Origin of the sequence: Enterococcus sp. AZ088, assembly GCF_051714845.1 — a bacterium.
In the GTDB taxonomy this organism is placed as follows: domain Bacteria; phylum Bacillota; class Bacilli; order Lactobacillales; family Enterococcaceae; genus Enterococcus; species Enterococcus faecalis.
The window spans coordinates 1,333,490-1,391,160 of record NZ_JBIOSQ010000001.1; the positions used below are offsets into that span (position 1 = coordinate 1,333,490).

At 37.6% G+C, this 57,671-nt stretch carries 60 protein-coding genes and 1 pseudogene (2 of these 61 running past the window's edge); 56 read left to right on the forward strand and 5 right to left on the reverse strand.

Features of this window, described 5'->3' with window-relative positions; translation table 11 throughout:
- From IGL17_RS06565 to IGL17_RS06610, 10 genes are all read left to right on the forward strand, one after another.
- Positions 1–577, forward strand: partial view of a helix-turn-helix domain-containing protein gene (locus tag IGL17_RS06565; protein ID WP_010713410.1) — the 3' portion only. 458 nt of this gene lie to the left of the window's left edge; 577 of the gene's 1,035 nt are visible here — the last part of the coding sequence; its start codon lies beyond the left edge, outside the window; its stop codon occupies positions 575–577.
- Between the two features lie 6 nt (positions 578–583).
- A complete protein-coding gene (locus tag IGL17_RS06570) occupies positions 584–2,020 on the forward strand; it encodes a RecQ family ATP-dependent DNA helicase (protein WP_016617960.1) in 1,437 nt (478 codons plus the stop codon).
- 75 nt (positions 2,021–2,095) lie between these two features.
- Positions 2,096–2,725 carry a LysM peptidoglycan-binding domain-containing protein gene (locus tag IGL17_RS06575; RefSeq protein WP_002369411.1) on the forward strand — a complete coding sequence of 210 codons (630 nt, stop codon included), beginning with the start codon at positions 2,096–2,098 and terminating at the stop codon, positions 2,723–2,725.
- 236 nt (positions 2,726–2,961) lie between these two features.
- The gene (gene cmk, locus IGL17_RS06580; RefSeq protein ID WP_002357612.1) at positions 2,962–3,642 is read left to right on the forward strand and encodes a (d)CMP kinase; all 681 of its coding nucleotides are present in this window, start codon (positions 2,962–2,964) and stop codon (positions 3,640–3,642) included.
- A 113-nt stretch (positions 3,643–3,755) separates the two neighbouring features.
- The gene (gene rpsA, locus IGL17_RS06585) at positions 3,756–4,967 is read left to right on the forward strand and encodes a 30S ribosomal protein S1 (protein ID WP_002360341.1); all 1,212 of its coding nucleotides are present in this window, start codon (positions 3,756–3,758) and stop codon (positions 4,965–4,967) included.
- Positions 4,968–5,140: 173 nt separating this feature from the next.
- Positions 5,141–6,451: a ribosome biogenesis GTPase Der gene (der, locus tag IGL17_RS06590; RefSeq protein WP_002357608.1), complete on the forward strand. Its 1,311-nt coding sequence runs from the start codon at positions 5,141–5,143 to the stop codon at positions 6,449–6,451.
- Positions 6,452–6,698: 247 nt separating this feature from the next.
- A complete protein-coding gene (locus IGL17_RS06595) occupies positions 6,699–6,974 on the forward strand; it encodes an HU family DNA-binding protein (RefSeq protein WP_002357604.1) in 276 nt (91 codons plus the stop codon).
- Positions 6,975–7,279: 305 nt separating this feature from the next.
- Complete coding sequence (locus IGL17_RS06600; RefSeq protein WP_010816517.1) at positions 7,280–8,320, forward strand: hypothetical protein; 1,041 nt, start codon at positions 7,280–7,282, stop codon at positions 8,318–8,320.
- Between the two features lie 9 nt (positions 8,321–8,329).
- Positions 8,330–9,586, forward strand: a complete 1,257-nt coding sequence (locus tag IGL17_RS06605) for a tetratricopeptide repeat protein (protein ID WP_016617961.1) — start codon at positions 8,330–8,332, stop codon at positions 9,584–9,586.
- 9 nt (positions 9,587–9,595) lie between these two features.
- The gene (locus tag IGL17_RS06610) at positions 9,596–10,135 is read left to right on the forward strand and encodes a ReoY family proteolytic degradation factor (RefSeq protein ID WP_010823675.1); all 540 of its coding nucleotides are present in this window, start codon (positions 9,596–9,598) and stop codon (positions 10,133–10,135) included.
- A gap of 37 nt (positions 10,136–10,172) precedes the next feature.
- On the opposite strand, the gene IGL17_RS06615 is transcribed toward IGL17_RS06610, so the two are convergent.
- Positions 10,173–11,057 (reverse strand): YitT family protein, encoded by an 885-nt coding sequence (locus IGL17_RS06615; protein WP_002357595.1) that lies wholly within the window; start codon positions 11,055–11,057, stop codon positions 10,173–10,175.
- A 123-nt stretch (positions 11,058–11,180) separates the two neighbouring features.
- Here IGL17_RS06615 and IGL17_RS06620 point away from each other — a divergent pair, with 123 nt between their 5' ends.
- The 33 genes from IGL17_RS06620 (at position 11,181) to queG (ending at position 39,306) form a co-directional block, all read left to right on the forward strand.
- A complete protein-coding gene (locus IGL17_RS06620) occupies positions 11,181–11,531 on the forward strand; it encodes a nucleotide pyrophosphohydrolase (RefSeq protein WP_002363944.1) in 351 nt (116 codons plus the stop codon).
- Entirely contained in the window at positions 11,524–12,303 is a 780-nt protein-coding gene (gene dapB, locus IGL17_RS06625) for a 4-hydroxy-tetrahydrodipicolinate reductase (RefSeq protein WP_010828791.1), read from the forward strand. The genes IGL17_RS06620 and dapB overlap by 8 nt, the downstream gene beginning before the upstream one ends.
- Positions 12,300–13,520, forward strand: a complete 1,221-nt coding sequence (locus tag IGL17_RS06630; protein WP_002365655.1) for a CCA tRNA nucleotidyltransferase — start codon at positions 12,300–12,302, stop codon at positions 13,518–13,520. The genes dapB and IGL17_RS06630 overlap by 4 nt, the downstream gene beginning before the upstream one ends.
- Entirely contained in the window at positions 13,520–13,894 is a 375-nt protein-coding gene (locus tag IGL17_RS06635) for a thioesterase family protein (RefSeq protein WP_002357588.1), read from the forward strand. The genes IGL17_RS06630 and IGL17_RS06635 overlap by 1 nt, the downstream gene beginning before the upstream one ends.
- A gap of 89 nt (positions 13,895–13,983) precedes the next feature.
- Complete coding sequence (locus tag IGL17_RS06640; RefSeq protein ID WP_002357586.1) at positions 13,984–14,439, forward strand: hypothetical protein; 456 nt, start codon at positions 13,984–13,986, stop codon at positions 14,437–14,439.
- A gap of 487 nt (positions 14,440–14,926) precedes the next feature.
- Positions 14,927–15,793 (forward strand): shikimate dehydrogenase, encoded by an 867-nt coding sequence (gene aroE / locus IGL17_RS06645; protein WP_002377421.1) that lies wholly within the window; start codon positions 14,927–14,929, stop codon positions 15,791–15,793.
- Between the two features lie 36 nt (positions 15,794–15,829).
- The gene (aroF, locus tag IGL17_RS06650) at positions 15,830–16,855 is read left to right on the forward strand and encodes a 3-deoxy-7-phosphoheptulonate synthase (protein ID WP_002363948.1); all 1,026 of its coding nucleotides are present in this window, start codon (positions 15,830–15,832) and stop codon (positions 16,853–16,855) included.
- A gap of 22 nt (positions 16,856–16,877) precedes the next feature.
- A complete protein-coding gene (gene aroB / locus IGL17_RS06655) occupies positions 16,878–17,954 on the forward strand; it encodes a 3-dehydroquinate synthase (protein WP_078126767.1) in 1,077 nt (358 codons plus the stop codon).
- 1 nt (position 17,955) lies between these two features.
- Positions 17,956–19,122 carry a chorismate synthase gene (aroC, locus tag IGL17_RS06660; RefSeq protein WP_010713405.1) on the forward strand — a complete coding sequence of 389 codons (1,167 nt, stop codon included), beginning with the start codon at positions 17,956–17,958 and terminating at the stop codon, positions 19,120–19,122.
- A gap of 33 nt (positions 19,123–19,155) precedes the next feature.
- A complete protein-coding gene (locus IGL17_RS06665) occupies positions 19,156–20,250 on the forward strand; it encodes a prephenate dehydrogenase (RefSeq protein ID WP_002382322.1) in 1,095 nt (364 codons plus the stop codon).
- 6 nt (positions 20,251–20,256) lie between these two features.
- Entirely contained in the window at positions 20,257–21,543 is a 1,287-nt protein-coding gene (aroA, locus tag IGL17_RS06670; protein ID WP_002374853.1) for a 3-phosphoshikimate 1-carboxyvinyltransferase, read from the forward strand.
- Positions 21,544–21,562: 19 nt separating this feature from the next.
- Entirely contained in the window at positions 21,563–22,069 is a 507-nt protein-coding gene (locus tag IGL17_RS06675; protein WP_010713403.1) for a shikimate kinase, read from the forward strand.
- A gap of 7 nt (positions 22,070–22,076) precedes the next feature.
- Positions 22,077–22,925, forward strand: coding sequence for a prephenate dehydratase (gene pheA, locus IGL17_RS06680; RefSeq protein WP_016617963.1), 849 nt, complete (start codon positions 22,077–22,079; stop codon positions 22,923–22,925).
- A 143-nt stretch (positions 22,926–23,068) separates the two neighbouring features.
- Positions 23,069–24,241, forward strand: coding sequence for an LCP family protein (locus IGL17_RS06685; RefSeq protein ID WP_002365661.1), 1,173 nt, complete (start codon positions 23,069–23,071; stop codon positions 24,239–24,241).
- Between the two features lie 75 nt (positions 24,242–24,316).
- Positions 24,317–25,165 (forward strand): DegV family protein, encoded by an 849-nt coding sequence (locus tag IGL17_RS06690; RefSeq protein ID WP_002382324.1) that lies wholly within the window; start codon positions 24,317–24,319, stop codon positions 25,163–25,165.
- A gap of 193 nt (positions 25,166–25,358) precedes the next feature.
- Complete coding sequence (locus IGL17_RS06695; RefSeq protein WP_002357574.1) at positions 25,359–25,553, forward strand: hypothetical protein; 195 nt, start codon at positions 25,359–25,361, stop codon at positions 25,551–25,553.
- Positions 25,554–25,564: 11 nt separating this feature from the next.
- Positions 25,565–26,041: a hypothetical protein gene (locus IGL17_RS06700; RefSeq protein WP_002365662.1), complete on the forward strand. Its 477-nt coding sequence runs from the start codon at positions 25,565–25,567 to the stop codon at positions 26,039–26,041.
- A 77-nt stretch (positions 26,042–26,118) separates the two neighbouring features.
- A complete protein-coding gene (locus tag IGL17_RS06705) occupies positions 26,119–26,451 on the forward strand; it encodes an ACP phosphodiesterase (RefSeq protein ID WP_002357572.1) in 333 nt (110 codons plus the stop codon).
- Positions 26,452–26,486: 35 nt separating this feature from the next.
- On the forward strand, positions 26,487–28,541 hold the full coding sequence (locus IGL17_RS06710) for a cation:proton antiporter (protein WP_002360309.1): 2,055 nt from the start codon (positions 26,487–26,489) through the stop codon (positions 28,539–28,541).
- Positions 28,542–28,911: 370 nt separating this feature from the next.
- Positions 28,912–29,205, forward strand: a complete 294-nt coding sequence (locus IGL17_RS06715; RefSeq protein WP_010824652.1) for a WXG100 family type VII secretion target — start codon at positions 28,912–28,914, stop codon at positions 29,203–29,205.
- A gap of 25 nt (positions 29,206–29,230) precedes the next feature.
- Entirely contained in the window at positions 29,231–29,497 is a 267-nt protein-coding gene (locus IGL17_RS06720) for a YiaA/YiaB family inner membrane protein (protein WP_010828797.1), read from the forward strand.
- 81 nt (positions 29,498–29,578) lie between these two features.
- Positions 29,579–29,833 carry a hypothetical protein gene (locus tag IGL17_RS06725; RefSeq protein WP_010828798.1) on the forward strand — a complete coding sequence of 85 codons (255 nt, stop codon included), beginning with the start codon at positions 29,579–29,581 and terminating at the stop codon, positions 29,831–29,833.
- A 9-nt stretch (positions 29,834–29,842) separates the two neighbouring features.
- Positions 29,843–30,205 (forward strand): hypothetical protein, encoded by a 363-nt coding sequence (locus IGL17_RS06730; protein ID WP_002354889.1) that lies wholly within the window; start codon positions 29,843–29,845, stop codon positions 30,203–30,205.
- On the forward strand, positions 30,196–31,614 hold the full coding sequence (locus IGL17_RS06735; protein ID WP_256856918.1) for a T7SS effector LXG polymorphic toxin: 1,419 nt from the start codon (positions 30,196–30,198) through the stop codon (positions 31,612–31,614). Before IGL17_RS06730 ends, IGL17_RS06735 begins: the two co-directional genes overlap by 10 nt.
- Before the next feature lie 17 nt (positions 31,615–31,631).
- Entirely contained in the window at positions 31,632–32,108 is a 477-nt protein-coding gene (locus IGL17_RS06740; protein WP_025193367.1) for a hypothetical protein, read from the forward strand.
- A gap of 326 nt (positions 32,109–32,434) precedes the next feature.
- On the forward strand, positions 32,435–33,496 hold the full coding sequence (locus IGL17_RS06745) for an EndoU domain-containing protein (protein ID WP_016618382.1): 1,062 nt from the start codon (positions 32,435–32,437) through the stop codon (positions 33,494–33,496).
- 14 nt (positions 33,497–33,510) lie between these two features.
- Positions 33,511–33,918 carry a hypothetical protein gene (locus tag IGL17_RS06750; RefSeq protein ID WP_002409212.1) on the forward strand — a complete coding sequence of 136 codons (408 nt, stop codon included), beginning with the start codon at positions 33,511–33,513 and terminating at the stop codon, positions 33,916–33,918.
- A gap of 112 nt (positions 33,919–34,030) precedes the next feature.
- Positions 34,031–34,243 (forward strand): hypothetical protein, encoded by a 213-nt coding sequence (locus IGL17_RS06755; protein ID WP_078126765.1) that lies wholly within the window; start codon positions 34,031–34,033, stop codon positions 34,241–34,243.
- Positions 34,244–34,341: 98 nt separating this feature from the next.
- A complete protein-coding gene (locus IGL17_RS06760; protein WP_025193366.1) occupies positions 34,342–34,563 on the forward strand; it encodes a hypothetical protein in 222 nt (73 codons plus the stop codon).
- Between the two features lie 183 nt (positions 34,564–34,746).
- Complete coding sequence (locus IGL17_RS06765; RefSeq protein ID WP_016618379.1) at positions 34,747–36,636, forward strand: ABC-F family ATP-binding cassette domain-containing protein; 1,890 nt, start codon at positions 34,747–34,749, stop codon at positions 36,634–36,636.
- A 17-nt stretch (positions 36,637–36,653) separates the two neighbouring features.
- The gene (locus IGL17_RS06770) at positions 36,654–37,601 is read left to right on the forward strand and encodes a thymidylate synthase (protein WP_016618378.1); all 948 of its coding nucleotides are present in this window, start codon (positions 36,654–36,656) and stop codon (positions 37,599–37,601) included.
- 17 nt (positions 37,602–37,618) lie between these two features.
- Entirely contained in the window at positions 37,619–38,113 is a 495-nt protein-coding gene (gene dfr, locus IGL17_RS06775; RefSeq protein WP_016618377.1) for a trimethoprim-sensitive dihydrofolate reductase, read from the forward strand.
- A gap of 23 nt (positions 38,114–38,136) precedes the next feature.
- Positions 38,137–39,306 carry a tRNA epoxyqueuosine(34) reductase QueG gene (gene queG, locus IGL17_RS06780; protein ID WP_002369389.1) on the forward strand — a complete coding sequence of 390 codons (1,170 nt, stop codon included), beginning with the start codon at positions 38,137–38,139 and terminating at the stop codon, positions 39,304–39,306.
- 13 nt (positions 39,307–39,319) lie between these two features.
- Here queG and lexA read toward each other — a convergent pair whose 3' ends face one another.
- On the reverse strand, positions 39,320–39,940 hold the full coding sequence (gene lexA / locus IGL17_RS06785) for a transcriptional repressor LexA (protein WP_002357566.1): 621 nt from the start codon (positions 39,938–39,940) through the stop codon (positions 39,320–39,322).
- Positions 39,941–40,090: 150 nt separating this feature from the next.
- On the opposite strand from lexA, the gene IGL17_RS06790 reads away from it, so the two are divergent.
- A complete protein-coding gene (locus IGL17_RS06790) occupies positions 40,091–40,333 on the forward strand; it encodes a DUF896 family protein (RefSeq protein WP_002384502.1) in 243 nt (80 codons plus the stop codon).
- 71 nt (positions 40,334–40,404) lie between these two features.
- Positions 40,405–42,399 (forward strand): transketolase, encoded by a 1,995-nt coding sequence (gene tkt, locus IGL17_RS06795; RefSeq protein ID WP_025193365.1) that lies wholly within the window; start codon positions 40,405–40,407, stop codon positions 42,397–42,399.
- Positions 42,400–42,449: 50 nt separating this feature from the next.
- Here tkt and IGL17_RS06800 read toward each other — a convergent pair whose 3' ends face one another.
- Complete coding sequence (locus tag IGL17_RS06800; protein ID WP_002357563.1) at positions 42,450–43,640, reverse strand: MFS transporter; 1,191 nt, start codon at positions 43,638–43,640, stop codon at positions 42,450–42,452.
- A gap of 354 nt (positions 43,641–43,994) precedes the next feature.
- Here IGL17_RS06800 and IGL17_RS06805 point away from each other — a divergent pair, with 354 nt between their 5' ends.
- The 4 genes from IGL17_RS06805 (at position 43,995) to IGL17_RS06820 (ending at position 48,236) form a co-directional block, all read left to right on the forward strand.
- Entirely contained in the window at positions 43,995–44,855 is an 861-nt protein-coding gene (locus IGL17_RS06805) for a glucosaminidase domain-containing protein (protein ID WP_002357562.1), read from the forward strand.
- Between the two features lie 228 nt (positions 44,856–45,083).
- The gene (cysK, locus tag IGL17_RS06810; protein ID WP_002357561.1) at positions 45,084–46,016 is read left to right on the forward strand and encodes a cysteine synthase A; all 933 of its coding nucleotides are present in this window, start codon (positions 45,084–45,086) and stop codon (positions 46,014–46,016) included.
- Positions 46,017–46,154: 138 nt separating this feature from the next.
- Positions 46,155–46,598: a Fur family transcriptional regulator gene (locus IGL17_RS06815; protein WP_002357560.1), complete on the forward strand. Its 444-nt coding sequence runs from the start codon at positions 46,155–46,157 to the stop codon at positions 46,596–46,598.
- Positions 46,599–46,895: 297 nt separating this feature from the next.
- A complete protein-coding gene (locus IGL17_RS06820; protein ID WP_002357559.1) occupies positions 46,896–48,236 on the forward strand; it encodes an NADH oxidase in 1,341 nt (446 codons plus the stop codon).
- A gap of 47 nt (positions 48,237–48,283) precedes the next feature.
- Here the strand turns inward: IGL17_RS06820 and IGL17_RS06825 are convergent, their stop codons facing one another.
- The gene (locus tag IGL17_RS06825; protein ID WP_010713399.1) at positions 48,284–48,892 is read right to left on the reverse strand and encodes an NUDIX hydrolase N-terminal domain-containing protein; all 609 of its coding nucleotides are present in this window, start codon (positions 48,890–48,892) and stop codon (positions 48,284–48,286) included.
- Positions 48,893–49,125: 233 nt separating this feature from the next.
- Between IGL17_RS06825 and IGL17_RS06830 the strand changes: the two are divergent.
- Both IGL17_RS06830 and IGL17_RS06835 read left to right on the forward strand, forming a co-directional pair.
- Positions 49,126–49,230 (forward strand): annotated as a pseudogene (locus tag IGL17_RS06830) (GNAT family N-acetyltransferase); the annotation flags it as partial.
- A 19-nt stretch (positions 49,231–49,249) separates the two neighbouring features.
- Positions 49,250–49,777 carry a GNAT family N-acetyltransferase gene (locus tag IGL17_RS06835; RefSeq protein WP_010707581.1) on the forward strand — a complete coding sequence of 176 codons (528 nt, stop codon included), beginning with the start codon at positions 49,250–49,252 and terminating at the stop codon, positions 49,775–49,777.
- 54 nt (positions 49,778–49,831) lie between these two features.
- On the opposite strand, the gene IGL17_RS06840 is transcribed toward IGL17_RS06835, so the two are convergent.
- Positions 49,832–50,650, reverse strand: a complete 819-nt coding sequence (locus IGL17_RS06840; protein WP_002357554.1) for a helix-turn-helix transcriptional regulator — start codon at positions 50,648–50,650, stop codon at positions 49,832–49,834.
- Positions 50,651–50,786: 136 nt separating this feature from the next.
- Between IGL17_RS06840 and IGL17_RS06845 the strand changes: the two genes are divergently transcribed.
- The 5 genes from IGL17_RS06845 to IGL17_RS06865 all read left to right on the forward strand — a co-directional run.
- Positions 50,787–52,535 (forward strand): ABC transporter ATP-binding protein, encoded by a 1,749-nt coding sequence (locus tag IGL17_RS06845; RefSeq protein WP_002357553.1) that lies wholly within the window; start codon positions 50,787–50,789, stop codon positions 52,533–52,535.
- Positions 52,528–54,306: an ABC transporter ATP-binding protein gene (locus IGL17_RS06850; RefSeq protein WP_016618375.1), complete on the forward strand. Its 1,779-nt coding sequence runs from the start codon at positions 52,528–52,530 to the stop codon at positions 54,304–54,306. Before IGL17_RS06845 ends, IGL17_RS06850 begins: the two co-directional genes overlap by 8 nt.
- 88 nt (positions 54,307–54,394) lie before the next feature.
- Positions 54,395–54,820 (forward strand): NUDIX domain-containing protein, encoded by a 426-nt coding sequence (locus tag IGL17_RS06855; protein ID WP_016618374.1) that lies wholly within the window; start codon positions 54,395–54,397, stop codon positions 54,818–54,820.
- A 139-nt stretch (positions 54,821–54,959) separates the two neighbouring features.
- Positions 54,960–55,970: a hypothetical protein gene (locus tag IGL17_RS06860; RefSeq protein ID WP_002366704.1), complete on the forward strand. Its 1,011-nt coding sequence runs from the start codon at positions 54,960–54,962 to the stop codon at positions 55,968–55,970.
- A 302-nt stretch (positions 55,971–56,272) separates the two neighbouring features.
- Positions 56,273–57,671 carry the 5' portion of a catalase gene (locus IGL17_RS06865; RefSeq protein WP_016618373.1) on the forward strand. 38 nt of this gene lie beyond the right edge of the window, so 1,399 of the gene's 1,437 nt are visible here — the first part of the coding sequence; the start codon lies at positions 56,273–56,275; its stop codon lies off the right edge, out of view.

The following is a 57,671-nucleotide window of genomic DNA, read 5'->3' on the forward strand; positions in this document are numbered from 1 at the left end:
ACAAGACAAGAAAGAGCAGCGCATTCAATCAATCAAAGAAGAACTGTTGCGAGGGTTTGAGTTACTACCTGAAGCAGAAAGCGACTATTTGGTTGCGCAACTTTCTGGTTATCAGCAAACTGGCAAAGTTCCTCAGCAATTAACAAGCCATAAGACAGCTCTTGAACAGCGTTTATGGCATACGCAAGCGGTTCATCATTTACTGCAGTTGATAATGTACGGAGGAAACTATCCTGCTTTACGAACGCTTGTATGGCCGTATCTAGAAAAAAATCTAAACCAAAGTATGCAAGAAACCCAACGATTGTTAACGGAAGGCAAGACGCTTCAAGAAATTGCTGAGCAGCGAAAAATAAAACCGAGTACCATTCATGACCATCTATTAGAGTTGGCTATTCAAGGGCAGCTGCAGGCGTCTGTTTATCTTGAAAAGGAGGCAATACTCCAAAACTTGGCTCAAACAGAACAAGATCCGCGGTTGTGGGTGTATCGGGATTGGCGAGCGCAAGAAGATACGCTTTCTTATTTAGATTTCCGGTTATATCAAATCCAACAAATTTGGCAAGAAAAGGAGTGAGTATTGTTGACATTAGAACAAGAATTATTCACTCGATTTGGTTATGCAGCGTTTAAGCCTGGTCAAAAAGAAGTGATTACAAACTTACTTGACGGTATGAATACATTGGCTGTTTTGCCAACAGGCACTGGCAAATCATTGTGTTATCAATTTGTGGGCCAGAAGTTAGAGGGACTAACGGTAATTGTTTCTCCTTTACTTTCGTTAATGGAAGATCAGGTGCATCAATTACAAAGACAAGGAATTAAAGGTGCGGTTGCCTTAAACAGTACGTTACAATATTCAGAAAAGCGTTATATTTTAGCGAAAATGTTCCAATACGATTATCTGTTTTTAAGCCCAGAAATGCTTTTACAGCAAGAAGTACTTAGTGTGTTACAACGCCAAAAAATTGCATTATTTGTGGTGGATGAAGCCCATTGTGTTTATCAGTGGGGCGTCGATTTTCGCCCTGAATATAGTAAATTAGATCTGGTCCAAAAACAGCTAGACTTTCCTTTGACCTTGGCGTTAACTGCCACAGCGACACCCGTTGTACAGCACGCAATTATAAAACAATTATTTTCTCATGGTAGCTATCAAGAAGTTCTTTCTTCAGTGAATCGAAAAAATATTGGCTTGTTCGTGAAGGAAACGTCAGAAAAAGAAGAAGTGTTACTAGATTACTTATCTAAAACGGCTGGTAAAATCATTATCTATTGCGCCACGCGCAACAAAACAGAACAAATTAGTCAACTTATTCAGGCGAAAACCAGTTTTAAGGTAGCCTATTATCATGGGGGCTTGGAGGCTAGTGAACGTAGTCGCTTGCAAGAACAATTTATTGATAATCAAATCGATATTCTTTGTGCAACGAATGCTTTTGGGATGGGAATCGACAAACCTGATGTTCGTGGAGTGATTCATTTTGATTTGCCTGACAGCTTAGAAAATTACCTGCAAGAAATCGGGCGAGCTGGACGTGATAGTCAAAAAAGTTGGGCGCTATTATTGTATAAAAAAGGGGATGAATTTATTCATCGGTTTTTCTTAGAAGAGACAAGAGCGAATCGAGCGATCTTAAAATCGCTGATTGAAGGAGAAGAACAAGCAGGTTTGTTAGAAAATGCCACCGAGTTACAACAAAAATGGGTCCAAGGCTATTTAGCCAAGGATTATTCTTTTGAAGAGCTAGAGCATCGTTTAGAGGAGAAAGAAAAAGATCGTCAAGCGCAATTAAGAGGGATGCTGACGTATATTGAAACCACAACCTGTCGAAGAACGTTGATTCAAACTTATTTTCAAGAACCGATTGTCAAACAATCACCGGAAACTTGTTGTGATAATTGTGCGTTATTCTTTGACATTTACCAAGATTCAATAGTAAAATCGAACAAGACCAGCAATCAAAATGAAGAAGATTGGCGTTCTAAATTTCTAAAATTATTTAAAGAACGTGATTAATTCATTTTTTTAGTCGGCAGTTGGCAAAAGCTATGATATAATAACAAGCGAGAGAAGTTTAGGAGGAAATTAGCAGTGAGTAAAAAGGACAAAAAGAAAAACCAAGCTCGTGAGCCATGGGAACAATCAATTTATGAACCTGATCAAAATGGTGGTGGTTCTCGTTTAGCAAAACGCCAACAGCAACGAGGAAATTCATTATTTCTAACTGTTTTAGTTATTTTGCTATTATTAATTATTGCCATTCCAATTGGGACTTTCTTATGGATGATGCAAGACAAGAAACCGAACGAAAGTGCTAGCAAAAATAGCCAGCCATCTTCTTCATTAGTCCAATCATCATCAAAAGAGAAGAAAAAAGAAAGTACGTCAAAATCAGTGGAAAGCTCAGAACCAGCAAGTAGCCAACCAGCTGAAAATACAACACCTTCAAGTTCAGATGCTGCTGCACAGCAACAACAGGACCAACAAGCACAACAACAACAGCAACAGCAACAACAAGAGCAGCAACAACAACAAGAAGCTCAAAATCAACAACAGCAACAAGCGCAGAACCAACAACCTGTTTATGATACCGTTCAAAGTGGCGAAGGGGCACGTCAAGTTGCCGAACGTAACGGAATGACATTAGAACAAATTTTAGCGTTAAATCCTGGGATTGATACATCTGTGTTTTATCCAGGACAACCATTACGTATTAAATAATCCAGAAAAAGAGGTTTGGACAGCACTTTCAAGGGCTAAACCGCGACGAATGATTACATGAGAATGCCAATAAGCAGAAATTTCCGAAAGATGGTTTGCGTCTTTCGAGGGATTTCGGCTTATTGCTTTTTCGTTAGAGACTCGTCATCAGTTTAAATCCAAGTTCTTTTCTTCTGATTTTAATATAAAAGAAGAAGCGCATTTTAAAGGATGCATATCAGTTAAGGAGTTTTTTCATGGGGAAAATCAGTATTGCTATTGACGGACCAGCTTCGTCAGGCAAAAGTACAGTTGCAAAAATTTTAGCAAAACAATTGAATTATGTGTATTGTGACACGGGGGCCATGTACCGAGCGATTACGTATTTGGCCTTGCAAAATCAAATCGACATTCAAGCGGAAGAACCATTAGTAGCGCTTTGTGTCAACCACACTATTTCTTTTCAGCAAGCAGAAAATGGCCAACGTGTTTTTATCGATGGTCATGAAGTGACCGAAGCGATTCGCCAGCCAGATGTAACGAATGCTGTTTCAGCTGTTTCAAAACATGCAAAAGTTAGAGAAGAAATGGTGGCGTTACAACAGAAAATTGGTCAAGCCGGCGGAGTTGTCATGGATGGTCGAGATATTGGTACTGCAGTTTTACCAAAGGCCGAAGTAAAGATATTCTTGGTGGCTAGCGTTGAAGAACGTGCAGAACGTCGTTTTAAAGAAAATCAAGAAAAAGGGATTGAGACGGATTTTGAAACCTTGAAGGCGGAGATTGAACGTCGGGATTATTTAGATTCAACCAGAGAAGTATCACCCCTTGTCCAAGCAAGTGATGCTGTGAAAATCGATACAACAGGCTTGACGATTGAAGAAGTCGTCGCCGCCATACAAAATGTGATTAAACAAAAAGGTTTTGAACTTTTTTAAAGAATTTTAAGAAAAATAGAAGAAATCGCTTTATTTTTTTACAAAAATCTCGTACTATGTAAGTATATATAGCTAAGTTTTGGAATTTTTGTTGGCATAGGAGGATAAGAGGCATGACAGATTTTGAAGACAAACAAGTAGCAAACAACGAAACAATGGAAGATGCAATGAACAGCGTTCAAGAAGTCAGTGTTGGCGATATTGTTAAAGGCGAAGTTTTAGCCATTGAAGACAAACAAGTTGTTGTCGGCATTGAAGGAGCGGGCGTTGAAGGCGTTGTTCCTGCAAAGGAATTATCGACTTTACCAGTTGAAGATGTACACGAACTTGTGAAAGTCGGTGATGTGTTAGATTTAGTTGTTATCACATCAATTGGCAAAGATAAAGAAAACGGCAGTTATTTACTGTCAAAACGCCGTTTAGATGCTAAAAAAGTTTGGGAAGAAATTGAACAAGATTTCCAAGCGGGCAAAGTAATCGAAGCACCTGTTACAAATGTTGTTAAAGGTGGTTTGGTTGTTGATGTTGGTGTTCGCGGATTTGTTCCTGCCTCAATGGTTGAAGATCATTTTGTTGCAGATTTTTCTGAATATAAAGGTCAAACACTAGCATTTAAAATTATTGAAATCGAACCTTCAGAAAACCGCTTAATTCTTTCACATAAAGCAGTTGTTGAAGCTGAAAAAGAATCGAAAAAAGAAGAATTACTTTCTTCTTTACATGACGGAGACGTTGTTGAAGGGAAAGTAGCTCGTTTAACAGATTTCGGCGCATTCATTGATTTAGGTGGCGTGGATGGTTTAGTTCATGTTTCTGAAATTGCTCATCAGCATGTGGGCAAACCAAGTGATGCGTTAACTGTTGGCGAAGACGTTCAAGTAAAAATTCTTTCAATTAATCCAGAAGAAGGACGTATTTCTTTATCTATTAAAGAAACATTGCCTGGACCATGGACAGATATCGAAACAAAAGCAGCCGCTGGGACTGTTTTAGATGGAACAGTGAAACGCCTAACAAGCTTCGGTGCCTTTGTGGAAGTTTTCCCTGGTGTGGAAGGATTAGTGCATATTTCTCAAATTTCTCACAAGCATATTGCAACGCCTCATGAAGTCCTTCATGAAGGGGATCAAGTACAAGTGAAAGTTTTAGAAGTTAATCCAGAGGAACATCGTATTGCTTTAAGTATCAAAGCGTTAGAACCAAAACCTGAGTCTCAAGAAGAACCAAAAGAAGAACAGGAATATGAATTGCCTGAAGAAAATACTGGTTTTACCATGGGCGATATTTTAGGTGACGCTTTATCTGATGCGAAAGAAGAGGAATAACACGTTACTTTCTTGAAATTTATGAGTTTGACATAGCCGTAAACAGATCGGCTATGTCAAACTCATTTTTTCTTGAATTGGTTAGAAAATCAGCAGAAACTAAAACTTTTCTTGCACTTTAAGGTTTGATTAGGTAAACTAGTAAGGATTGAAATTCTCAAGGAGGGAATCAAATGGCAAATCCAACTATTGCGATTGTCGGTAGACCGAATGTCGGTAAATCGACTATTTTTAACCGCATTGCCGGTGAGCGTATCTCGATTGTAGAAGATACTCCCGGCGTAACACGCGACCGTATTTATACAACTGGAGAATGGTTAGGGCGTGAATTTAGTATTATTGATACAGGTGGGATTGATTTAGGTGACGAACCATTTATGGATCAAATCAAACACCAAGCAGAAATTGCGATTGATGAAGCAGATGTGATTATCTTTGTTGCTAGTGGCCGTGAAGGAATTACTGATGCAGATGAGTTAGTAGCAAAAATTTTATATCGTAGTAATAAACCAGTGATCTTAGCTGTTAATAAAGTTGACAATCCTGAAATGCGTAATGATATTTATGAATTTTATGCTTTAGGACTAGGGGATCCTTTCCCAGTTTCTGGTAGTCATGGTTTAGGCATTGGCGATGTGTTAGACGAAGCAGTTAAACATTTTCCTAACACTTCAGAAGAAGAGGACGAAGATACAATTAAATTTAGTTTAATCGGGCGTCCAAATGTCGGTAAATCATCATTGATTAATGCTATTCTTGGTGAAGATCGTGTGATTGTTTCAGATATTGAAGGAACAACGCGAGATGCAATCGATACGTATTTTGAATCTGAAGAAGGTCAAAAGTTCTTAATGATTGATACGGCTGGTATGCGTAAACGTGGGAAAGTATACGAATCAACTGAAAAATATAGCGTCATGCGCGCAATGCGGGCGATTGAACGCTCAGACATTGTTTTAATGGTCTTGAATGCAGAAGAAGGTATTCGTGAGCAAGACAAGCGTGTGGCGGGCTATGCCCATGAAGCAGGTCGCGGTATTATTATCGTGGTCAACAAATGGGATACAGTCAAAAAAGATACAAATACAATGCGTGATTTTGAAGCTGAAATTCGTGATGAATTCCAATATTTAGATTATGCACCCATTATTTTTGTGTCTGCATTAACCAAACAACGTTTAAACAAACTGCCTGAACTAATTGAAACAGTAAGTATGAATCAAAACTTACGGATTCCTTCAGCGTTGTTAAATGACGTTGTAATGGATGCTGTAGCAATTAATCCGACACCAACCGATAAAGGAAAACGTTTGAAGATTTTTTATGCAACACAAGTGGCAGTCAAACCACCTACATTTGTTATTTTTGTCAACGAAGAAGAACTAATGCACTTTTCTTATGCCCGGTTTTTAGAAAATCAAATCAGAAAAGCATTTACGTTTGAGGGCACGCCGATTAAAATCATTCCGCGACGCCGAAAATAGTGCATTCTACCATACTTTTTTTAGATATTCAAATAAATTTATCAACTTTGAGAAAAAATGATTATTTTTTGAAAAAACTGGTTAAAATACACTAAAAACCTTGCTATTACAACTTTCTTATGCTATCTTGTTAACAGAATATTGAACCAGATCAATATTTGCTGTCTGTTTTTGGACCACTCAAAAATAGACGGAACTTTAGGTGTGTAAAAACATCGTATCTCTTATAGAGGAGGTGAAATGATCCATGGCAAATAAAGCAGAATTAATCGAAAACGTTGCATCTTCAACTGGTTTAACTAAAAAAGATGCTACTGCAGCAGTAGACGCTGTCTTTTCAACAATTCAAGAAACTCTTGCTAAAGGTGAAAAAGTTCAATTAATCGGTTTTGGTAACTTTGAAGTTCGCGAACGCGCAGCTCGTAAAGGACGTAACCCACAAACTGGACAAGAAATTCAAATCGCTGCAAGCAAAGTACCTGCATTCAAACCAGGTAAAGCATTGAAAGATGCAGTGAAATAAGACAGACAATTAGAACCCTTGGTTTCCAAGGGTTCTTTTTTGAATCATACATAAAAAATGTTATTTTAAGAGGTGGTCGAAACAGCACGCTAAAAGGTTAAATTGTGACGAAACTTGGGTGAAAAAACGTGCTTCGCTCCGAGAATCAAGTGGGAACGGTTCGACACTCGCTCCTTGCTTTTTTGATAAAAAGAGAAAGATTTATGAATGAAGGGCAAAAATAAGTTGTTGCCAGTAGCTGTTTTTTAGTGGTTATGCTAGACTTGGGGTGAAGGAAGAGGAAACAGTCTTAAGGTGGTGAATCAATGAAATACAACTATTCTAGAGGGGAAAACAAGGTCGCTATTATTTATGGAGAAACATTTGCTTCCGTCCTAAAAAAACGACCAGTAACGACGGAGTCAATCGTTGTTTTGGCGAATCAGCGTTACTATGATCTTTTTTCTGAGAAGATTAATTATGCCTTTGGGGAACAGTTGGGATTAAACTGGTATATTTGTCGCAATGATGTTCATTGCAATGACTTATCAGAATTAGAAAGTGTGTTACGTTTCTTAGCTGATTGGCCAGAAAATCAGGATGTTTTATTGATTGGTTTGGGTAATGAAGGGGTACTACAATTAACCGCATTTCTGCACCAAGTAAGTAAGTGTTCCTCCAAATGTTGGCTGATGCCTGTGTCTGTTCAAGCGTTACGGCAAGGACTTTTACCAAGTGTCACAATTCAGCAAGCACAGCATGCAACTATGCATATAGAAAATCATTCAGAAGAAATTTTGTTTGATAGTACCTTGACCAATAAAAAAGGTGCTGCCCCTTTAATTGATTTGCTCGTTTTTATTCGAGCGGGTCTTGTCTGTGATTATACTTATTTACAAATGCTATACCAAACGTATCCAGATAAAAAACGGTTGAATCAAACGTCATTTAATGGTATTTTAGACGAGTTGTTATCTTTGTATGAACAAGCAGGGGAAAAAGTGGATCAATTTGGCCGAGTTTTTGAAGTGGCCTTTGCTACAACCGAAAATGGCCATTTGTTATCAGGTCCCATGAAACGATTATTAGGATTGTTGTTACAAGTTTTATGGAGCCAGCAAGTCAATCACTTTGATTTTCAATTTAAAAATTTTATCGTTTGGTTTATTCGCTTAGGTTTTCCGGTGGCGTTTCCAAAAGAAATTTTAAGTGCTGATTACGCAGAACAAGTTTTGCTTCACACAGAAACACTAGGTCCTCCTATGGTGTTGGAAAAAATCGGTCAACTAGGAGCAGCTTTAAAGCCAACGCCCGATCAACTGTTAACAACGATTGAAAGATACCAAGAAATTTTAAAAGAGATTTGAGGGGAAATTATGTCATATAGTGAAAAAATGGTTCAAGCATTACAAGCTGAAAATTTAGCAGAAGCACAGTTAATGTTTGAAGAAGCATTAAAGAAAGATGATGAAAATACCTTAGCTGATTTAGGGGAAACGTTATTATCTTTAGGTTTTCTAGAAGAAGCCAAACAAATTTTCCAACAGTTGTTGGAACAATTTCCCGATGCAGATGGTTTAAACATTCCATTAGCAGAAATCGCCATTGAAAATAATGAAATAGATGACGCATTCATCTATTTAGAAAAAATTCCAGAAACTAGTGACAGTTATGTCCAAAGTCTCTTAGTTACTGCGGATTTGTACCAAGTTTTAGGGATTCCAGAAGTCAGTGAAGCGAAATTAAAAGAAGCAGCCAATCTTATGCCAGAAGAGCCGTTAATTCAATTTGCTTTGGGAGAACTATATTTTACAAATGGTCAATTTGTCGAGGCTATCACTCGTTATCAAAGCATTGTAGAAAGTGGGACAGCGCAAATCTCTGCTATTTCCTTGAACGAACGCTTAGGAAGTAGTTACAGCATGTTAGGTGATTTTGAAGAAGCAGTTCCTTATTTGGAAGCCGCGGTCAAAGAAGAACAAACAGACGATCGTTTATTCCAGTTAGCTTTCACTTATTTACAGTTACATGAGAATCAAAAAGCCATTGCGTTGTTCCAGCAATTAAAAACACTAAACCCACATTTTCAATCACTTTATCTATATTTAGCGGAAGCGCTCCAAGAAGAAGAGCAATTAGAGGAAGCAAAAGCGGTGATCGAAGAAGGAATTGCGGAAAACCCCTTCCAAGTAGAGTTATACCAATTTGCCTCTGAAAATGCCTATCGCTTACACGATATTGCTGGTGCTGAAAACTGGTTGTTAAAAGCTTTGGAATTAGGTGAGAAAACAGATGAAAGTCGTTTGACCTTAAGTAATCTCTACATCACGGAAGAGCGTTTTGAGGAAGTAATTACTATCTTAAATGATTTAGAGGAAACGGATCATCCTTATGCTGAATGGAACTTAGCAAAAGCGTACAACGAATTAGAAGACTTTGCCGTCGCTAAAGTTCATTACGAACAAGCAGCGCAAGAATTGTCTCACGAACTAGAATTTCTAAAAGAATACGCATTGTTCTTACGAGAAGAAGGCGAACTTGAAAAAGCAAAACACTTGTTGCACCATTATTTGGAACATGAACCTGGTGATGTCGACATGCAATCTGTGCTAGCAGATATGGAAGAAAGATAGGAAACGACGATGTTTGTTAGTTTATCAGAAAAGAAAAAATTTTTAACTTGGTTAGTGAATACAGTGCCTTTTGGAAGAAGAGAAGTACTGTGGATTTTAAATTACTTATTAACGCACGATGCGATTTTAAATAATGTTCATTTTGTTGAGAACGTAGAGAAAACCGATCGGGGGATCCGTGTGGTAGCGGATGGTTTAGGTAAGGAGCCGTTATTGCTTTTTATCCAAGCACAAGAATTTACAGATCCGGAACAAATTTTTCACGAGATTCGGATGAATTGGCGGAAAGCTCTTTATTTAGAATGTGTATTTCCAGAGGCTTGGCAAACGAGCCAGTATTTATCTGTTTTAGAAGATAATCCGTTTGCGCCATGGAATGAACAAGTGGATCAGGAAGTTGCCAGAGTGATTGATCAATACTTTAAGCAAGAAGAACAAACGCAGCGAATGGCATTAATTAAAGCTCAAATTGATGATGCTTTAGAAACAGGCAACAAAGAAGCGTTTTTAGAATTATCCGATGAATTAAATCGTTTGAAGCAACAATAAATAAAACCCAGCATTTATTGAAAATGCTGGGTTTTATTTATTGTTTTAATTTAAAGCGCCGTTGTTTGCTGGGTTTTGCATAAGTAAAGCCTTCGCCAATTGCTTCATGTACGTTAATGATGGACACAAAGGCTTTTTCATCTATTTCATTAGCAATCCGTTTGACTTCCATTATTTCTCGAGGGCTGACTACCGTGTAGAGAACCCGTTTTTCCACTTGTGAATAAGCACCTTCACCATTTAAATATGTTACCCCGCGTTCTAAAGAAGCCATTAAACTTTGACCGATTTCTTCGGAATGATTGGAAACAATTAAAATTCCTTTCGCAGCATAGGCTCCATCGAGTACAGAATCGACAACACGACTGAAAACAAAGGACACAATTAAAGTATACATCATTCGTTTGACATCAATATAGGTCAACGAGAGGAGTAAGACTGCAACATCAAAAAGTAACAACGAGCGGCCCATGCTAATCCCAAAGTATTTTTCGAAAATGCGGGCAATGACGTCGGTCCCACCAGTGGTTCCGCCTACGCGGTAAACAAGGCCACTCCCAAATCCTGCGGCCAAACCAGCTAAGAGAGCAGCAATCAATAAATCATGATCTAAATTAATTTCAACAGGAAATTTTTGCCAAAACCACAAAAATACTGATAACGACACGGTGCCAATTAGCGTATAATAGAGGGAGCGTTTGCCTAAAATTTTACCACCAATTAATAAGAGCGGAATATTGATTAATAATGTCGTATATGCTGGGTTAAAATGAAATAAGGCCCTTAAAATCAAAGTAATCCCCGTGACACCACCTTCGGCCAGGTCATTGGCAATATTGAAAGTAACCAAACCAAAGGCATAGATACAGCTTCCTAATACAATAAATAACACATCTTTAAAATAAAATCTTTGTTCTTCCATTTAATCACGTCCTTTTACAGTATAAACTGTATCATTCTCTATATAAAACAACAAGTAGAACCTTTCCAGATAGCCAAGTTTTTGATAAGATGTAGGAGGTAGAGTAAGAAAGGTTGGGGTAAAATGTCAGAATCAGAACAACGTAGTTTGCAATCGATGCAAACAGAAGTTGATGATTATATTCAACAGTTTAAAACAGGCTATTTTTCACCATTAGGACAAATGGCTCGTTTGACGGAAGAGGTCGGAGAATTAGCCCGTGAAGTCAATCATTATTATGGTGAAAAACAGAAAAAAGCAGACGAAAAACCAAAGACAGTATCAGAGGAACTTGGAGATGTCTTTTTTGTATTGATTAGCATGGCAAATTCTTTAGAGATTGATTTAACCGAAGTTTTTGAAGAAAATATGGCCAAATTTAACAAGCGGGATCGCTATCGCTTTGAAAGAAAGGATGGGAAAACACATGATTAAAATAATTGTCGCTGGGTTTAAAGGACGGATGGGCAGTACTGCTACACAAATGGTCATAGAAACCGCAGACTTTGAATTAGTAGGTGTGTATGATCCTCATGAAGCACAAGAAACTGTTTCTTTCAATGATGAAACAGCAATTCCCGTTTTTCAGCGCTTAGAAGAAGTCCTAGCTGTCAACCCAGATGTTTGGATTGATTTTACGGTTCCTGAAGCCGCCTATCCAAATACACGTTTTGCGTTGGAACATGGTATGGCGCCAGTTGTTGGGACGACAGGCTTTACGGAGGAACAAATCAACGAATTGACAAACCTATCTCGAGAAAAAGCCATCGGCGGCTTAATTGCGCCAAATTTTGCAATTGGGGCAGTTTTAATGATGCAATTTGCCCAAAAAGCGGCACAGTATTTTCCGGATGTGGAAATCATTGAATTACATCATGATAACAAATTAGATGCACCAAGTGGAACGGCTATAAAAACTGCAGAAATGATTCAAGAAGTTCGGCCAGCAAAAAAACAAGGGAATCCGCAAGAGGTAGAATCAATACCAGGGGCACGCGGGGCTGATTTCGAAGGTCTGCGAATCCATAGTGTCCGCTTACCTGGTTTAGTGGCACACCAACAAGTCCAATTTGGCAGTGTAGGTGAAGGGCTCACTATTCGGCATGATTCTTATGATCGGCGTTCATTCATGACAGGAGTAGCGTTAGCTTGTCGGCAAGTGGTACAGAGAACAGAACTACTTTACGGATTGGAACAGATGCTATGAAATTGACAACTATTCCAAACGAATTTAAAGAAGCCGCTCCCGTTATTCGTGAAATCAATGCACAGGGCTTTGAAGCGTATTTTGTCGGGGGCAGTGTCCGTGATGCTTTATTAAATAAACCAATCCATGATGTCGATATTGCGACAAGTGCCTATCCAGAAGAAATCAAGCAAATTTTTAAACGAACCGTTGATGTGGGTATCGAACATGGTACAGTCCTTGTATTGATGGAAGACCAACAGTATGAAGTAACAACCTTTCGTACCGAGTCAACTTATCAAGACTTTCGCCGACCAGATGAAGTCACCTTTGTTCGCTCCTTGAAAGAAGATTTAAAACGGCGAGATTTTACGATTAATGCCTTGGCGCTTGACAGCACAGGCGAAATCATTGATTTATTTGATGGTATCGAAGATTTAACTAATCAAACCATTCGTGCAGTCGGTAATCCCCATGAGCGGTTTCATGAAGATGCTCTGCGGATGATGCGGGGCTTACGCTTTGCTAGCCAATTAGATTTTAAAATTGAAGAAAAAACCTTAGCTGCTATCGCTGAATTTCATCCTTTATTGGAAAAAATTTCAGTAGAACGCATTACAATTGAATTTGTAAAAATGCTTTTAGGGGTTAATCGACAAGGTGGCTTAGCTCCGTTTATTGAAACAGAATGCTATCAATATTGTCCCAAATTACGAGAACAAGGGGCTGGACTTTTTCGTTTAATGGACTTGCCTGCTCGTCAAATTGAAACAGAAGCAGAAGCGTGGACGTTACTTATCCAATCGTTGAATTTACCAGAAGCAGAAATTCGCTCCTTCTTAAAGGCTTGGAAACTTTCAAATCAATTAATCCAAAACGTTTCACAATTAGTACGTGGTCTGCGTTTTCGTTTGAGTAACGACTGGCAGCCAATGATGCTTTATGAATTAGGCGAAGAATCAGCAGTACTTGTTGAAAGGCTTTTATATTATTACCAACAAGAGAGTCAAGTACAAGTAACAAAAGAGTTAGTTAAGGCATTACCCATCCATCAAAGACATGAATTGGCCATTACAGGAAAAGACCTTTTAGCCGTCTTAGAAGAAACACCAGGCAAATGGTTAGGGGAACTGATTGCTGAAATCGAGCAACACGTTGTTGAAGGTAGCTTAGAGAATAAACAAGAAGTTCTGCTTTCGTTTGCCAAAAAACAACGTTCAAAAGGAGAGAAAGCATAATGCCAACAGAAATGTTTACAAAAGAATTCTTGGTGAAAGAATCACAAACGGCTAAAATGCTCGGTTCTGGTGACTTAGAAGTTTTAGGAACCCCTGCTTTAGCTGCCATGATTGAACAAACAGCCAAAGAAGCTGTGAAGGACCAATTATCAGTTGGGGAAACAACTGTCGGAACGGTGTTAGAATTGCGCCACTTATTTCCATCCGCGGTAGGGGCGACAATCGTTGTTACGATGACCAGCATTGAACAGACTGCACACAAAATACGCTATGAATTTGTTGCTTATGAAGGAGAACGACAAATTGCCAAAGGTTCTCACCAACGTGCAGTAGTTGAGATTGATTCTTTTTTAAAAAGAATAACAAAAGATTAAGAATCTACAGCGAAAGTTTGTGACCGTTTATCAAAAGTATGGTAAACTAATAATGTAAGAAATTATTTTTAAGTAAGGAGATTTGTGCTATGGCTAGAGAAATGACAGGACTTAAATTTTATTTCAGAAATGGTGAAACTTGGACGATTGATCGTCGTTTTATTGGTGATTTATGGATCAAACATATTACAACAAGTTTTGGCCGTATCCATGGTAGTGAATTTGTTGAAATTCATCCATGTGAAGGGTTCAAAATTGAAATTTTCCAAGAAGGAGATCATGTTCAAACCCACGATATTAACTTAGGTGGCTTAGAATTAGGGATGTTCTCTCGTGCTTTAAAATATGAAGATATCGAACGTATGGAAATTCTTTACAAAAATGGCACACCAGATTTAGTTTATTTCCCTTACAAAGATAAAACAGATGAGGGCTTGGATAACATCTATCAATCTACAAAAGTCAGCGAAAAAACTAAAAACTTATACATTGTTATCGACCCAACACAAACAGTTGATGATGTATACGCTGAAGAATTAAAATAATTTTTGCCCCACAGGAATCAGTGAAATGACTGGTTCCTGTGGCTTTTTTAGTCTTTTGGCGAATAAAATAACATTGTTTTTAATGGAATAGTCAAAAAAATAAGCGAATAAGTGTTGACACATGTTTTTTCTAGCGGTATACTGTTAACAATTCTTAATTAAATCAGTTTTGGAGTGATTCTTATGACAACAACGAAGAAAAACCATACACAACTGAATAACTTTTACTTTAGCTATTTTAGATAGGTTTGTATTCATAACATTATGGGTACAGACAACAAACGTTTGTATCTATAATGGCTAGGGAAATTTAAGATGACTTTCAGCCATGTAGATTTAAGAAAATCTATAGTGGCTTTTATATTGCTTTTTTGTAGGGTATTCACTGTAGATTTTTCTTAAAATTTACTGTGAATATCCTTTTTGTTTGGCCAAAAATTAGGATTTCAGAAACTTACTAAAAAAATTTCGTAAAGGAGCACACAGGATGAAAGAAATAACTGGATCTACTCGTTTAGCTGGGCTATTCGCGAAACCCAGCCAACACAGTATTTCACCGTTGATTCATAATACAGCATTTCAAAATTTAGGAGTTGATGCTCGGTATCTGGCGTTTGACGTTGGACAAGAGACATTGCCACAAGCAATTGAAGCGATTCGAACGTTTCACATGTTAGGGGCCAACTTATCAATGCCCAATAAAGTGGCGGCTGTAAGTTATATGGATGAACTAAGTCCTACCGCCCAACTGGTTGGCGCGATTAATACGATTGTCAACAAAGATGGAAAACTTTACGGAGACAGCACGGATGGTACTGGTTTTATGTGGAGTTTGAAAGAGAAAAAGGTTGACGTTTTTCAGAATAAAATGACCATCTTAGGAACAGGTGGTGCAGCCTTATCAATCATTGCCCAAGCTGCTTTAGATGGCGTGAAAGAAATCGCCGTTTACAACAGGAAAAGCGCGGGGTTTAACGACAGTCAAAAAAAACTGGCAAATTTCACTGAACGAACCAACTGTGTAATTCATTTAAACGATTTAGCGGATACTGAAAAACTAGCAAAAGATGTTGCTGAAAGCGTCTTGTTAGTTAATGCAACGAGTGTGGGTATGCATCCACATGCACATAGTAGTCCTATAGAAAATTATGCAATGATTCAACCGAAGTTATTCGTGTATGATGCTATTTATAATCCCAGAGAAACACAGTTATTAAAAGAAGCCCGTTTACGTGGCGCAGAAACAAGCAACGGCTTGGACATGCTACTTTATCAAGGAGCTGCTGCTTTTGAACAATGGACAGGACAAAAAATGCCTGTATCAGTCGTAAAACGTAAAATTGAAAATAGATAAAAAGAGCGCCGTTTAAAGGCATGAGGAGAGAATATAATGATCGTAATTATGAAAGAAAATGCAACCGAAAAGCAAATGAAACAAGTCATTGATTTAGTAACAGGTGCAGGCTTAACTACTCAAACAAGTCAAGATAATGGAAAAACAGTGATAGGCTTGATTGGTGATACAGAAAAATTAGTTGAAGCAGAGTTAACAGCATTAGAAGGCGTGGAGAAAAGTGTCCGCATTTCGTTGTCATACAAACTAACGAGTCGTTTATTTCATCCAGAGAATACAGTGGTTGATGTGAACGGTGTTAAAATCGGTGACGGCAGTATGACCATGATGGCGGGCCCTTGTTCAATCGAAAGCTTAGATCAGATTCGTGAATGTGCGCGAATTGCTAAAGCTGGCGGTGCAACAATTTTACGAGGTGGTGCATTCAAACCTAGAACGTCGCCATACGCTTTCCAAGGACTAGAAGAAGAAGGACTAAAATATATTCGCCAAGCGGCTGATGAATTAGATATGCAAGTCATTACAGAAGTAATGGATGAAGCGAATTTAGAACTTGTCGCAAAATACAGTGACATTTTACAAATCGGTGCGCGCAACATGCAAAATTTCAAGTTATTACAAGCGGTTGGTAAAACTGGAAAACCTATTGGCTTAAAACGCGGGATTGCTGGTACGATTGATGAATGGCTAAACGCAGCTGAATACATTGCTGCGCAAGGGAATTTCAATGTGATCTTCATTGAACGTGGGATTCGTACGTACGAAACCGCTACGCGCAATACACTTGATTTAAGTGCGGTGCCTTTAATTAAAAAATTAAGTCATTTTCCAATTATTGTTGATCCGAGTCATGGTGTTGGTATCTGGGATTTAGTACCGCCAATGGCCCGAGCAGGTGTTGCTTCAGGTGCGGACGGCTTGATTGTAGAAATTCACCCAGATCCAGCGAATGCGTGGTCAGATGGGCCACAATCCTTGAATGAAAAAACTTACCTACGTATGATGAAAGAAGTTCATATCATCGAAAAAGCAATGAAAGAAATTAATGCTTTAGAAGATTAGTAAAGACAGAGGAGTAGAGGACATGAAATTAACCGTAACGTTACCTACACATTCATATGATTTAACCATCGAAACAGGTGCCTTAGATAAAATTGGCACCTGGGTACGTAGCCTGTGGCAGCCACAACGGGTAGCGATTATTACCGATGAAACGGTGAATAAATTATATGGCGCAGCTGTTGAGAAAGAATTGCAAGCTGCTGGTTTTGAAACATCATTGATTGCTGTAGCGGCAGGTGAACAAAGTAAGAGCCTCGAAACAGCTCAACTGCTTTATGATTTTTTAGCGGAACAGCAATTGACTCGAAGTGATGGTCTAATTGCTTTAGGTGGAGGCGTTGTGGGAGATCTAGCTGGATTTGTCGCTTCAACCTATATGCGCGGTATTCACTTTTTGCAAGTACCAACAACCTTACTGGCACAAGTAGATAGTAGCATTGGAGGTAAAACAGCGGTTAACACTAAAAAAGCCAAAAATCTTGTTGGTACTTTTGCCCAACCAGATGGGGTTTTAATTGATCCTAATACACTTAAAACATTAGAACCTAGACGTGTGCGTGAAGGAATTGCAGAAATTGTAAAATCAGCAGCTATCGCTGATGTTGAATTGTGGCACCGTTTATCCTCTTTGGAAAATGAACAAGATTTAGTGGCACATGCAGAAGAAATTATCACGGCCTGTTGCAAGATTAAACGTGATGTCGTCGAAGAAGATGAATTAGATTTGGGCTTACGTTTGATTCTGAATTTTGGGCATACGATCGGCCACGCATTAGAAAATACAGCTGGTTACGGGGTGATTGCTCACGGTGAAGGCGTTTCTTTAGGAATGATTCAAATAACTCAAGTCGCAGAACAACGAGGGCTTTCCCCACTTGGGACTACCCAAGAGTTGGTCACCATGCTAGAAAAGTTCCATTTACCAGTAACGACAGATTGTTGGCCAGAAGAACGTCTCTATCAAGCAATTACACATGATAAAAAAACACGTGGGGGACAGATTAAAATCATTGTCTTAGAAAAAATTGGTCAAGCGAAAATTGTCTCTTTACCAACGGAAGAAATTCGAGCATTTTTAAATAGAGAAGGAGGAATTTAAGATGCGCTTTATTACAGCAGGCGAATCACATGGACCTGAATTAACTGCTATTATTGAAGGCTTACCAGCCGGTCTTCCTTTAAGTAGCGAAGAGATTAACCGAGAATTAGCAAGACGTCAAGGCGGTTACGGTCGTGGGGGACGGATGAAAATTGAAAAAGACCAAGTACGTATTACTTCGGGCATTCGGCATGGTAAAACACTTGGCTCACCAGTAACGTTGATTGTCGAAAACAAAGACTGGAAAAATTGGACCTCCGTGATGTCAGTAGAGCCAGTTCCTGAAAAACAAAAGAAAATCCGCCGCGTCAGCAAACCACGTCCAGGACATGCTGATTTAGTCGGTGGCATGAAATATCAACATGATGATTTACGGAATGTTTTAGAACGGTCTTCGGCACGAGAAACAACGATGCGTGTGGCGATTGGTGCAGTTGCTAAAAAACTCTTAGCTGAACTGAATATCCAAGTCGCTGGGCATGTCGCAGTATTAGGCGGGATTGAAGCTACGATCCCTGAAAATTTAACGATCCGTGAAATTCAAGAACGGTCTGAACAATCTGCCGTTCGCGTATTAGATCCTTCCGTAGAAGAAAAAATGAAAGAACTAATTGACCAAACCAAGAAAAATGGCGATACAATTGGTGGGGTAGTAGAAGTACTTGTGGGTGGCGTTCCAGCTGGCTTAGGTAGCTATGTTCAATGGGATCGTAAACTAGATGCCAAAATTGCGCAAGCTGTTGTAAGCATCAATGCTTTTAAAGGTGCTGAGTTTGGCATTGGATTTGAAATGGCGCAACGCCCTGGTAGTCAAGTGATGGACGAGATTGTTTGGGACGAAAGTACAGGTTATACCAGAACTTCCAACAATTTAGGCGGTTTTGAAGGAGGAATGACCAACGGAATGCCAATCATCGTTCGTGGTGTCATGAAACCTATTCCAACCCTTTATAAACCATTACAAAGCGTGAATATTGATACAAAAGAGCCTTATAAGGCCAGCGTTGAGCGCTCTGATAGCACGGCGGTACCGGCCGCTAGCGTTGTTTGTGAAGCCGTTGTTGCAACGGAAGTAGCGAAGGCTATGCTCGAAAAATTTGATAGTGACTCATTTGAACAAATGAAAGAAGCAGTGAAACGTTATCGCCTATATACTCAAAACTTTTAATGGAAGAAAGTCGCAAGTATATGGAGGGAAAAAATGAAGAAACGTATTTTAATCGTAGGATTAGGGCTAATCGGGAGTTCACTGGCTTTGTGTATCAAAAAAGGGCATCCAAACAGTGAGATTATCGGTTTCGATAATCAAGCGGAGGCAACTGAATTTGCTAAGAAAACGGGTCTAATTGATGAGATAGCTGAATCTTTAACAAGTGGGGCAAGACGAGCAGAGATTATTTTTCTTTGTTCCCCAGTTAAAGCAACTTTAGTACAACTAGAAGAATTAAACCAATTATCACTAGAAACTGCTCTGATCACAGATGTGGGTAGTACCAAGGTGGAAATTAATCAGTTAGCAACAAAGCTTAACATGAAAAATTTTATTGGTGGTCATCCAATGGCTGGTTCACATAAATCCGGCGTAACAGCCGCTGATGAACGTTTGTTTGAAAATGCCTACTATATTTTTACCGATGACCATGGCGAAAAAAACAAACAGATTCAGGAGTTACAAACGTTACTAAAAGGAACGCATGCGAAGTTTATTACGATGCCTGCACAGGAACATGATGAAATTACTGGTGCTCTAAGTCACTTGCCACATATTGTTGCCGCAGCTTTAGTGAACGAAAGTCAGCAACTGAATACCACTTACCCTAGAGCGCAGCAGCTAGCGGCTGGAGGATTCAGAGATATTACTCGAATTGCTTCCTCTGATGCAACGATGTGGACGGATATTTTATTAAGCAATCGCTTAGTATTATTGGACTTACTAGAAAATTGGCAAAAAGAGATGACTACTGTTTGCCAATGGTTAACAGAAAAAAATGCCCCAGCTATTCGTAATTTTTTTGATAAGGCCAAAGAAACACGTGCTCAGTTGCCCATTCATAAAGAAGGCGCAATCCCAGCTTTCTATGATCTGTTTGTTGATGTACCAGATCAACCAGGAATCATTGCTGAAATTACGCAAATTTTAGGCGAAGCGGACCTTTCTCTTACAAATATTAAAATTTTAGAAACGAGAGAAGAAATCTATGGGATTCTTCAATTGTCTTTTAAAAATCAACCAGACTGCCAAGCTGCAAAACAAATTTTATCTAAAAAAACGAACTATACGTGTTACGAAAAATAAGAGGTGATGAGGGTGCAACTACGTACAAATGTGAAACATTTACAAGGGACTCTGATGGTTCCTAGCGACAAATCGATTTCCCATAGAAGTATTATGTTTGGAGCGATTTCTTCTGGAAAAACGACGATTACAAATTTTCTAAGAGGCGAAGATTGTTTAAGTACCTTAGCGGCGTTTCGTTCTTTAGGTGTGAACATTGAAGATGACGGGACGACAATCACCGTTGAGGGGCAAGGATTTGCAGGTTTAAAAAAGGCGAAGAATACAATTGATGTTGGGAATTCAGGGACAACAATTCGTCTGATGCTGGGCATTTTAGCTGGCTGTCCCTTTGAAACGCGCCTAGCTGGTGATGCGTCTATTGCTAAACGACCGATGAATCGTGTGATGCTTCCTTTAAACCAAATGGGAGCGGAATGTCAAGGGGTTCAGCAAACGGAGTTTCCGCCAATTTCTATTCGCGGGACTCAAAATTTGCAACCGATTGACTACACAATGCCTGTTGCAAGTGCTCAAGTTAAATCGGCTATTTTATTCGCCGCTTTGCAAGCCAAGGGCACTTCTGTAGTGGTTGAGAAAGAAAAGACACGTGATCATACAGAAGAGATGATTCGACAATTTGGTGGGACGCTTGAAGTAGACGGTAAAAAAATTATGTTAACTGGACCGCAACAATTAACAGGTCAAAATGTGGTAGTTCCTGGTGATATCTCTTCTGCAGCTTTCTTTTTAGTTGCGGGTTTAGTAGTCCCAGATAGCGAGATACTTCTGAAAAATGTTGGCTTAAATCAAACGCGGACAGGTATTTTAGATGTGATTAAAAACATGGGTGGTTCCGTCACTATTTTAAATGAAGATGAGGCCAATCACTCTGGCGATTTACTTGTAAAAACGAGTCAATTAACAGCTACAGAGATTGGTGGCGCTATTATCCCACGTTTAATTGATGAGTTACCGATTATTGCTTTGTTAGCTACTCAGGCTACTGGCACGACAATCATTCGAGATGCAGAAGAATTGAAAGTCAAAGAAACCAATCGGATTGATGCAGTAGCGAAAGAATTAACAATTTTAGGCGCCGACATCACGCCTACTGATGATGGCTTAATTATACATGGACCAACTTCTTTACATGGTGGAAGAGTTACCAGTTATGGGGATCATCGTATCGGGATGATGTTACAAATTGCTGCATTACTTGTAAAAGAAGGCACTGTTGAATTAGATAAGGCTGAAGCAGTTTCAGTTTCTTATCCAGCATTTTTTGACGACTTAGAACGTTTAAGTTGTTAACGAAGGAGGATAACGAACCATGGAAAGCATTGTTTTAATTGGTTTCATGGGTGCGGGTAAAACAACTATCGGCCAAAGTTTGGCCAATAAACTAAAGATGCCTCATCTTGATTTAGATACAGCGTTAATGGAAAAAATAGGACGCTCAATTCCTGACTATTTCGAAAAATATGGTGAAGCAGCTTTCCGAGAACAGGAAACCCAACTTTTAAAGGAGCTGTCAAAAAATACAGCCGTCCTTTCAACTGGGGGCGGGATTGTTGTCGGACCAGAAAATCGTAGCTTATTAAAATCTTTTCAGCAAGTGATTTATTTACATGCGACACCAGAAGAGCTGTTAAAAAGAATCGCAGAAGATACTGAAAACCAACGCCCCTTAGCTATAGAACGTTCTTCAAAAGAAATCATTACTTTATTTGAGTCTCGTAAAAATTTTTATGAAGAATGTGCGAAGATGACAATTGATACGACCAATCGCTCACCAGAAGAAATTATCAATGAAATTCTGCAACAATTAAAGGAGTAGAGAAACGATGAAAATTGGTTATTTAGGTCCGATTGGTTCCTTTACGTACAGTGCAACGTTGGCTGCTTTTCCTGATGCTACATTGATACCGTACGCATCGATTCCAGCTTGCTTGAAAGCAATTGAACAGCAAGAAGTGGCATGTAGCATTATTCCAATAGAAAACACGATTGAAGGAACTGTTAACGCATCGATAGATTATTTGTATCATCAAGCGCAGTTACCTGTCCAAGCAGAGTTAGTTTTACCGATTCAACAACAATTAATGGTGGCAAAAGAGAATCAAGCGATTTGGCAACAAAGTCAGAAAATTTTATCACATCCGCAAGCATTAGCTCAATCGCAGATGTTTCTAGAGAAAAACTTTCCAGAAGCGATTTTAGAAGCAACGCCTTCAACAGCTTACGCCGCCAAATACATTGCAGAACATCCAGAATTACCTTTTGCAGCTATTGCACCAAAACTTTCTGCGGAAATGTATGATTTGACCATTGTTGAAAAAAATATACAAGATTTATCGGTAAATCAAACCCGATTTTGGGTTCTTGGTTCTGAAAATTTAGCGATTTCTTTCCCGCTATCTGAGAAAAAAATAACGTTGGCGATTACGATGCCAAGTAATGTTCCTGGCTCTTTACACAAAGCATTAAGCGTGTTTAGTTGGCGAGGGATTAATCTTAGCAAAATAGAATCGCGGCCGTTGAAAACAAAGCTCGGAGAGTACTTCTTTTTAATGGACTTAGTGAATGATCAACCAGAAAAACTAATTGAAGCAGCTTTAACAGAACTGGAACTGATTGGCGCAGAAATAAAAATTTTAGGGGATTACCCGATCTATGTTTTGTCCACACTTTAAAGAGTTAAAAATGAAAATGAAGCTTACTTATTAGATAAAGTGAGTTTCATTTTTTATTAAATTACATATTTGTAATAGGAATTTCCTGCGAAATGAGGTATCCTAAGAAAGGTGATAAAACACAGAGGTAAAGGAGTGACACGATGAGTCGTGTAGATCGTTATAAACATATTCATGAAAAATCGAGACCAGCAGAGCATAAAAAGACCTTTAATCCCCGAAAATCAATGGGTGAACATAGAGAAGAAGAACCAGAAGAACTAGCTGAAAGCCTTCAAGAGCCAGTTTACGAAGACAGCTATACTGAGGACAGTCGCAGAAGTGAGAGGCGACATCAAACAGATTCAGGTGGTGGCAACGGTTCTGACCAACCACCCCGCGGAAAAAAAGACAAGAAACCAAAAAAGAAACGTAAAAAATCAAAAACAAAACGCTTTTTCAAATGGCTAGTGATCCTATTGATTCTGTTATTTGCCTATAGTACAGTCATGTTTTTAAAAGGAAAATCTGCAGCAGAACATGATGACTCGTTGCCTCAAGAAAAAGTAGAAACATTTAATGGTGTCAAAAGTAGCAATGGGGCTAAGAATATTTTAATTCTTGGCAGCGATACACGTGGGGAAGATGCTGGACGAGCCGACACAATAATGGTTCTCCAACTAAATGGACCATCAAAAAAACCGAAATTAATTTCATTTATGCGTGATACATTCGTGGACATTCCTGGTGTCGGGCCGAATAAAATTAATGCCGCATACGCTTATGGCGGTGCTGAATTGGTTCGTGAAACGTTAAAACAAAACTTTAATTTAGATACGAAATATTATGCTAAGGTAGATTTCCAATCATTTGAAAAAATTGTTGACTCTATGTTTCCAAAAGGTGTCAAAATCGATGCAGAAAAATCACTGAATTTAGATGGTGTTGATATTGAAAAAGGGCAACAGGTCATGGATGGACATGTCTTACTTCAATACGCTCGCTTTAGGATGGATGAAGAAGGCGACTTTGGTCGGGTTCGTCGCCAACAACAAGTTATGTCAGCTGTAATGAGCCAAATGAAAAACCCAATGACTTTATTAAGAACCCCAGAATCACTTGGGAAATTAGTCGGCTATATGTCGACAGATGTGCCTGTTAGTTTCATGTTAACGAACGGACCATCATTGCTGATTAAAGGAAAAGCAGGGGTTGAGTCATTATCGGTTCCGGTACCAGATTCTTGGAATTTTGGTGAATCCTCTTATGCAGGCAGTATTTTAGAAGTAGATGAACAAAAAAATGCTGACGCCATCGAAAAATTCCTGAACGAATAAGGAAAGCATTTTAAAATATCCTTTTTTATGCTATATTAGAAACAACGTGGAAAATTAGTGAAACGAGGTTACAAAATGAAAATTGCTATTGTGACAGATAGTACAGCTTATTTACCCGAGCGCATTAAAGATCATCCGAATCTTTTTGTAATTCCCATCCCAGTCATTTTAGATGGAAAAATATACAACGAAGGCATTGACATTGAAGCAGATGAATATTATGCATTGCTAAATAATAGTAAAGAATTTCCGACGACTTCACAACCTGCTTTAGGAGAAGTGTTAGAGCTTTACAAATCAATCGCTGAACAAGGGTACGACACCATCATCAGCATTCATCTTTCTTCAGGAATCTCTGGTTTTGTTCATACATTGCACGGACTTACTGATGAAATCCCAGGAGTTGCTTTGTATCCATATGACTCAAAAATTACAAGTATGCCAATGGGACACATGGTAGAAGCTGCTTTAGATTTAACAGAAGAAAAAGCCAGCTTAGAAGAAATTTTTGCCAAATTAGATTTAATTCGTGACAATACGTATGCATATCTAATTGTAGAAGATCTGAACAACTTAGTTCGTGGCGGTCGCTTAACGAATGGCGCAGCCTTGATCGCTGGGCTATTGAAGATTAAACCTATCTTGACTTTTGAAGATGGAAAGATTGTATTATTTGAAAAAATCCGTTCAACAAAGAAAGCTTTTGCTCGTGCAGAAAAGATTATTGGTGAACGAAACGCAGGGATTGAAGCGCCAGTTAAACTGTACGTGATTCATGCCAATAACCGCATCGTTGCTGAAAAAGAACAAGCAAAATTACAAAAGCTATACCCAAATGCAGAAATTGAAATCGGTCATTTTGGTCCAGTTATTGGGACCCACCTAGGGGAAAAAGCAATTGGTTTAGCGATTTCAGCTCAATAATAAAAGATGAGACAAAAGTAAACTACTTCTGTCTCATCTTTTATTCTATTATTTTGTCGTTTGCTGCTGTTACTCAGCCGAATACTTTTTGTTTATAAGAAAATGTAAAATTACTCCTTTTTATTAGAAAATATCTTGCAAATTAAGCAATTCCTTACAAAGTAATGTATACTAAGGAAGAGGAGGCGGTTAAATGAAAAGAAATATAGCCTTGTTGCAAAGCGAAAAAATGAAAAAAGTTCAAGCTTTAGCAAACTACTACCAAGAATCAATTGACTTACCGCCTGGAAAAAACCGTGAGGCGGTTATCAAAAAGATTAACGAATCAAAAAAAGAAATTAAAGAAATAAATGATATATTAACAGATATTCAAAAGAAAAAGAAATAAAGGAGTCGTTTGTGATTATCGATGGATTTACGTTATTGCTATTTTTATTTGTCGTCGTTATGTATGGTTACTTTTACTTCGTACGTAAAAGTATTGTAATTCCGGCTGCAAAACATCCTACAACAAAATATTTAGTTGCTTTTTTTAGTTTAATGATTCTGGCCAATGCATTTTCGGCAGGAGATAAAATTGAAATGATTCGAAGTGTGTTATATATTTTGATTATCTTCAGTTTTCTTTACGATGCAAGAGGTTTTGCGGAGGACTGTATTATTACGCATCCTTTTGACAATCGGGGCACGGCCTTTAAAGATATCGAAAAGATTGTCCTTGTTCAAAAGCCAAACGGTATTCGTTTAGGGTATTTAAAAAAAGGCAGAAGAGGGGTGGTTTTACGCTTTTCTGCGCCACTAGAAGAAATAGTTCTTTTTCTTTCAACACGGATGAATGAAGAGGCAGAAATTGATATTATTGTTAATGAAGATTAACCATGTTCAGCTCCTAGAAATCAGCTTTTCCCGCGTTAAGTTTTGTCTGAATTTCTTTTAAAAAAAAGAAAGCAATTTTGCTTGTACTTTTGGTAAAATTTGTTATAATTAGTCAGATTAAATTTTGGAAGGAAGTTGTTTCGGTGAGTGAAGAATTTGAAAAGTGTGTCGCTGACTTGAAAAAGAAATATCAAGCAATCCCTGAAGAAAAACGACAACACTTTGCAGAACGTATGCAAAAGAAAAATTTCTTACGCTACAAAAAAATTGAATTAATTAAAGGAGAACTTCTTCGTTTAGAAGCACGACGCGCTCAATTGGAACTTTGCGAACGCAGTTCTGAGTTAGAAGAAGTCGAAAAGAAAATTATTCTTAAAAAGAAAAAATTACTTAAATGTTTTGATCGGTAAGTCAATAAAAATTTAATATAGAAGGGAATGATAGGATGGAATTTACCTTTCTAATCATTGTTTTTGCACTGTCTATTACCTTCTCAAACATATTCAACCGGATTGTTCCCGTCATTCCGCTGCCAATTGTGCAAATTATTGTAGGCGTTCTAATTGGTTTAACTAAAATGGGGCAGGAAATTGAATTTGAGCCTGAAGTGTTTTTAGTAATGATTATTGCACCGCTTTTATTTAGAGAAGGGGAGCTAATCAATCTGAAAGCAATGATGAAAAATTTCGGGATGATTCTTTTCTTGGCCTTTTTTGGTGTGTTAATTACCTTAGTCGGAGTCGGCTGGACCCTGCATATGATTTTGCCTACTTTACCATTAGCCGCTTGCTTCGCTTTTGGAGCGGCTCTAGGGCCAACGGATGCGGTGGCGGTAGGTTCGTTATCAGGTCGAATTGACATTCCTGAACGTTCGATGAACATTTTATCTGGTGAAGGACTCATTAATGATGCATCAGGCGTTACAGCCTTTCAATTTGCATTAGCGGCTTTATTAACGGGGTCATTTTCGCCGGTGGAAGCGGCAGGGACCTTGGTTATTTCCAGTATTGGTGGAGCGGTAGTCGGAATCGTGTTAGTTCTATTAAAACAGCAAATTGTTCATTTACTTGAAACTGCAGTGGCAAAAGATGTTACAGGCTACTTGTTGATTGAATTACTCTTGCCATTTATTGCTTATTTAATTTCAGAGTTGATTGGCGTTTCTGGAATTATTGCTGCTGTGATTGCTGGAATTATGCAAGCATCTAGTTTGAAAAAAGTTTCGCTTTTTGAAGCAGAGCTGTCAAATGTTGGCGAAAGTATTTGGAGTATGATTGAGTTCACTTTAAATGCCTTAGTTTTCTTATTCTTAGGAATTGAACTTTCTCAAGTGTTTTCGCCAATTTGGATTGACCAACAATATTCAAACTGGTTCCTACTAATGGTTGTTCTAATTATTAGCGCCGTTGTCTTTTTGATTCGTTTCTTAGCCATTTTCAGTGTTTACACGCTTCAACATGGCCTTAAAAAAGTTAAAAACGCAATGAATGAAATGCTGATTTTAACTTTTGGCGGTGTTAAAGGAACAGTGAGTTTAGCCACCATCTTTATTTTGCCAACAGCGATTAACGGCGAGCATTTTAAAGAACGACCGTTATTACTATTCATTACGGCTTGTGTTATTTTGGTAACTCTGATTGGTGGGATTCTAGTTTTACCATTTTTAACTGATTCAGAGACGGAAGTGGAAAATGAAGAGTCAGTCGAAATTGATTTATTACGTGATGTCATTGATGTCTTAAAACAGCAAAATGAAGAGAATCCTCGTGGTGAAATGAATGCGGTCATTGAAAATTATCAAGATCGTTTAAAAGAATTGTATACCGAGCAGCTAAGTGCGGAACGAAAACAAGAAGTGCAAGAGTTGCGGACGTTAATTGTGTCCATTGAACGAGACGGCTTAGAAGAAAGTCTGAAACAAGGAGAAATTAGTGTCAGAAGTTATCGTATGTATCAACGCTTGATTACACGGATGCAACGGTCAATTGCCAAACAATTATTATCGATTGTAGGCTTTTGGTTATTATTTGCTCGACAAATCATTTCGATTCTTTTACATCCTAAGTTATTTTTCAATCGTGGTGAAGCTTCTGAAGAAGAAAAAGAATTACGAAATGAAGAACTAGAAAATATTCGCCAAGTTTTTCTAAGAAATTCTCAAGTTATTCTGAAGAGTTTAGATAATTTGCGCGGTGTCTATGATGATGATTTAATTGATTTCTTCATTGACGGACGCTTGGATTTAGCCCATAAGTTTGAAAAAGGCGAATTTATTGATTCGTATATTGTTCATACGGAGACAGACTATGTCAAAGACCTATTATTAGGCTTCCAAGAAGAACGACGGATGATTGATCATTACGAACAATCTGAACGCATTTCAATTATCGAAGCGAACGAGTTACGAAAAAATGTCAATTTATTAGAGAGTTATTCGATTAGCGGCGAAGTGAATAATGTTCCGCTGAAACGATTTGTTAAAAATTTTAATAAAGAATAAGTAATAGTGTATGAGAAGAGTTGATATCTCCTTCAAAATTTAAAAATCCTATAACTAAATTTTAAGTACAGACTAAAAACCACCGTAAAATTTTTTATTTTAAAGAATTTTTACGGTGGTTTTTTCTTTATAATAATTATACATTTAATTAAAAATAATAACAAAATCCATTGATAGATATAATTTTTAATAAAATAAATATTTTAATCATTATTCGCAACGTTTGTTTATATTTCTTGATATATGCCTAAAACGTTATTTAATAACAATTTTTAATATTTCGTTAAAAAAACCCTTTATTTATGTGGTGTTTGTGTGTACAATTTAATTATTATAATAATAAATATACGATTAAAAAGGAGTGGTGAAAATGGTAGGGACAGTTGCGGTAACTCCAGAACAACTTAAGAGTCAAGCTAAAGTTTACGCACAAGCCTCGAATCAAATTAACGATGCAATTCGCAAAGTTAATTCAATGAATCAACAAATTTCGCAACAATGGAAAGGCGAAGCATTTCAAGCGTACTTGGAACAATATAATCAATTAGAGGGTAACGTGAAAAAAATGGAAGAATTACTTATTAGCATCAATCAACAATTGAACAAATACGCTGATACTGTCGCACAACGAGATCAACAGGATGCACATTCATTTGGTTTTTAAATAATTATAGTTGTTGGAGGGGAAAATGAATAATCATTTAAAGAAAAAAGCTTATCGAAACACACCAGCTTTTGTGATGTTAGCATGGGGTTCGTTTCTGTTCTTTGTGGTATTAATTTTGGTGGGACTTTATACATTAAAGGAGCCTTTAATGGTAAAGGGATATTATTTAATGGGATCGGTAGGGTTAATTTCTTCTTCATTCACTTTATCTAAAGTCATTAGAGATAATCAAGAAGATGAAGAAAGATATAATCAGATGTTTCGAGCACATGAAGAATCAGAAGAGTAAGAAATTTCTTCTGATTTTTAATGAATTGAAAGGGCATTCTTTTGAATGCTCTTTTTATATAATAATTAAAGGAGGAAGTTGATGGTAAAAATCGCATCCAATCAAGGCGCTGCCCAAAAGGCAATTGCCGGGATCAAGAATGTATCTGTGAATAAAAATCAAACATGTCATTTAGGAGAAAGCAATATTTCAAGCATGAAAAAAGGGGTTAAAGTCAGTAATCAACTGCTCAATCAATTAGCAAAAGTAGTCAATGGTGTCAACGCACAAGCCAATAAATTCCCCAAATTAGCGGCAACGATGGCGGCTAGAGATAGCCAAACAACGTTTAAATAAGGAGAAACGATGGAAAAGGATACGAATGAAAAATTAAGAAGGAACTATGCGGAACAGATTGTCGAAAAAGAACGAGCGATGGATCAATTGTCGAAGGAAAAGAAGCAAATCCAAACCATTTTTGGTACACTAGAGTCTGAACTAACCAGAAATTTCCGCGAACTTGAGCAACTCAATGCAGAAGTGATTCATAAAGGCGGTAAGTCGACGCGTTGGGAGCAAGAGGAGCTCTCTGGAAAACAACGCTATTTAAGGGGCTTTTTACAACAACAGACACATGAATTAAGTCAAAGATACACAAAAGCAACCGCACAATCGAATGAAGAACGACTACAGCTCCAAAGAGAAAGGAGTCGGTTGTCATGGGATTAATCTACTCCAGTAGCGATTCTTCAGCAATGATGCGTGCGCTGTCCAGCAACCTAGCAGTTGCCCGAACAACCACCAGTGAGCTAACAGCTGGTTGTCAGCAACTAATCGCAGCTATCGACGGTCATACATTGTCTGGCGCTGCCTATAATGCGGGAAAAGGGCTATTTTCAGAATTAGTGATTCCGACGATTCATCGAATGACTGCCGCCGTTGATAACGTCCAAAGTGATTTGGCCAAATACAGCGCTGCGGATGCGTTTATTGCCAGTGAAGGTTTTTTAGATGAAGACAAACTCAAATTAAAAATAAAAATCATGAAAGCCAACCAACAATTATTGCACGATTCTGCTAGGGCAGTCGCCACATTAGCCCATAGTCAGCCGATTCCAGGAATTTATGAACTCTTACAAAATGCCCAACGGACCTTTATTAAAATGGCTGATAGTATGCAACAGGACATTGACAAGCTCCACAAGCAAATACAAAAGCTCAATGAGTTTGACCGACAAACCAAAAACCTGTTCGCCACTAGCTTAGAAGAAATGGAATTGGCGATGCAAGGGATCTTAGTCCTGAATGAAACAACTGTCAAAAGCAACGGCCTCTATACCTTGCCAAGTGGTGTGGATAAAAGTTACTTTACGGAAATTAAAAAAGCTGAAACAGCGGAAATGAAAGACAAACAGTTATTAAAAGATTGCACTATTTTGTACATCCATGACAAATCACGAAATTTTGAGTATTATATGTTAGAAAAGGACGGCTATATTTATCAGATTGATAAAAACGAATTAACTGGAAGTCTAGCATCCCTTGTTAAAAAATACGATTTAGATGTCTTGAAATTGACCCCGAAAGAACTGACAATACGAGCCAATAACCAACAGAAAAAAGGCTATAATTATCTTGATAAAAATGAAAAAATCCCAGGATTAGGCACCTTATCCCATGGACAAGCGATTATGGACGACTTGCAAGAATCAGGCGTTTGGGATTCCTTGTGGTCAGTAGGAATGGGCGTTGCGTCAGCAAGAAATGCGCAGACATTTTCAGGGAAAGTTAGTGGAACGGATAACGCTGTTTTAAGAGGAAGTAAAAACGGAAAGACTTATGTGTTAGATAAGCCTAAAAGTGCTGGGAATGTGAGTTATAAGAAAGCTAGTGGGGCTAAAGTGACAGTAGAGACAACTACGAATAGTAAAATACCTACAATACACAAGGCAAATACTGTGATAAAACGAGTAGATGAAAATGGTAATTTAATTAGTGAAAGAATTTTTGATGATAAAGGACGAGTAATTAAAGATATTCACCATACTGATCATGGCAATCCTAAAATGCATCCCAAAGTTCCACACGAACATATATGGGATTGGTCAGACCCTAAAAAACCAAGACCATCAAAATAATGGATAGGAGATTGTTTATGAAAGGATTAATAATTAGTGAATTAAAAACAGGTTATGTAGCAAATATGGCAGAAATATTTAATATACTTCCACAAAAAGAATTAGAGAAAATGTGGCTTATTAGTAACTACGAGTGTAATATTTATCCATTTGAACAGATACCAATAGACAAAGACTATGTTTGGATAAAGGGAACTGAACTAAAAGAGCTTTTTAATCAAGAAGAAATAATGTTTATTTGGGGGGTATTTACAAGCTTTCCAATTAATACTGAACTAAAAGATGTTTTACAGGTTCCACTACCAATAGCAGATGGAAATGAAACCTTGTGGAAGTCAAAAATAGAAATAATTCATCCTTTAGGAGATACAGAATTTATTGCATGGGATGGTATAGTTTTATTGATCAAGTCAAAGGATATAACTATTATTAATGAATTTACAAAAGAATATTCTTCTGTATCTAAAGATTTAGAAGAATATAACTCAAATTAAATAAAAAAGGCACTTTACTATCTGATTGGCGTTGGATAGCAAAGCCTTGACTAGCAAGCTGTAACTCACTAATCAAGTTTTCAATATCTAATAAAATCTAGTTGTGTATTCATTATAAAAAAAGAGAGTGATTGTAGTTGATTCAAACTATAATCACTTTGTTTAAAATAAATACAGCATCTAAAATTAAAAATCATGCCTGCACGATAACAAACTTTACATAATATCAATCTATAAGTCGTAATATTCAAGACATCGATAAGTTCAAAAAACGCAATGATTTCGCCCTGCAAATCAATGGCTTATTTAAAAACAGCCTCAACGAAATGGAACTTGCGATGCAAGGGATCTTAGTCCTGAATGAAACAACTGTCAAAAGCAACGGCCTCTACACCTTGCCAAGTGGTGTTGATAAAAGTTACTTCACGGAGATTAAAAAAGATACTAAAAATGAAGTGACTGACAAACAGCTGTTAGCGGGTTGCACCATTCTTTATGTTCATGATAAAAAGAACGGTTTCAATTATTACATGCTAGAAAAGGACGGCTATTCTTACCGAATAGACGAGAAAAAACTATCAGGAAACTTGGCTTCTCTAGTAAAAAAATATGACTTAGATGTAGTAGAACTGACGTCAAAGGAACTGACTACCCGGGTCAATAACCAACAGAAAAAAGGTTATAATTACTTTGAAAAAGATGACAGAGTAAGAGGATTAGGTCTCCTGTCAAAAGGTCAAGGAGTCATGGATGAAATCCAAGAGTCAGGTTTGTGGGATTCCTTGTGGATGTTAGGCTTAAGTACCGCAGCAATCCGAAGTACCCAGACATTTTCAAAAGAAACTGGTAGCACGGGTAATGTCTTAAAAGGAAGTAAGAATGGACAGGCTTATACTCTTGATCGGAATAAGAGTGCTGGAAATGCGGTTTATAAGAAAGTTAGTGGGGCTAAATCAGTTATTACTCCAGAAATGGAAGAGAAAATCCTTTGGGGACAAAGGAAAAATCCTACTAAGAATGAAATAATTGGTGGGCATTCTTCAAGTATTAACAATAACCATCCAAACTTTGCAACTGAAACTATCAAAATTAATCCTGATGGTACAAAAGACATCAAAATTGTTACCCAATTTCCAGATGGAAATCTTTCTAAAATAAAAAATAGTACAGTTTTTCCAAATGGATGGAGTGATACTAAAATTTTAGATAGTATTAAGAATGTTGGTAACTCACCTACAATAAGTGTTAGAGGACGAGACGGAGCAACATGGCATAGAACAATTGTTGATGGTGTAGAGATAGATGTAATTAAGCTAGGAGATAATATTGTAAGTGGATATCCAACAGGGAAAGTAAATGCACCGATTCCAGGAGGATTTACTAAATAGAGGAGGAGAAATTAATGTATGAAAAAGTAGATGAAGTTTTATCTGAGAATAGTTCAGACAATTACTTTTTTGATGATGAATTTTTGTATGTACAAGAATTATTAAGTGGATTTACAGAAAATGATTGGAAAGATTTAACTCATAATTTAAAGAATAAGGAAGAAAAGTATAAAATTAGGTTAGCCTATTGTATTGATGAGGAAACAGGTATTAATGGCTTCAATGTATTATTAGAATTGCTACATGAAAATGATGAGGTAGTTGAATATGCTTTAGATTCATTACGTTCATTTGATGGAGAACCATACAGAAATTTGATTATTTCAGACAAGGCAATAATCGGAAAAGCAGAAAATTTATTAAAAAATGCTAGTTTACCAGTAAAACGAATTTTGGAAGCATTTTTACAACAAAATAAATAAAAAAGGCACTTTAATATCTGATCAGCTTAGGTTAGTAAAGTCTTGACTAGTAAGCGCAATCTCACTAATCAAATTGCCAATAACTACCAAAAGCTAACTGTATATTCATTTATTGCACGATTCTGCTAGGGCAGTCGCCACATTAGCCCATAGTCAGCCGATTCCAGGAATTTATGAACTCTTACAAAATGCCCAACGGACCTTTATTAAGATGGCTGATAGTATGCAACAAGACATTGCCAAGCTCCACAAGCAAATTCAAAAGCTCAATGAGTTTGACCGACAAACCAAAAACTTATTCGCCACTAGCTTAGAAGAAATGTAGTTGGCGATGCAAGAGATCTTAGTCCTGAATGAAACAACTGTAACTTTTGGGATGGACTGTTCTCCTATGAAATCTTATCTGAAAAGAGCATTTCAGAAATGATTAAAAAACATGCAGGAAATGAAAAAGAACATTACGGACTTGGAATTTGGTTGGCCAATCCAACAAAAAATCATACGCATATTTATATTGAAGGTTGTGATCCCGGTGTTTCCTGTATTTCACTGTTCAATCCTTTGGGAAAAGATATATACACAGTTTTTAGTAATTATGAAGACAATGTTTGGGAGCTTGCTCGAGGCTATTTATCAAGAAAATAAAGAACATACAGAACCTTGGGCAAAACGGGTTTGAATTTTTGTCCAAAGTTAAGGTTCGCTACATATGAAATTCTCTCTTGACGAAGATTATTCTGAACGTCTATAATTTATTTTTTTGGTAGCCGCATACGCTGATTTTTGATACAATAAGCAAGACCAAAATAGAAGGAGTTGGTAGTGTCGGTGAAAGAATTAAAAGTAACAGATTTAACCAAAACATATGGGGAAAAAACACTATTTGATCATCTTTCTTTTTTGATTCATGAAAAAGATCGCATTGGTTTAATTGGGATTAACGGCACAGGGAAAACCAGTTTATTAAATATTATTGCTGGTGTAGATAGCGGTGATGGTGATCTTGCTGCAATTCAGCAGCCAAGTGACTATCAAATTGGGTACCTTTCCCAGAATCAAACATTTGACGAGAATATTACGATTGCAGAAGCCGTGTTTCAGGGAGACAGCCCGATCATAAAAGCGGTCAAAAATTATGAATTAGCGTTAGCTGCTTTAAGTGAGAATGGTTTAGACGAAGGGGTTCAAAGACGTTACACGCAAGCAGAAGAAGCCATGAATAAACAAGATGCTTGGACAGCAGATACCAATGCAAAAATTATTTTACAAAAATTAGGCATTCCCACATTGGAAAAGAAAATAGGTGAGCTTTCTGGTGGGCAGTTAAAACGAGTAAGCTTGGCGCAAGTCTTAATTGAAGCGCCTGATTTACTGTTATTGGATGAACCAACGAACCATCTGGATTATGAAACGATTGAATGGCTGGAAAACTTTTTAAATAACTATCGTGGCGCGGTTTTAATGGTGACCCATGACCGCTACTTTTTAGATCGAGTAACCAATCGGATTTTCGAACTTTCTTTTGGAAAACTGTATGAGTACAAAGGAAACTATGAAACGTATGTAATGGAAAAAGCCGAACGTGAACGCGTCGCTGTAGAGCAAGAAGAAAAAAGAAAACGCCTCTTCAAACAAGAACTAGCGTGGATGCGAGCGGGCGTTCAAGCACGAGGAACGAAACAGCAAGCAAGAATTGATCGGTTTCAGGATTTAAAAGAAAACTTGCATCAGGTACAAACCAATGGCACCTTAGAAGCAGACTTTGCCACGCAGCGTTTAGGGAAAAAAGTTCTGGAAATCAAGGAAGGAAATTATGCCATTGATCACAAACAGCTTTTGAAAGACTTTAATTTACTCATTCAAGCAAACGATCGAATTGGCATTACTGGTAAAAACGGTGCAGGCAAATCCACGTTATTAAATATTTTAGCTGGCCGCATTCCTTTAGAGAGTGGCCTATATAGTATCGGTGAAACCGTCCGAATTGGCTATTATACCCAGCAAAACGAAGAAATGGATCCTAATCAACGAATGATTGCTTATTTGCAAGAAGCAGCAGAAGAAGTGAAACGCAGTGATGGAAGCAGCGTTGGGGTCGCTGAAATGTTAGAGCGCTTTTTATTTCCTCGTTTTATGCACGGGACACTGATTGGCAAACTGTCTGGTGGAGAAAAACGCCGGTTATATCTCTTAAAATTATTAATTAGTCAGCCTAACGTGTTATTATTGGATGAGCCAACCAACGATTTGGACATTGATACGTTGACCATTTTAGAAGATTATATCCAAACGTTTAAAGGAGCGGTAATTGCGGTTTCTCATGACCGTTATTTCTTGGATAAAACAATGGATAAATTGTTAGTTTTTCAAGGAAATGGTCAGATCCTATCATTTTATGGCACGATGAGTGAATATTTGGCGAACCAAAAAGAACAAGAAAAGGTCAAAGAAAAACCGCTCAATAAACCAGTAAAAGAAGCATCGACAGAAAAGAAAGAAAAAACAAAGCTGACTTATATGGAACAAAAAGAGTGGGCAACAATTGAAGAAGACATCACACAATTAGAAACGAAATTAGAAACATTAACTGAAGAAATGAATCATCAGGGTGATAATTTTGTTCGTTTACAAGAACTACAAGAAGCGGTAACAGCAACGGAACAATTGTTAGAAGAAAAAATGAATCGTTGGGAATACTTGAGTGAATACGCGGATTAAGAGATGGAGGGAATAAGATGGAAGAAGCATACTTAGCGCTAGGAAAAAAGATTTTAGAAAAAGGTCATTTTAAAGAAGACCGTACAGGAACTGGGACGTATAGTTTATTTGGCTATCAAATGCGTTTTGATTTGGCCAAAGGATTTCCCTTACTAACAACCAAACGAGTACCGTTTGGCTTGATTAAAAGTGAGTTATTGTGGTTTTTAAAAGGCGACACGAATATTCGCTATTTGTTAGAGCGAAATAATCATATTTGGGATGAATGGGCGTTCGAACGTTACGTAAAAAGCGCAGATTATCAAGGACCAGACATGACGGATTTTGGGCATCGTGTCTTACAAGATCCAGCGTTTGCAGAACAATACAAAGAAGAACATCAAAAATTCTGTGATGCCATTTTAAATGATGCAGAGTTTGCAGAAAAATATGGTGAATTAGGGAATATTTATGGTGCGCAATGGCGTCACTGGGAAACCAAAGATGGTAGCTTTATCGATCAATTAGCTAATGTGATTGAAATGATTAAAACCAATCCTGATTCTCGCCGTTTAATTGTTTCCGCTTGGAATCCAGAAGATGTGCCTTCAATGGCGTTGCCGCCTTGTCACACTATGTTTCAATTTTATGTAAATGAAGGAAAATTAAGCTGTCAACTTTATCAGCGCAGTGCCGATGTTTTTTTAGGTGTTCCTTTTAACATTGCAAGCTATGCTTTATTGACACATCTGATTGCACATGAAACAGGTTTAGAAGTGGGGGAGTTTGTACACACGCTAGGAGATGCCCACTTATATAAAAATCATGTGGAGCAAATGCAAGAACAATTATCACGAGAAGTTCGTTCTTTTCCAACGCTCGTTTTGAATCCAGACAAGGCTTCTGTTTTTGATTTTGATATGGAAGATATTAAAGTAGAAGGCTATGACCCACATCCAACGATTAAAGCGCCGATTGCCGTATAAAAAAGGAGAGAGAAGCTATGTTAGCAGCCATTTGGGCCCAAGATGAACAAGGAGTGATTGGTAAAGAAGGCAAATTGCCTTGGCGTTTACCCAACGACTTGAAATTTTTCAAGGAAAAAACAATTCATAATACATTGGTCTTAGGACGTGCAACTTTCGAAGGCATGGGATGTCGTCCGTTACCAAATCGAACAACGATTGTTCTTACCAGTAATCCGGATTACCAAGCTGAAGGCGTTTTGGTTATGCATTCCGTAGAGGAAATTCTTGCGTATGCTGACAACTATGAAGGCGTGACCGTTATTGGTGGAGGTTCTGTCGTTTTTAAAGAACTGATTCCCGCATGCGATGTCTTATATCGGACGATGATTCATGAAACATTTGAAGGCGACACCTTCTTTCCAGAAATCGACTGGTCTGTTTGGGAAAAAGTTGCCACTGTTCCCGGCGTCGTGGACGAGAAAAATCTCTATGCACATGACTATGAAACGTATCATCGAAACGATAAATAATAAAATGAAGGGAGGCATGAGCAATGCCGACATTGAAAGAAAAAATTATTCAAGAGAGTCAACGTTTAGGCATCGATAAAATCGGCTTTACTCATGCTGAACCATTTATTGAATTAGAAGATTCTCTGCATGAACAACGAGAGCGAGGATATAACTCGGGGTTTGAACATCAAAATGTGGAAGAACGAATTTACCCAGAAAAAACGTTTGAGCATCCTAAAAGTATTATCTCCATTGCTTTAGCTTATCCCACCAAAGCTCAGGAAAAAATGCCTAGAGATGAAAAGCGTGGACAATTTGCGCGAGCCTCTTGGGGAATTGACTATCATCACATTTTGCAGGATCGGTTGCAAAAATTAATTGCTTTTATTGAAGAGCAAGCTGCCACTGAAGCAGAAAAAGAACACTGGCGCTTTCGGCCACAAGTAGATACTGGCGAATATGTTGACACCGCTGTTGCTCAGCGGGCGGGTTTAGGATTCATTGGTAAAAATGGTCTACTGATTACCGAAGAATTTGGTTCCTTTGTATATTTAGGTGAGGTGACCACCAACATTCAATTTGAACCAGATGAACCTGTTCCAAACGGTTGCGGTGATTGTACTCGTTGTATCACAGGGTGTCCTACAGGGGCTTTGTTAGGGGACGGTCGAATGAATGCTCAAAAATGTTTGTCTTATCAAACGCAAACAAAAGGCATGATGCCTGAAGAGTATCGGAAAAAAATGCGTAACGTCATTTATGGTTGCGACATTTGTCAGCTGGTTTGCCCTTATAATAAAGGAAAAGATTTTCATTTTCATGAAGAGATGGAACCAAAGATTGAAGAAGTTTATCCCAAATTGGCACCGTTATTAACTATTTCCAATAAAGAATTTAAACAGCAATTCGGACACTTAGCAGGCTCTTGGCGTGGTAAAAAACCATTGCAACGGAATGCTTTAATTGCGTTAGCGAATTTGGGCGGCCGTGAAGCTATCCCACAAATTATTCTCTGTTTAAATGATCAGCGTCCTGTCATTCGCGGAACAGCTGCTTGGTCGTTAGGTCAGCTCGCAAAAAGAGAACCCGAGCAAAGTTTAGAAGCTTTAAATTATCTACTTTCTGTAGAAACTGAAGCAGAGGTTATCGAGGAAGCTCAAAAGGCTATTTACTTGTTAACAAGCAAAAAAGGAAGCCGCTCAACGGAGTGACTTCCTTTTTTTATTAAATATGATTGCGATATAAACCAACAACTTTACCTAAAATTGTAACGTTATCTAAAAGAATAGGCGCTAATGCATCATTTTCAGGCTGCAAGCGGATATGATCTACTTCTCGGAAGAATCGTTTACAGGTTGCTTCATCTTCATCGGTCATTGCGATTACGATGTCGCCATTATTGGCATTCGATTGCTTACGAACAATCACTTGGTCGCCATCTAGAATACCTGCGTTAATCATACTTTCTCCTCGAATCGTCAACATAAATAAAGCATTTTCTTCTGTACGTAAATCAGGAGGTAACGGGAAGAAATCTGATGCTTCTTCCACCGCTAAAATTGGTTCACCAGCAGTTACGACACCTAACATCGGAATAGTTGTCGGTTGAATCCCAATCTTTTCCAAGCCTTCTGGTGTTAATTCGATTGCTCGCGGTTTTGTTGGGTCACGTAAGATTAGACCCTTTTTTTCAAGACGAGCTAAATGTCCGTGAACGGTAGAAGTTGAGGATAAATCAACAGCCTTCCCAATTTCGCGAACGGTTGGCGGATAGCCCTTTAATTCGACTTGTTCGTATATATATTTAAGTACTTCTAATTGTCTTGTTTCTGTACGTTTCGCCAAAACCCGCACCTTCTTTCAATTGATAAAATTAGTGTACCATAAAATGCGAACGAAATCAAACAAGCGTTCGTGTTTTATAAATATCAGAATATAGTTGTTTTTTTAAGGCAGTTCTTATAATATAGACAGTGAGAGTAAGGAGGGATTTTGATGTTATCGAAAGAAAAAATTGCCCGTATAAATGAATTAGCGAATAAAGCAAAAGTGGAAGAACTTAGTGCGAAAGAAAAAGTCGAACAACAAGAATTACGTAAAGAGTATTTAGAAGCATTTCGTGGAGGGATGCGTCACCATATCGAAGGAATGAAGGTCGTGGATCAAGAAGGGACCGATGTGACTCCTGAAAAACTAAAACAAATTCAACGTGAAAAAGGACTTCACAACAGAAAGTAATTGCTTTCATTGTCGAAATAAGCTACACTATGAATAAAGGTAAAAAAAACCTAAATTAGGAGATGATTTTTTTGTTTGACAAGACAGATCAATTGGGCGTTAATACAATCCGGACATTAAGTATTGAAGCCGTACAAAAAGCGAACTCAGGACATCCTGGTTTACCAATGGGTGCTGCCCCAATGGCGTATGCACTTTGGACAAAACATTTAAAGGTGAACCCAACAACTTCTAGAAACTGGGTTGATCGTGATCGTTTTGTACTTTCAGCAGGCCACGGCTCTGCAATGTTGTACAGCTTATTACATCTATCAGGATACAACGTAACAATTGACGATTTGAAAAATTTCCGTCAATGGGATAGTAAAACACCAGGGCATCCAGAAGTGCACCACACAGATGGTGTTGAAGCAACAACAGGACCTCTAGGACAAGGGATTGCTATGGCTGTTGGTATGGCAATGGCTGAAGCGCATTTAGCCGCAACTTATAATCGTGATAGTTTCCCTATTATGGATCATTATACGTACGCAATTTGTGGTGACGGCGATTTAATGGAAGGTGTTTCTCAAGAAGCAAGTTCAATGGCTGGTCATATGAAATTAGGTAAATTAATTGTCTTGTACGATTCAAATGACATCTCATTAGATGGACCAACTTCTAAAGCCTTTACTGAAAATGTTGGGGCTCGTTATGAAGCATACGGATGGCAACATATTTTAGTTAAAGATGGCAATGATTTAGATGAAATAGAGGCTGCGATTGAAGCGGCTAAAGCTGAAACGGATAAACCAACATTGATTGAAGTTAAAACAGTCATTGGTTACGGAGCACCAAAAGAAGGAACTTCTTCCGTTCACGGCGCGCCAATTGGTGAAGAGGGCATTACAGCGGCTAAAGCTGTTTATGGTTGGGAATATCCTGACTTTACTGTGCCAGAGGAAGTCGCTGCTCGTTTTAAAGAAACGATGATTGACGAAGGCCAAAAAGCAGAAGCGGCTTGGAATGAGATGTTTAAGAACTATGAACATGCGCATCCAGAATTAGCCAAACAATTTAAAGAAGCTTTTGCCAACCGATTACCTGAAGGTTGGGAACAAGAATTACCTAAATATGAACTAGGAACAAGTGCCGCAAGTCGTGTAACAAGTAAAGAAACGATTCAAGCTATTTCAAAAGTTGTTCCAAGTTTCTGGGGCGGTTCAGCTGATTTATCAGCCTCAAATAATACAATGGTTGCTGCAGAAAAAGATTTCGAACCTGGTCAATACGAAGGCCGTAATATTTGGTTTGGTGTTCGCGAATTTGCAATGGCTGCAGCAATGAACGGGATTCAATTACACGGTGGTAGCCATGTTTATGGCGGGACATTCTTCGTCTTTACTGACTACTTACGTCCAGCAATCCGTTTAGCCGCTTTACAAAAAGTTCCTGTAACTTACGTCTTAACGCATGACTCTGTTGCGGTGGGTGAAGATGGGCCAACACACGAACCAATTGAGCAATTAGCAAGTGTTCGTTGCATTCCAAATGTTCATGTGATTCGTCCAGCAGACGGCAATGAAACTGTTGCTGCTTGGAAAATTGCTATGAATTCTACGGAAACACCAACTATTTTAGTTCTAAGTCGTCAAAACTTACCTGTTTTAGAAGGAACGTTAGAACACGCTTCTGATTCTGTTCAAAAAGGTGCTTATGTATTGTCACCACAAAAAGGTGAACAACCAGCAGGGATTTTAATTGCGACTGGTTCTGAAGTAAATCTAGCAGTGGAAGCACAAGCGAAATTAGCGGAAGAAGGCATCGATGTATCTGTCGTGTCAATGCCAAGTTTTGATTTGTTTGAAAAACAATCTGCTGAATATAAAGAAAGTGTGTTACCTAAAGCTGTGACAAAACGTGTGGCGATTGAAGCTGCAGCAAGTTTTGGTTGGGAACGCTATGTAGGGACGGAAGGCAAAACAATCACAATTGATCACTTCGGTGCTTCTGCACCTGGCGGTCTAGTTCTTGAAAAATTCGGCTTTACTCCTGAAAATGTGGTTAATACCTATAAATCACTATAAATAAACATTAAAAAACCTGAATGCTTGTGATAGCATTCAGGTTTTTTGCTTCATTTCTTTTTGGGAGCAAAGAGCATAAAGTGAAAAAATAATGCGAACAATTGGAACCCAATACCAGTTAAAGTAACACCAGACCAACCATAGTTTTGCCACATTAATGTACCAATCAATGAACCCAGTGAACCGCCGATGAAATAGAAAAACATAAAGACGGTATTGTTACGATTGCTGGCTTCTTCTCCCAAATTTTGGACGCGTGTTTGATTGGCTACTTGCCCAAATTGAGTACCGATATCTAAAACAATAATTGCTAAGATTAGTAAGACCACATGTGTTCCACCTAGAAAAAGTAAGATAAAACTACCGAACTGCATCAGCAGGCCAATCAAAACAATCTTCCGCTCTGGATAATAATCGGATAGACGACCAATGATGGGTGCTACGAAAGCCCCTGATAACCCAAAAATTGCTAAAATACCGACTTCTTTCGGTCCCCAATAATAAGCTGGACTACTAACAAAGAAAATTAATGTAGACCAAAAGATTGAAAAGGTTGCAAACATAAAAAAGCCATTGACAGTTGCTTCTCTTAACAAAGGTTGCGATTTGATTAGCTTAGGAAGACTTTTCAAAGAACCTAAATAAGTTAATCGATTTGAAGTTTGAGTATGTATCACTGTTTTGGGCAATTTTAATTGAAGTAGAACGACCAATGCTAACACGAATATTACGGCGATTAGGTACACTGTTCGCCAAGAAGCTGCACTAGCAATGAAACCCGAGATCGTTCGAGACAATAAAATTCCTGTCAATAGTCCGCCCAGCATTCGACCTGTTACTTTACCACGGTTCGCTGGTCCCGCCATGACCGCAGCATAAGGAATAATAATTTGGGCGACAATAGAGAGCAGCCCAATAAAAAAAGAAGAGAGTGCAAACAGGAGAAAACTTGGTGCAAAAAACGCAGCACTTAGAGACAGCGAGGAGAGCGCAGCTACTCGAATGATTAATTTGCGACGATCAACGACATCGCCTAATGGAACAAGAAAAAGTAAGCCTAGCGCATAGCCTAATTGGGTCAGCATAGTAACAAAACCAATAGAACCAATACTGACTTGAAAGGCCTGAGCAATTTGGGTGCCAATTGGTTGAATATAATACATATTGGCGACCACGACCCCGCAAGTTAACGCTAATAAAAACGTCACTTGATTTGTTAAACCCGATTGTTGTTTCTTCATCTAACCACCTACATTTCTATGTAATTCATTTTGTAATACAACAACTACTCGGCAATAGTTGTTTTGATTACAAAAACAGACTTCTCTTATAAAGTTTGTTCAAAAAGTGACAAGTCCATTAAAAATTTTATCACAATAAATAAAGAAAAGTAAGAGGATAAATAACAAAAATCTCATCAAATTGAAAAGAAGAAGTGGTTGTTTTCACAAGTGTGAAGAGGGTTAATTAAATACAAACAAGATTTCAATTACATTACAGAAATTTTAAAACTCAAAATTTAATACGTTTATTTCTTGTTTCAATAGGAAATTAACGGTAAAATAGAAAAGTGAGACAGTGAGGAGGAAAAATGAATGAGCGAACAGTTAACAAGAAGTAGTAAACATATTCAAAAAGCTCTTAAAAAGCAAAAAGCTTATAAACGTGCTACCGCCGTTGCGGGGACTTCAATGATTTTAGCACCTGTGGTTGGTGCTGCGGTACCTGCCCAAGCAGAATCAAGCCAGCAAGCATTTATTAATGAAATCGGAAATTCAGCAGCAGCCGTTGCCAATAGCAATGATATGTATGCTTCCGTCATGATTGCTCAAGCGTTGCTAGAAAGTAGTTATGGTAGTTCTGGGTTAGCATCTGCACCGAACTATAACTTGTTTGGTGTAAAAGGAAGTTATAATGGACAATCTGTTTATATGCCAACAAAAGAATATTTAGACGGACAATGGGTGACCGTCACAGCAGCATTTAGAAGTTATAATTCTTATGCGGAATCGTTCCAAGATCATGCCAATGTTATTCGTTCCACTGCTTTTGGGGATACATACCATTATTCAGGCGTTTGGAAGAGTAATACTAGCAGTTATCGCGATGCAACAGCCGCTTTAGCTGGAAGTTATGCAACTGATCCAGGCTATGCCGAAAAATTGAATTGGTTAATTGAAGCATATAATTTAACTCAATATGATTGGGGAGCACCAGTCGCTCAAACCACTAGTTATTCAGATACAACGGGAACCGTTGATACAACAATCGATACAGCGGCTTCTGCAACAGCAACAGCAGAAACTGTAGCTAGTCAAAGTTACACTGTCGCAAACGGCGACACATTGTGGGACATTGCTGCACGTTTTGGAACGACAGTTGATAATTTAATGTCACTAAATGGATTAACATTGGATTCTGTTTTATCGGTGGGTCAAACCATCCAAATCGGTTAATTTTGCAATTATTTAGTTGAAGAAAGACCTTACAAAAGCAGTAGTTTTTGTAAGGTCTTTTATCGTGAAAATAGGTAGGGCCAGCAGCAATTATTTGATGAGCATAATCCGTTTTTTTATTTAATTTTTCACAAACTAAAATTCGTTTTTCTGGTAGAAATCGTTTTTTTGAGCTATGCTTAGAGAAAGAATTATTATATTGTTTGTAAAATTGGAGGATGTAGGATTATGACTAAAGGTTATGTAAAATCAGTAACAGAGTTAATTGGTCAAAGCCCAGTTGTGAAATTAAAACGGATGGTACCAGAAGGAGCTGCAGATGTTTTTGTTAAACTAGAATTCTTTAATCCTGGTGGCAGTGTGAAAGATCGAATTGCTTTAAGCATGATCCAACAAGCCGAAGCAGATGGTCGCCTAAAACCTGGACAAACGATTATTGAGCCGACTAGTGGTAATACAGGCATTGGGTTAGCAATGGTAGGTGCTGCGTTGGGATATCCAGTTAAGATTGTGATGCCAGATACTATGAGTATTGAACGCCGCAAATTAATGCAAGCATATGGGGCTGATCTATTATTAACCCCTGGTGCCGAAGGAATGAAAGGGGCAATTGCAAAAGCCACAGCATTAGCAGAAGAACACGGATACTTCATGCCTTTGCAATTTAATAATCCAGCTAATCCAATGGTACATGAACAAAAAACAGGAAAAGAAATTGTTGATGTCTTTGGTAAACGTGGCTTAGATGCGTTTGTCTCTGGTGTTGGCACTGGAGGAACCGTTACAGGAGTTGGCCATGAATTGAAACGGATTTTTCCAGACATTGAAATTGTTGCAGTAGAACCAACGGAGTCGCCTGTTTTAGAAGGTGGCGAACCAGGTCCACATAAAATCCAAGGAATAGGCGCTGGTTTTGTCCCAGAAGTTTTAGACACCACCGTTTATCAAAAAGTTGCCGCTGTTTCTAGTGAAGACGCATTAGAAACTGCTCGTTTAATGGGGCCAAAAGAAGGCATCCTTGTGGGGATTTCAGCAGGGGCAGCAATTAAAGCTGCCATTGATTTGGCAGTTGAATTAGGCGCAGGCAAACGTGTCTTAGCGCTGGTTCCAGATAACGGTGAACGTTATCTTTCGACAGCTCTTTACGAATTTCCAGAATAAAAAACACGCAAAAAAACGAGCATTTCTCTTAGTTTAGTAAAATGCTCGTTTTTTCCACGAGAATCCTACAATAATTCTTGTCAATCGTAATAAGAAATAGTATTATTTAAGAAAGATAGACAGGGGAGGGATACAAAGATGGACAACGTATTGGTTAAAAATGCACTCGCTGAATTAAAAGAAGCCAATATCCGAATTACTCCGCAACGTTATGCTATCTTGGAATATTTAATCGAAAATCATACACACCCAACAGCTGATGAAATTTATCGCGCACTAGAAGATCATTTTCCAAATATGAGTGTAGCAACGGTTTACAACAATCTACGTTTATTTACTGAAATCGGTTTCGTTCAAGAAATGAGTTATGGCGATGCATCTAGTCGTTTTGATTTTAGTTCGAAGAAACATTATCACGTGATTTGTCAAAAATGTGGTAAAATCGTTGATTTTCATTATCCAGGGTTAGAGGACGTTGAAATGGCCGCTAGTAAATTAACAGGCTTCGAAATTAATGAACATCGTTTAGAATTATATGGATTATGTCCAGATTGCCAACAAGCACAACAGGAGAATGTGTAAAAAATTACATACTGTTAAAAATTTATCAAAAGATAAGTCACTTGTCTAGGCAAATTTCACAAGCGTAAGAGTTTTCACTCTTATGCTTGTTTTTTTGTGTGGTTATTGACTTTTAAATTCTTAAAAACAAAAAATTAACTAGCTATTATTAAGAATTAGCAACAGTTTGTGAATTTTTTTATATGCGATTCACAAGCATAGAACTCGAATAAGCTTGATTCCTCTGATATATTTTAAACAGACAGAGGGAGACGTCACCTCTGCAAAACAAAGATTGTGAAAGAAGGGATTTACAACATGAAAGTCGTAGTCGTAGGATGTACCCATGCTGGAACTTCAGCAGTTAAAAGTATTTTAGCAAATCACCCGGAGGCGGAAGTCACTGTATATGAAAGAAATGACAATATTTCCTTCCTATCTTGCGGAATTGCCTTGTACGTTGGAGGCGTAGTTAAAAATGCTGCTGATTTATTTTATTCAAATCCAGAAGAACTGGCTTCTTTAGGAGCAACAGTGAAGATGGAACACAATGTTGAAGAAATCAACGTGGACGACAAAACTGTTATAGCGAAAAACTTACAAACGGGTGCAACTGAGACCGTTTCTTATGATAAATTAGTGATGACAACTGGTTCTTGGCCAATTATTCCACCAATTCCAGGAATTGATGCTGAAAATATTTTATTATGTAAAAACTATTCACAAGCCAACGTGATCATCGAAAAAGCGAAAGATGCCAAACGTGTCGTTGTCGTTGGTGGCGGTTATATTGGTATTGAATTAGTAGAAGCTTTTGTAGAATCAGGTAAACAAGTTACTTTAGTTGACGGGTTAGACCGCATTTTAAATAAATATTTAGATAAGCCATTCACAGATGTTCTAGAAAAAGAATTAGTTGATCGTGGCGTTAATTTAGCTTTAGGTGAAAATGTCCAACAATTCGTAGCAGATGAGCAAGGAAAAGTAGCAAAAGTCATTACACCAAGTCAAGAATTCGAAGCAGATATGGTGATTATGTGTGTTGGTTTCCGTCCAAATACAGAATTATTAAAAGATAAAGTTGACATGTTACCAAATGGTGCAATTGAAGTCAATGAGTATATGCAAACAAGCAATCCTGATATTTTTGCTGCGGGTGATAGTGCAGTTGTTCACTACAACCCAAGTCAAACAAAAAATTATATCCCATTAGCAACGAATGCTGTTCGTCAAGGTATGCTAGTAGGTCGTAATTTGACTGAACAAAAATTGGCTTATCGTGGCACACAGGGAACTTCTGGCTTATATTTATTCGGTTGGAAAATTGGTTCAACAGGTGTGACAAAAGAAAGTGCCAAATTAAACGGACTAGATGTCGAAGCAACTGTTTTCGAAGATAACTATCGTCCAGAGTTTATGCCAACAACTGAAAAAGTTCTGATGGAATTAGTCTATGAAAAAGGAACACAACGCATTGTTGGTGGTCAATTGATGTCTAAATATGATATCACACAATCTGCCAATACTTTATCATTAGCGGTCCAAAATAAAATGACTGTCGAAGATTTAGCGATTTCTGATTTCTTCTTCCAACCACATTTTGATCGCCCTTGGAACTACTTAAACTTATTAGCCCAAGCCGCTTTAGAAAATATGTAATTAATAATAGAAAAAGGATGAAGAACAGAAGTTCTTCATCCTTTTTGTTAGTCACTAAGCGCTCCAGTTGTTTGGTTCATTAATGCCATTAATTGCTCTTTCGTTGTTCGTTTGATAGAAAGAGGGGGGAGATTATCTAAAGAAAAATAAGCACAATTCGAGGTTTCAATGTTTTTTTCAAAGGGATGATTTTCTAAAATCTCACAAGAAAAAATCATTTTATAGTACTGAAATAGTTGAGGAATGTCTTTTCGTTTATCTGTATCATAAACAGCAAGCAATTCTTTTGCTGTAACAACTAAGCCAGTTTCTTCCAATACTTCTTTTTCAATATTTTCTTTAGGGGAGCAGCCAATTTCGGCATAGCCACCAGGTAATGACCATTCTTTGGTCCGTAAATCTTCAACTAATAAAAAACGATTCTCTTTTTTTATCAAACCGCGAACATCTACTTTCGGTGTTGGATAACCTTCCTCTTTAGTTAAGATTTTTTCTAAGTCGGGCAAGACAGTCGCTTCGTGTCCGGTTGCGCTAATAAGTTGTAACGTAAGTTCCCGTAGTTCTTGGTAACGTTCTTGATCAAAAGCATCTTTCCCGTAAAAAAGACCTGCATCTGCCAATGCTAGCAACCGCTTGTAGATGTTTAGATAATCCATATACGCACGCTCCTCATAGACTTAATACGTTTAGTTTAACAGAAAAAAACAAAGGAAGGGCAGATTTAGCGAGAAAAGGAGTCGGTTTAAGGAAATAATAAAGAATAAATGACTAACTTACATTTTTAAACTACCTATGCTATTATTTAATAAAAAAGATTGGGTATACAATAATTTTGTTATGTAAACAAAGCAAAAAGATTGACGTCATTCGCTAGACAGGTTAATATCATACTATTCGTTTTTACGAATCATTGGGTTTTAAGCGCCTTGAGGTTTTTCCGACATTATGGGACGCTTGGAATCCTTGTTTAATTTTAATTAAACAGTTGATTTAATCTACAAAGGAGTTTTAGTATGTCAGTATTTATTAGAGAGTGTACCGTCGCAGACGTACCAGAATTAGAGGCCATTTGCCAAGAGACTTTTGCAGATACTTATGGAGATGGCGAAAACGAAGAGGATTTACAGGCACATTATGAGAGGAAATTTAGTCCAGCAGTTTTAGAAAGCGAAATCTTACATAAAGATTCGCAATATTTCTTTGCTTTTTATAATAATGAACTTGCAGGTTATGTGAAATTAAATCACGGTGATGCTCAGATTACCTATCAACATCCACAAGCGTTACAAGTTGAGCGCATTTATATTCGTAAATCTTTTAAGCGTTTAGGCTTAGGCAAACATTTGATTACGAAAGCAATTGAATTAGCGGAAGAAGCAAAAAAAGAGACGGTTTGGTTAGGTGTTTGGGAACATAATCATCCAGCGCAAAAATTTTATCAATCATTGGGCTTCGTAAAAACAGATGAACATGATTTTTATATGGGAAATGAACGCCACACCGATTATACAATGACGAAACAGTTAAAAGAGTCAACGTAAAGCAAAAACAAGGAAACGGATGCAATGAAGCCGACGATTCCTTGTTTTTTTATCTTAAAATTGTGAAGGAGATTTTCCATAATATTTTTTGAATAATTTACTAAAATGATAGGCATCTTCGTAACCAACCGTTTTTGCCACTTCTTTGACACTTAAGGAATCATTTTTCAGCAATTCTTTCGCATGGTTTAAGCGGATTTGAATTAAATAATTGATTGGCCCAACGCCTGTGGCCGCTTTAAAGGTTTTCGACAAATAAGTCGGGGTAACATATAACATTTCAGCTAACTGTTCCAAAGTAATTTCTTCGTCATGGTGGGTTTCCAGATAATAAATCGTATGATTGACTAAATTTCGTTTTCTTTTTTCCGTTTTCGATAGCCGAGTTTCAATTTTATTTTCTTGATCAACTGCTAAACTTCTTAAAATATAAACCAATAGTTCAATAACTAAAGCTTTAATTTGTAACGCTGATTCAACTTCTTGATGGTTTAATTCATGAACAATTTGCCAAGCTTTTTCTAAAAAAGCACCATGTAAATGACTTAAATCTAATAAAGCTGATTTATTTGGAAATACGTTTCGCGCTAAGCCTTCTAAATAGAGATTTGAAATGCCAATGTGTAGTTGATGTGAGTAAGTTCCTGCTTTTTGTTGCTCACCATGTTCCGTTCGCGGATTAAAAAGAAACACCGTACCAGCAGTGGCATGGTACTGTTGTCCTTGAACAATATATTCAGATTCACCTTCTAAAAGAATAGATATTTCCAGAAATTCATGATGATGACAATTATAAGGGTGGGTCTCTTCGTTCCAAGGATCGAAGGCATATAAAATTTCAGGATTAAACGTTCGACTATTTGTGTAGTTCATAAAAAATCACTCCTACTTGTATCCGCTTTCTATACTATATTGTACATCAAAATATACAAGAATGCCCATTTCTTTTCCTATAAAAAAACAGTAATCTTATACACGTCCATAAAAACAAGAGAGAGTAGGGGAGAAAATGAATAGTTTTGAATGGATTTGGCAATATGCTAAAAAAAATAAGAATAAGTTACTGCTAGCTGTTATTTTTGTCGTTATTAACGCTATTTTAATTGTTATTATTCCATTGTTATCTGGCAGAATTGTAGACCAAGTAATCAATCAGGGGAAAACTGAAGAGCTTGTCCCAATTCTTGGGATTATGATTGGGGTGACCGTTATTCGGACAGTTGTTCGTTATAGTTATCAAGTCTTGTTTGAATCGGTTGGACAATCTGCGTTATTTGACTTAAGAAAAGATATGTATGTCAAACTTCAAGAATTAGATTTTGATTTCTTTAATCATACACGTGTTGGCGATATTATGGCGCGAATGACAGGGGATACAGACGCTATCCGCCATTTTGTTTCTTGGGTCACTTATAACCTCTTAGAATGTATTTTATGGTTCATCGCAGCCGTGATTGTGATGGGGACGATCAATTGGCAATTAATGCTGGCATTAATTTTAATTACACCTTTGATTTTTCTGTTAACACAAAAAATGTCGAAGGAATCGCATCCGGTATTTTTTGAGATTCGGGAAAGTTTTTCTCGGTTAAATTCAATGGTCGAAGAAAATATTGGTGGAAATCGGGTGGTTAAAGCTTTTTCTCAAGAACCTTATGAAATTGAAAAGTTTAACAAGCACAATGAAGACTATAAAAAATGGAATATGGCTTCCGCAGATGTCTCTAAAAAATATTTACCGTGGTTAGACGGTTTTGCAGGTAGTTTAAATGTTATTGCCTTAGTTCTTGGTGGCCTCTTTGTAATTCAAGGTCGGATGACAATTGGTGATTTAGTGGCCTTTAACGGCTTTCTCTGGATGTTGAACATGCCGATGCGAATGAGTGGCTGGTTGATCAATGATGTGCAACGCTTTACGGCATCGTCCATTAAAATTCGTCAGTTATTAGCAACGAAACCGAAGATTCCCATCGCTCGGGAAAAAGAAGCGGAACCAATCCAAGGCTATGTGACGTTTGATCACGTGTCCTTTCATTTTTCAGATGATCCAGAAACCCCCATTTTATCGGATGTTTCATTTTCAGCAAAACCTGGTGAAACAATTGGTATTTTAGGGGAAACTGGTTCAGGCAAAACCACTTTAGTTAACTTAATCGCTCGGTTCTATGATCCAACCAAAGGCACTGTTTATATTGATGGAAAAGATGCTAAAAGCTATTCTGTTCGTAAATTGCGAGAAAATATCTCCATGGTTATGCAAGATGTCTTTCTTTTTTCCAATACGATAGAAGATAACATTGCTTTTGGTAATACATTGGCTAACTTGGAACAAGTGCAAATGATGGCTGAAATTGCTGATGCCCATAGCTTTATTTCCAGAATGCCTGAAGGTTATGCAACAATTGTTGGTGAACGCGGCGTTGGCCTATCTGGTGGCCAAAAACAGCGGATTTCACTGGCCCGTGCCTTAACCAAAGATCCAGCTATTTTAATTTTAGATGACACAACTTCCGCTGTTGATATGGAAACAGAATCAAAAATTCAAAAAGAACTAGGCCGTTTGACGGAAAAGAAAACGACATTTATTATTGCCCACCGAATTTCTTCTGTGAGAGAGGCCAATTTAATTTTGATGATGGAAAAAGGCCGTGTGGTGGAAAGCGGTACGCATAGCGAATTAGTCGAACAAAAAGGCAAATATTTTGACGTATATCAAAAACAATTAGGTCTGACAAAGGAAGGTGAGTCGCGTGGCTAGAAATACGTTTGATGTGGATGAGACTTTAGAAAAAGAATTTAATTGGTCTCATTATAAACGATTAGGCGCCTATATTAAGCCTTACAAAAAAGCTGTTTTTAAAACATTATTTGTCATCATATTAGCTAATCTGGCAAGTATGTTAGGCCCTTACTTTACTAAAATTGCGATTGACCAAGTAATTCCACAAAAGAATCTCTCGTTACTCTTGATACTAGGGGCTATTTTCCTATTTTCCTTGGTGATTATTGGTTGGTGTATGCGTTATCGGATATATGCCATCACAGAAATTGGACAAGATATTTTAAAAGATATGCGTTTTTCAATTTTTGAGCATCTACAAAAATTACCATTTTCTTATTTTGACAGTCGGCCGCATGGAAAAATCTTAATTCGGGTGGTCAATTACATCAATACGTTAAGTGATTTACTAAGTAACGGATTGATCAATTTAATTTCTGATTTATTTAATGTGATTATCACCTTAATTTTCATGTTATTTATTGATGTGAAATTAACCTTATACAGTTTACTGCTATTGCCTGTGTTATTCGTGATAGTTCTGTTTATTCAAGGGAAACAACGGAAAGCTTACCAAGAGCTTAGCAATAAACAATCAAACTTAAATGCCTATATTCATGAAAGTATTTCAGGAATTAAAATTACACAATCTTTTGCACGAGAAGATGAAAATTTCCAAATTTTTAACGAGGTAAGCGAAGAATATCGTCAATCCTTTATGAAAGCTGTGCGTGTCCAGTATTTATTATGGCCAGCAGTGCAAAATATATCCGTCATTACGACTTGTTTTATCTATTTCGTAGGAATCCGTCAATTAGGTGTGTCCGTTACTACTGGGACGCTAATTGCTTTTATCGGTTATATCAATAACTTTTGGAATCCGGTCATCAATATTGGTAACTTCTACAATTCTCTGATTACTGCAACTGCCTATTTGGAAAGGATTTTTGAAACGATGGATGTTGTTCCAGAAATTCAAGATGCGCCGCACGCTATTGCGTTGCCGCCAATTAAAGGAACCGTCGACTTTCAGCATGTTTATTTCCGTTATGAAGAAGGAAAAAATATTTTGACCGATGTTAGTTTTCATATTGAGCCAGGACAAACAATCGCCTTGGTTGGGCCAACAGGTGCGGGTAAAACAACAATCATCAATTTGTTAAGTCGTTTTTATGATGTGAATGAAGGGGCCGTTAAAATTGATGGTTATGATGTTCGCGATGTGACACTCCGTTCGTTAAGAAAACAAATGGGGGTAATGCTTCAAGATACGTTTATTTTTTCAGGAACAATTATTGAAAACATTCGGTACGGAAATTTAGCAGCCACAGAGGAAGAAGTCATCCAAGCCGCAAAAATTGTTCGTGCCCACGACTTTATCAAAGATTTAAAAGATGGCTATGAAACAGTTGTGGAAGAGCGGGGGAGTACTCTCTCGGCAGGACAACGCCAATTAATTTCATTTGCTCGTGCTTTACTGGCAGATCCCAAAATTTTAATTTTAGACGAAGCTACCTCCAGTATTGATACAAAAACAGAAGAATTGTTACAAGAAGGACTACAACAACTTCTGAAAGGACGGACATCGTTTATTATTGCTCATCGACTTTCTACCATCAAAAATAGCGATAAAATTTTCTATATTGATGGTGGTCGTATTGTGGAAGAAGGATCTCATGATCAACTAATGGCAAAACATGCGTTATATCATCATTTATATCAATCGCAATACGACTTATTAAAGAGCTAGATGATAAAACAGAGAAAATTCTTAGTTGAATCTTTCTCTGTTTTTCTGTATCGTAACCTTAACAAAGGAAAAAATGATGAGGTGCCAAATGAAACGGAATTTTGAAGTGGAATTAACAACATTATGTATGATTAGAAATCAGAAAAATGAAATCCTTGTGCAAGAACGACAAAAAAAGGATTGGCCTGGTTGGACGTTCCCTGGCGGGCATGTTGAAAAAAAAGAGGGCATGGAAACAGCCATGGTTCGCGAACTCCTTGAAGAAACAGGCTTAGTGCTAAAGCCACAATTAGTAGGTGTTGCAGAATGGCTGAATGATTGTTCGGGTGCGCGGGAATTAGCCACATTATTCATTGCAGAAACAGCGGATGAACTACCAGAAGAAACGGAACAACCCTTGTTTTGGGTCACTGAAAAAGAATTGCGAGAAGGTCCTTTAGCTGGCAGTTTAGCAGAACTTTTCCCAGTATTTTTTGGCGAAAAGCAATTTTATTTTAAAAATAATACAGCTTAATGATTCAAACCTAAAAGATTAAATCAATCCCACTTATTAAAAGAGAGGAAATCTAAAATTAAACATTGCTATTTATAAGCAATGTTTGCTATTCTTAATAAAAGGGAATTAATTTTTTATATAATGAGGGGGAAAAAGTGTGTTAAAAAGAAAAGTCGGGATTGTCGCAGGCGTTTTCTGTTCAGCTTTGTTACTGACAGGCTGTGGCAAAAGTGCGAAAGATGAGTTCATTCAAGGGATTGGCAATCAAAACGCACAAGAATCTGGGGTTTGGGATTTCTCTATGTCAATTAGTGACATGAAATTTTCACAAGAAGATGGTGCACAAACGAATCCTATGATTGGGATGCTCATCACGCAAATCAAAGACGCATCGCTTTCTGGGAAGATTCAAGTAGATGCCAAAAAAGAAAAAGCATTCAACTTAGAGATGAAATTAAAAGCGATGGGCATGGATGTACCGATTTCATTGGTTGGATCGTTAGATAACGAGGGCAAAGAGCCAAAACTCTATTTAGCAACAGATATGATGGAATATATTGTCGCTGTCGCAGACTCAATGACTGACGGTGCTATCGATAGTTCTCAGTTAGATACAGAAAAACTAAAAGGAAAATACATTGATCTTTTAGCCATGAACGAGGAAAGTACGAAAGAATGGCAAGATACAATCAAAGAGTATCAAGAATCGGAAAAAGAACGAAAACAGTCTGCTAAGGAATACAAAGAGTTTTTAGAAGGATTAGACAAGGATACGTTCGAGAAAAAAGGGGACACCATTACCCATACGTTTACAAAAAAAGAATTACAAAAGTTAATCAAAATTACGACAGAAGCATCTGAGAAAGGTAAAGAACAAGATCCTTTCGAAAAAGTCAAAGATGTTTCTGCCAAAGTTTCTGTTAATACAAAAGAAAATAAAACAAATATGTTGATTAATGTGAAACCGCAACAAGACAAGAACGTTGACATGGGACTTGAATCATTATCTAGTAAAATTAGCATTACACAAAAAGCCAAAAAAGCGACGATTTCAATGCCTAAGAAAGAAAATATTTTATCAGAACAAGAAGTTGAAAAAATATTTTCCGATAGCACCTCTATGACAGGTCTATCGACTGAAGACACGACTGTTGCGATCAATCAATAACGCTGAATGACCAATAAAAACGGTCGCTCAAAAAAAGTAACGAAAGACCTAGCATGATTGGGATGCTAGGTCTTTTTTGAATAAAAAAACAGCATTTTAGTTTTCTTTGAATTATTGGTTGTTATTTTTGGTGGTGTAAACAGTTTAAAGTTAATATATTTGTTTTTGATTTAAATTCTACTGCTATTTTTAATCATTCTATTAAATAACAAATGTTTTTGAGTGTTTTTAAGCATTATTTTTGTTATGCAGAGTGGTTTTTTTATACAATGAGTATAATTTTAGATGAAGGAGTGTTTTAGGTGAAAAATCAACATTTAACTACGTCACAAGGAAGTCCAGTTGGCGATAATCAAAATTCGCTAACTGCAGGAGAATTTGGTCCTGTCCTAATCCAAGACGTTCATTTATTAGAAAAATTAGCTCATTTTAATCGTGAGCGTGTGCCAGAACGGGTTGTTCATGCCAAAGGTGCTGGTGCTCATGGGATTTTCAAGGTGAGCCAATCAATGGCACAATATACTAAAGCCGATTTTTTATCTGAAGTTGGCAAAGAAACACCTTTATTCGCTCGTTTTTCAACTGTAGCTGGAGAATTAGGTTCATCAGATACATTGCGTGATCCTCGCGGTTTTGCGCTTAAATTCTATACAGACGAAGGAAATTACGACTTAGTTGGCAATAATACGCCCATTTTTTTCATTCGTGATGCAATTAAATTTCCAGATTTTATTCATAGCCAAAAAAGAAATCCACGGACGCATTTGAAAAGTCCAGAAGCTGTTTGGGATTTTTGGTCTCATTCACCTGAAAGCCTTCATCAAGTAACAATTTTAATGAGTGATCGTGGCATTCCGTTGTCGTTCCGTCATATGCATGGTTTTGGTAGCCATACATTCAAATGGGTCAATGCTGCTGGAGAAGTATTTTTTGTTAAATATCACTTCAAGACGAACCAAGGAATCAAAAATCTAGAGAGTCAATTAGCAGAAGAAATTGCTGGGAAAAACCCAGATTTCCATATTGAAGATTTGCATAATGCAATTGAAAATCAAGAATTTCCTTCTTGGACATTATCTGTGCAAATTATCCCGTATGCAGATGCGTTAACAATGAAAGAAACTCTTTTTGATGTAACAAAAACGGTTTCTCAAAAAGAGTATCCGCTGATTGAAGTTGGCACGATGACTTTAAATAGAAATCCAGAGAATTATTTTGCAGAGGTTGAACAAGTAACCTTTTCACCAGGGAATTTCGTTCCTGGTATTGAAGCTTCTCCAGATAAATTATTGCAAGGACGTTTGTTCGCTTATGGGGACGCACATCGTCATCGCGTGGGCGCTAATAGTCACCAATTGCCGATCAACCAAGCAAAAGCGCCTGTAAATAACTACCAAAAAGACGGCAATATGCGTTTTAACAATGGCAATAGCGAAATTAATTACGAACCAAATAGTTATACTGAAACACCAAAAGAAGATCCTAAGGCGAAAATTAGTTCCTTTGAAGTTGAGGGAAATGTTGGTAATTATAGCTATAATCAAGATCACTTTACACAAGCAAACGCTTTGTATAACTTGCTGCCAAGCGAAGAAAAAGAAAACTTAATTAACAATATAGCGGCATCTTTAGGTCAAGTGAAAAATCAAGAAATCATCGCGCGTCAAATTGATTTGTTCGCTAGAGTAAATCCGGAATATG

Coding starts and splice junctions, on each gene's coding strand:
- queG (WP_002369389.1), top strand. CDS start 38,137: ATGCCGACATTGAAAGAAAAAATTATTCAAGAGAGTCAACGTTTAGGC.
- aroB (WP_078126767.1), top strand. CDS start 16,878: ATGAAATTAACCGTAACGTTACCTACACATTCATATGATTTAACCATC.
- IGL17_RS06760 (WP_025193366.1), top strand. CDS start 34,342: ATGATTAAAAAACATGCAGGAAATGAAAAAGAACATTACGGACTTGGA.
- IGL17_RS06815 (WP_002357560.1), top strand. CDS start 46,155: ATGGACAACGTATTGGTTAAAAATGCACTCGCTGAATTAAAAGAAGCC.
- IGL17_RS06635 (WP_002357588.1), top strand. CDS start 13,520: ATGCCAACAGAAATGTTTACAAAAGAATTCTTGGTGAAAGAATCACAA.
- aroF (WP_002363948.1), top strand. CDS start 15,830: ATGATCGTAATTATGAAAGAAAATGCAACCGAAAAGCAAATGAAACAA.
- IGL17_RS06725 (WP_010828798.1), top strand. CDS start 29,579: ATGGTAAAAATCGCATCCAATCAAGGCGCTGCCCAAAAGGCAATTGCC.
- IGL17_RS06735 (WP_256856918.1), top strand. CDS start 30,196: ATGGGATTAATCTACTCCAGTAGCGATTCTTCAGCAATGATGCGTGCG.
- IGL17_RS06610 (WP_010823675.1), top strand. CDS start 9,596: ATGTTTGTTAGTTTATCAGAAAAGAAAAAATTTTTAACTTGGTTAGTG.
- IGL17_RS06745 (WP_016618382.1), top strand. CDS start 32,435: ATGGAACTTGCGATGCAAGGGATCTTAGTCCTGAATGAAACAACTGTC.
- IGL17_RS06740 (WP_025193367.1), top strand. CDS start 31,632: ATGAAAGGATTAATAATTAGTGAATTAAAAACAGGTTATGTAGCAAAT.
- IGL17_RS06820 (WP_002357559.1), top strand. CDS start 46,896: ATGAAAGTCGTAGTCGTAGGATGTACCCATGCTGGAACTTCAGCAGTT.
- IGL17_RS06825 (WP_010713399.1), bottom strand. CDS start 48,892: ATGGATTATCTAAACATCTACAAGCGGTTGCTAGCATTGGCAGATGCA.
- pheA (WP_016617963.1), top strand. CDS start 22,077: ATGAAAATTGGTTATTTAGGTCCGATTGGTTCCTTTACGTACAGTGCA.
- IGL17_RS06720 (WP_010828797.1), top strand. CDS start 29,231: ATGAATAATCATTTAAAGAAAAAAGCTTATCGAAACACACCAGCTTTT.
- dfr (WP_016618377.1), top strand. CDS start 37,619: ATGTTAGCAGCCATTTGGGCCCAAGATGAACAAGGAGTGATTGGTAAA.
- cysK (WP_002357561.1), top strand. CDS start 45,084: ATGACTAAAGGTTATGTAAAATCAGTAACAGAGTTAATTGGTCAAAGC.
- IGL17_RS06695 (WP_002357574.1), top strand. CDS start 25,359: ATGAAAAGAAATATAGCCTTGTTGCAAAGCGAAAAAATGAAAAAAGTT.
- cmk (WP_002357612.1), top strand. CDS start 2,962: ATGGGGAAAATCAGTATTGCTATTGACGGACCAGCTTCGTCAGGCAAA.
- IGL17_RS06730 (WP_002354889.1), top strand. CDS start 29,843: ATGGAAAAGGATACGAATGAAAAATTAAGAAGGAACTATGCGGAACAG.
- IGL17_RS06835 (WP_010707581.1), top strand. CDS start 49,250: ATGTCAGTATTTATTAGAGAGTGTACCGTCGCAGACGTACCAGAATTA.
- IGL17_RS06605 (WP_016617961.1), top strand. CDS start 8,330: ATGTCATATAGTGAAAAAATGGTTCAAGCATTACAAGCTGAAAATTTA.
- IGL17_RS06685 (WP_002365661.1), top strand. CDS start 23,069: ATGAGTCGTGTAGATCGTTATAAACATATTCATGAAAAATCGAGACCA.
- IGL17_RS06750 (WP_002409212.1), top strand. CDS start 33,511: ATGTATGAAAAAGTAGATGAAGTTTTATCTGAGAATAGTTCAGACAAT.
- IGL17_RS06855 (WP_016618374.1), top strand. CDS start 54,395: ATGAAACGGAATTTTGAAGTGGAATTAACAACATTATGTATGATTAGA.
- IGL17_RS06800 (WP_002357563.1), bottom strand. CDS start 43,640: ATGAAGAAACAACAATCGGGTTTAACAAATCAAGTGACGTTTTTATTA.
- IGL17_RS06790 (WP_002384502.1), top strand. CDS start 40,091: ATGTTATCGAAAGAAAAAATTGCCCGTATAAATGAATTAGCGAATAAA.
- IGL17_RS06675 (WP_010713403.1), top strand. CDS start 21,563: ATGGAAAGCATTGTTTTAATTGGTTTCATGGGTGCGGGTAAAACAACT.
- IGL17_RS06620 (WP_002363944.1), top strand. CDS start 11,181: ATGTCAGAATCAGAACAACGTAGTTTGCAATCGATGCAAACAGAAGTT.
- IGL17_RS06665 (WP_002382322.1), top strand. CDS start 19,156: ATGAAGAAACGTATTTTAATCGTAGGATTAGGGCTAATCGGGAGTTCA.
- IGL17_RS06595 (WP_002357604.1), top strand. CDS start 6,699: ATGGCAAATAAAGCAGAATTAATCGAAAACGTTGCATCTTCAACTGGT.
- IGL17_RS06640 (WP_002357586.1), top strand. CDS start 13,984: ATGGCTAGAGAAATGACAGGACTTAAATTTTATTTCAGAAATGGTGAA.
- IGL17_RS06690 (WP_002382324.1), top strand. CDS start 24,317: ATGAAAATTGCTATTGTGACAGATAGTACAGCTTATTTACCCGAGCGC.
- dapB (WP_010828791.1), top strand. CDS start 11,524: ATGATTAAAATAATTGTCGCTGGGTTTAAAGGACGGATGGGCAGTACT.
- aroE (WP_002377421.1), top strand. CDS start 14,927: ATGAAAGAAATAACTGGATCTACTCGTTTAGCTGGGCTATTCGCGAAA.
- aroC (WP_010713405.1), top strand. CDS start 17,956: ATGCGCTTTATTACAGCAGGCGAATCACATGGACCTGAATTAACTGCT.
- IGL17_RS06600 (WP_010816517.1), top strand. CDS start 7,280: ATGAAATACAACTATTCTAGAGGGGAAAACAAGGTCGCTATTATTTAT.
- IGL17_RS06710 (WP_002360309.1), top strand. CDS start 26,487: ATGGAATTTACCTTTCTAATCATTGTTTTTGCACTGTCTATTACCTTC.
- IGL17_RS06715 (WP_010824652.1), top strand. CDS start 28,912: ATGGTAGGGACAGTTGCGGTAACTCCAGAACAACTTAAGAGTCAAGCT.
- IGL17_RS06845 (WP_002357553.1), top strand. CDS start 50,787: ATGAATAGTTTTGAATGGATTTGGCAATATGCTAAAAAAAATAAGAAT.
- rpsA (WP_002360341.1), top strand. CDS start 3,756: ATGACAGATTTTGAAGACAAACAAGTAGCAAACAACGAAACAATGGAA.
- aroA (WP_002374853.1), top strand. CDS start 20,257: ATGAGGGTGCAACTACGTACAAATGTGAAACATTTACAAGGGACTCTG.
- IGL17_RS06630 (WP_002365655.1), top strand. CDS start 12,300: ATGAAATTGACAACTATTCCAAACGAATTTAAAGAAGCCGCTCCCGTT.
- IGL17_RS06840 (WP_002357554.1), bottom strand. CDS start 50,650: ATGAACTACACAAATAGTCGAACGTTTAATCCTGAAATTTTATATGCC.
- IGL17_RS06805 (WP_002357562.1), top strand. CDS start 43,995: ATGAGCGAACAGTTAACAAGAAGTAGTAAACATATTCAAAAAGCTCTT.
- der (WP_002357608.1), top strand. CDS start 5,141: ATGGCAAATCCAACTATTGCGATTGTCGGTAGACCGAATGTCGGTAAA.
- IGL17_RS06770 (WP_016618378.1), top strand. CDS start 36,654: ATGGAAGAAGCATACTTAGCGCTAGGAAAAAAGATTTTAGAAAAAGGT.
- IGL17_RS06615 (WP_002357595.1), bottom strand. CDS start 11,057: ATGGAAGAACAAAGATTTTATTTTAAAGATGTGTTATTTATTGTATTA.